This window comes from Aurantiacibacter luteus (genome assembly GCF_001010945.1).
GTDB lineage: Bacteria > Pseudomonadota > Alphaproteobacteria > Sphingomonadales > Sphingomonadaceae > Alteraurantiacibacter > Alteraurantiacibacter luteus.
The window spans coordinates 333,095-388,842 of sequence record NZ_LBHB01000001.1 but is presented as its reverse complement, the minus strand read 5'-3'; the positions used below and the strand labels follow the sequence as shown (position 1 = coordinate 388,842).

Annotated in this window: 56 protein-coding genes (2 of these 56 running past the window's edge); 24 read left to right on the top strand and 32 right to left on the bottom strand. The window is 67.2% G+C overall.

Annotation, left to right across the window (positions count from 1 at the left end):
• On the bottom strand, window positions 1–328 hold the beginning of the coding sequence (locus AAW00_RS01905; protein WP_047002653.1) for a hypothetical protein. Its footprint begins 548 nt before the window's first position; the window shows 328 of its 876 coding nt (coding positions 1–328); its start codon is at window positions 326–328; the stop codon falls past the left edge of the window.
• Between the two features lie 148 nt (window positions 329–476).
• Here AAW00_RS01905 and AAW00_RS01900 point away from each other — a divergent pair, with 148 nt between their 5' ends.
• Window positions 477–3,215, top strand: coding sequence for an ATP-dependent DNA helicase (locus tag AAW00_RS01900; RefSeq protein WP_047002652.1), 2,739 nt, complete (start codon window positions 477–479; stop codon window positions 3,213–3,215).
• Complete coding sequence (locus AAW00_RS01895; protein WP_047002651.1) at window positions 3,212–3,745, top strand: SixA phosphatase family protein; 534 nt, start codon at window positions 3,212–3,214, stop codon at window positions 3,743–3,745. Before AAW00_RS01900 ends, AAW00_RS01895 begins: the two co-directional genes overlap by 4 nt.
• 294 nt (window positions 3,746–4,039) lie before the next feature.
• Here the strand turns inward: AAW00_RS01895 and AAW00_RS01890 are convergent, their stop codons facing one another.
• The 5 genes from AAW00_RS01890 to rpmF all read right to left on the bottom strand — a co-directional run bounded on the left by AAW00_RS01890 (window position 4,040) and on the right by rpmF (window position 7,079).
• The gene (locus AAW00_RS01890) at window positions 4,040–4,429 is read right to left on the bottom strand and encodes a MerR family transcriptional regulator (RefSeq protein ID WP_047002650.1); all 390 of its coding nucleotides are present in this window, start codon (window positions 4,427–4,429) and stop codon (window positions 4,040–4,042) included.
• Window positions 4,429–4,728 (bottom strand): integration host factor subunit alpha, encoded by a 300-nt coding sequence (locus AAW00_RS01885; RefSeq protein ID WP_187331003.1) that lies wholly within the window; start codon window positions 4,726–4,728, stop codon window positions 4,429–4,431. The genes AAW00_RS01890 and AAW00_RS01885 overlap by 1 nt, the downstream gene beginning before the upstream one ends.
• Before the next feature lie 99 nt (window positions 4,729–4,827).
• Window positions 4,828–5,793, bottom strand: a complete 966-nt coding sequence (locus AAW00_RS01880) for a beta-ketoacyl-ACP synthase III (RefSeq protein ID WP_047002649.1) — start codon at window positions 5,791–5,793, stop codon at window positions 4,828–4,830.
• Window positions 5,793–6,866: a phosphate acyltransferase PlsX gene (gene plsX, locus AAW00_RS01875; RefSeq protein WP_047002648.1), complete on the bottom strand. Its 1,074-nt coding sequence runs from the start codon at window positions 6,864–6,866 to the stop codon at window positions 5,793–5,795. Before plsX ends, AAW00_RS01880 begins: the two co-directional genes overlap by 1 nt.
• A gap of 30 nt (window positions 6,867–6,896) precedes the next feature.
• Window positions 6,897–7,079, bottom strand: a complete 183-nt coding sequence (gene rpmF / locus AAW00_RS01870) for a 50S ribosomal protein L32 (protein WP_047002647.1) — start codon at window positions 7,077–7,079, stop codon at window positions 6,897–6,899.
• Between the two features lie 196 nt (window positions 7,080–7,275).
• Between rpmF and AAW00_RS01865 the strand changes: the two genes are divergently transcribed.
• On the top strand, window positions 7,276–7,671 hold the full coding sequence (locus AAW00_RS01865; RefSeq protein ID WP_047002646.1) for an MAPEG family protein: 396 nt from the start codon (window positions 7,276–7,278) through the stop codon (window positions 7,669–7,671).
• Here AAW00_RS01865 and AAW00_RS01860 read toward each other — a convergent pair.
• On the bottom strand, window positions 7,668–8,333 hold the full coding sequence (locus AAW00_RS01860) for an MBL fold metallo-hydrolase (protein ID WP_277619331.1): 666 nt from the start codon (window positions 8,331–8,333) through the stop codon (window positions 7,668–7,670). The two genes, AAW00_RS01865 and AAW00_RS01860, sit on opposite strands and share 4 nt — an antisense overlap.
• Window positions 8,334–8,377: 44 nt before the next feature.
• Entirely contained in the window at window positions 8,378–9,016 is a 639-nt protein-coding gene (locus AAW00_RS01855; protein ID WP_047002645.1) for a S24 family peptidase, read from the bottom strand.
• A 146-nt stretch (window positions 9,017–9,162) separates the two neighbouring features.
• Between AAW00_RS01855 and AAW00_RS01850 the strand changes: the two genes are divergently transcribed.
• Genes AAW00_RS01850 through AAW00_RS01840 form a run of 3 tightly spaced genes read left to right on the top strand, consistent with a single transcriptional unit; the run spans window position 9,163 to window position 10,483 of the window.
• Window positions 9,163–9,351: a hypothetical protein gene (locus tag AAW00_RS01850; protein ID WP_047003443.1), complete on the top strand. Its 189-nt coding sequence runs from the start codon at window positions 9,163–9,165 to the stop codon at window positions 9,349–9,351.
• Window positions 9,341–9,715, top strand: coding sequence for a hypothetical protein (locus tag AAW00_RS01845; protein WP_241461607.1), 375 nt, complete (start codon window positions 9,341–9,343; stop codon window positions 9,713–9,715). Before AAW00_RS01850 ends, AAW00_RS01845 begins: the two co-directional genes overlap by 11 nt.
• A 51-nt stretch (window positions 9,716–9,766) precedes the next feature.
• Window positions 9,767–10,483 (top strand): TonB-dependent receptor, encoded by a 717-nt coding sequence (locus tag AAW00_RS01840; RefSeq protein ID WP_241461606.1) that lies wholly within the window; start codon window positions 9,767–9,769, stop codon window positions 10,481–10,483.
• A 16-nt stretch (window positions 10,484–10,499) separates the two neighbouring features.
• Here AAW00_RS01840 and AAW00_RS01835 read toward each other — a convergent pair whose 3' ends face one another.
• The 7 genes from AAW00_RS01835 to AAW00_RS01805 all read right to left on the bottom strand — a co-directional run bounded on the left by AAW00_RS01835 (window position 10,500) and on the right by AAW00_RS01805 (window position 18,254).
• On the bottom strand, window positions 10,500–11,933 hold the full coding sequence (locus AAW00_RS01835; protein ID WP_047002644.1) for an aldehyde dehydrogenase family protein: 1,434 nt from the start codon (window positions 11,931–11,933) through the stop codon (window positions 10,500–10,502).
• Window positions 11,934–11,970: 37 nt separating this feature from the next.
• On the bottom strand, window positions 11,971–12,918 hold the full coding sequence (locus AAW00_RS01830; RefSeq protein WP_047002643.1) for a D-2-hydroxyacid dehydrogenase: 948 nt from the start codon (window positions 12,916–12,918) through the stop codon (window positions 11,971–11,973).
• Window positions 12,906–14,327 (bottom strand): cysteine--tRNA ligase, encoded by a 1,422-nt coding sequence (gene cysS / locus AAW00_RS01825; RefSeq protein ID WP_047002642.1) that lies wholly within the window; start codon window positions 14,325–14,327, stop codon window positions 12,906–12,908. Before cysS ends, AAW00_RS01830 begins: the two co-directional genes overlap by 13 nt.
• Window positions 14,328–14,367: 40 nt before the next feature.
• Entirely contained in the window at window positions 14,368–14,871 is a 504-nt protein-coding gene (locus AAW00_RS01820) for a DUF2939 domain-containing protein (RefSeq protein WP_047002641.1), read from the bottom strand.
• Entirely contained in the window at window positions 14,871–16,691 is a 1,821-nt protein-coding gene (gene cobT, locus AAW00_RS01815; protein WP_047002640.1) for a cobaltochelatase subunit CobT, read from the bottom strand. Before cobT ends, AAW00_RS01820 begins: the two co-directional genes overlap by 1 nt.
• A gap of 40 nt (window positions 16,692–16,731) precedes the next feature.
• Window positions 16,732–17,427 carry a sugar phosphate isomerase/epimerase family protein gene (locus AAW00_RS01810; RefSeq protein ID WP_052761718.1) on the bottom strand — a complete coding sequence of 232 codons (696 nt, stop codon included), beginning with the start codon at window positions 17,425–17,427 and terminating at the stop codon, window positions 16,732–16,734.
• A 116-nt stretch (window positions 17,428–17,543) separates the two neighbouring features.
• On the bottom strand, window positions 17,544–18,254 hold the full coding sequence (locus AAW00_RS01805; protein ID WP_047002639.1) for a DUF4197 domain-containing protein: 711 nt from the start codon (window positions 18,252–18,254) through the stop codon (window positions 17,544–17,546).
• A 54-nt stretch (window positions 18,255–18,308) separates the two neighbouring features.
• Here AAW00_RS01805 and AAW00_RS01800 point away from each other — a divergent pair, with 54 nt between their 5' ends.
• The 6 genes from AAW00_RS01800 (at window position 18,309) to AAW00_RS01775 (ending at window position 28,687) form a co-directional block, all read left to right on the top strand.
• Window positions 18,309–20,492, top strand: a complete 2,184-nt coding sequence (locus AAW00_RS01800) for a primosomal protein N' (protein ID WP_047002638.1) — start codon at window positions 18,309–18,311, stop codon at window positions 20,490–20,492.
• A gap of 102 nt (window positions 20,493–20,594) precedes the next feature.
• Entirely contained in the window at window positions 20,595–21,548 is a 954-nt protein-coding gene (locus AAW00_RS01795) for a methylenetetrahydrofolate reductase (protein WP_047002637.1), read from the top strand.
• Window positions 21,545–22,591 carry a homocysteine S-methyltransferase family protein gene (locus AAW00_RS01790; RefSeq protein WP_047002636.1) on the top strand — a complete coding sequence of 349 codons (1,047 nt, stop codon included), beginning with the start codon at window positions 21,545–21,547 and terminating at the stop codon, window positions 22,589–22,591. Before AAW00_RS01795 ends, AAW00_RS01790 begins: the two co-directional genes overlap by 4 nt.
• A 92-nt stretch (window positions 22,592–22,683) precedes the next feature.
• Window positions 22,684–25,284: a methionine synthase gene (gene metH, locus AAW00_RS01785; protein ID WP_047002635.1), complete on the top strand. Its 2,601-nt coding sequence runs from the start codon at window positions 22,684–22,686 to the stop codon at window positions 25,282–25,284.
• Between the two features lie 71 nt (window positions 25,285–25,355).
• Entirely contained in the window at window positions 25,356–26,972 is a 1,617-nt protein-coding gene (locus AAW00_RS01780) for a hypothetical protein (protein ID WP_047002634.1), read from the top strand.
• 71 nt (window positions 26,973–27,043) lie between these two features.
• Entirely contained in the window at window positions 27,044–28,687 is a 1,644-nt protein-coding gene (locus AAW00_RS01775) for a cryptochrome/photolyase family protein (protein ID WP_082124879.1), read from the top strand.
• 467 nt (window positions 28,688–29,154) lie between these two features.
• On the opposite strand, the gene AAW00_RS01770 is transcribed toward AAW00_RS01775, so the two are convergent.
• From AAW00_RS01770 to AAW00_RS01760, 3 genes are all read right to left on the bottom strand, one after another.
• The gene (locus AAW00_RS01770; RefSeq protein WP_052761717.1) at window positions 29,155–29,514 is read right to left on the bottom strand and encodes a response regulator transcription factor; all 360 of its coding nucleotides are present in this window, start codon (window positions 29,512–29,514) and stop codon (window positions 29,155–29,157) included.
• A gap of 223 nt (window positions 29,515–29,737) precedes the next feature.
• Entirely contained in the window at window positions 29,738–30,643 is a 906-nt protein-coding gene (locus AAW00_RS01765) for a CPBP family intramembrane glutamic endopeptidase (protein WP_063359788.1), read from the bottom strand.
• Between the two features lie 47 nt (window positions 30,644–30,690).
• The gene (locus tag AAW00_RS01760; RefSeq protein ID WP_047002633.1) at window positions 30,691–31,722 is read right to left on the bottom strand and encodes a bifunctional transcriptional activator/DNA repair enzyme AdaA; all 1,032 of its coding nucleotides are present in this window, start codon (window positions 31,720–31,722) and stop codon (window positions 30,691–30,693) included.
• Between the two features lie 81 nt (window positions 31,723–31,803).
• Here AAW00_RS01760 and AAW00_RS01755 point away from each other — a divergent pair, with 81 nt between their 5' ends.
• From AAW00_RS01755 to AAW00_RS01725, 7 genes are all read left to right on the top strand, one after another.
• Window positions 31,804–33,354, top strand: coding sequence for a S1 family peptidase (locus AAW00_RS01755; RefSeq protein ID WP_047002632.1), 1,551 nt, complete (start codon window positions 31,804–31,806; stop codon window positions 33,352–33,354).
• A 129-nt stretch (window positions 33,355–33,483) separates the two neighbouring features.
• Complete coding sequence (locus tag AAW00_RS01750; RefSeq protein WP_047002631.1) at window positions 33,484–34,041, top strand: F0F1 ATP synthase subunit delta; 558 nt, start codon at window positions 33,484–33,486, stop codon at window positions 34,039–34,041.
• A gap of 29 nt (window positions 34,042–34,070) precedes the next feature.
• Complete coding sequence (gene atpA, locus AAW00_RS01745; RefSeq protein ID WP_047002630.1) at window positions 34,071–35,600, top strand: F0F1 ATP synthase subunit alpha; 1,530 nt, start codon at window positions 34,071–34,073, stop codon at window positions 35,598–35,600.
• A gap of 102 nt (window positions 35,601–35,702) precedes the next feature.
• Window positions 35,703–36,578 carry a F0F1 ATP synthase subunit gamma gene (locus tag AAW00_RS01740; protein WP_047002629.1) on the top strand — a complete coding sequence of 292 codons (876 nt, stop codon included), beginning with the start codon at window positions 35,703–35,705 and terminating at the stop codon, window positions 36,576–36,578.
• Window positions 36,579–36,661: 83 nt separating this feature from the next.
• Window positions 36,662–37,006 carry a hypothetical protein gene (locus AAW00_RS01735; RefSeq protein WP_047002628.1) on the top strand — a complete coding sequence of 115 codons (345 nt, stop codon included), beginning with the start codon at window positions 36,662–36,664 and terminating at the stop codon, window positions 37,004–37,006.
• A gap of 55 nt (window positions 37,007–37,061) precedes the next feature.
• A complete protein-coding gene (gene atpD, locus AAW00_RS01730; RefSeq protein ID WP_047002627.1) occupies window positions 37,062–38,519 on the top strand; it encodes a F0F1 ATP synthase subunit beta in 1,458 nt (485 codons plus the stop codon).
• Window positions 38,520–38,524: 5 nt separating this feature from the next.
• On the top strand, window positions 38,525–38,782 hold the full coding sequence (locus AAW00_RS01725) for an ATP synthase F1 subunit epsilon (RefSeq protein ID WP_047002626.1): 258 nt from the start codon (window positions 38,525–38,527) through the stop codon (window positions 38,780–38,782).
• A gap of 51 nt (window positions 38,783–38,833) precedes the next feature.
• Here the strand turns inward: AAW00_RS01725 and AAW00_RS01720 are convergent, their stop codons facing one another.
• Entirely contained in the window at window positions 38,834–39,934 is a 1,101-nt protein-coding gene (locus tag AAW00_RS01720; RefSeq protein WP_047002625.1) for an acyltransferase family protein, read from the bottom strand.
• Window positions 39,935–39,969: 35 nt separating this feature from the next.
• A complete protein-coding gene (locus AAW00_RS15135; protein WP_047002624.1) occupies window positions 39,970–40,608 on the bottom strand; it encodes an SGNH/GDSL hydrolase family protein in 639 nt (212 codons plus the stop codon).
• 165 nt (window positions 40,609–40,773) lie between these two features.
• Here AAW00_RS15135 and AAW00_RS01710 point away from each other — a divergent pair, with 165 nt between their 5' ends.
• Window positions 40,774–42,279: an ArnT family glycosyltransferase gene (locus AAW00_RS01710; protein ID WP_047002623.1), complete on the top strand. Its 1,506-nt coding sequence runs from the start codon at window positions 40,774–40,776 to the stop codon at window positions 42,277–42,279.
• Here AAW00_RS01710 and AAW00_RS01705 read toward each other — a convergent pair.
• Window positions 42,209–43,114: a DMT family transporter gene (locus AAW00_RS01705; protein ID WP_047002622.1), complete on the bottom strand. Its 906-nt coding sequence runs from the start codon at window positions 43,112–43,114 to the stop codon at window positions 42,209–42,211. The genes AAW00_RS01710 and AAW00_RS01705 overlap by 71 nt on opposite strands.
• 217 nt (window positions 43,115–43,331) lie before the next feature.
• Between AAW00_RS01705 and AAW00_RS01700 the strand changes: the two genes are divergently transcribed.
• On the top strand, window positions 43,332–44,855 hold the full coding sequence (locus AAW00_RS01700; RefSeq protein ID WP_187331002.1) for a TadA family conjugal transfer-associated ATPase: 1,524 nt from the start codon (window positions 43,332–43,334) through the stop codon (window positions 44,853–44,855).
• Between the two features lie 133 nt (window positions 44,856–44,988).
• Here the strand turns inward: AAW00_RS01700 and AAW00_RS01695 are convergent, their stop codons facing one another.
• A complete protein-coding gene (locus AAW00_RS01695; RefSeq protein WP_047002620.1) occupies window positions 44,989–45,219 on the bottom strand; it encodes a hypothetical protein in 231 nt (76 codons plus the stop codon).
• A 77-nt stretch (window positions 45,220–45,296) separates the two neighbouring features.
• Here AAW00_RS01695 and AAW00_RS01690 point away from each other — a divergent pair, with 77 nt between their 5' ends.
• Window positions 45,297–46,211: a DMT family transporter gene (locus tag AAW00_RS01690; protein ID WP_241461605.1), complete on the top strand. Its 915-nt coding sequence runs from the start codon at window positions 45,297–45,299 to the stop codon at window positions 46,209–46,211.
• Between the two features lie 66 nt (window positions 46,212–46,277).
• On the top strand, window positions 46,278–46,406 hold the full coding sequence (locus AAW00_RS01685; protein ID WP_047002619.1) for an entericidin A/B family lipoprotein: 129 nt from the start codon (window positions 46,278–46,280) through the stop codon (window positions 46,404–46,406).
• A gap of 61 nt (window positions 46,407–46,467) precedes the next feature.
• Here AAW00_RS01685 and AAW00_RS14810 read toward each other — a convergent pair whose 3' ends face one another.
• The 10 genes from AAW00_RS14810 to AAW00_RS14800 form a co-directional block, all read right to left on the bottom strand.
• Window positions 46,468–47,061, bottom strand: a complete 594-nt coding sequence (locus tag AAW00_RS14810; protein ID WP_047002618.1) for a DUF938 domain-containing protein — start codon at window positions 47,059–47,061, stop codon at window positions 46,468–46,470.
• A complete protein-coding gene (locus tag AAW00_RS14805) occupies window positions 47,058–47,525 on the bottom strand; it encodes an abscisic acid-deficient protein Aba4 family protein (RefSeq protein WP_047002617.1) in 468 nt (155 codons plus the stop codon). Before AAW00_RS14805 ends, AAW00_RS14810 begins: the two co-directional genes overlap by 4 nt.
• Window positions 47,522–48,232, bottom strand: coding sequence for an NAD-dependent epimerase/dehydratase family protein (locus AAW00_RS01670; RefSeq protein WP_047002616.1), 711 nt, complete (start codon window positions 48,230–48,232; stop codon window positions 47,522–47,524). The genes AAW00_RS14805 and AAW00_RS01670 overlap by 4 nt, the downstream gene beginning before the upstream one ends.
• The gene (locus tag AAW00_RS01665) at window positions 48,225–49,385 is read right to left on the bottom strand and encodes a deoxyguanosinetriphosphate triphosphohydrolase (RefSeq protein ID WP_047002615.1); all 1,161 of its coding nucleotides are present in this window, start codon (window positions 49,383–49,385) and stop codon (window positions 48,225–48,227) included. Before AAW00_RS01665 ends, AAW00_RS01670 begins: the two co-directional genes overlap by 8 nt.
• Before the next feature lie 79 nt (window positions 49,386–49,464).
• On the bottom strand, window positions 49,465–50,181 hold the full coding sequence (locus AAW00_RS01660) for an aspartate/glutamate racemase family protein (protein WP_047002614.1): 717 nt from the start codon (window positions 50,179–50,181) through the stop codon (window positions 49,465–49,467).
• Window positions 50,182–50,249: 68 nt separating this feature from the next.
• Complete coding sequence (locus tag AAW00_RS01655; protein ID WP_047002613.1) at window positions 50,250–51,803, bottom strand: NAD(P)(+) transhydrogenase (Re/Si-specific) subunit beta; 1,554 nt, start codon at window positions 51,801–51,803, stop codon at window positions 50,250–50,252.
• Window positions 51,800–52,105 (bottom strand): NAD(P) transhydrogenase subunit alpha part 2, encoded by a 306-nt coding sequence (locus AAW00_RS01650; RefSeq protein ID WP_047002612.1) that lies wholly within the window; start codon window positions 52,103–52,105, stop codon window positions 51,800–51,802. The genes AAW00_RS01655 and AAW00_RS01650 overlap by 4 nt, the downstream gene beginning before the upstream one ends.
• Before the next feature lie 131 nt (window positions 52,106–52,236).
• On the bottom strand, window positions 52,237–52,806 hold the full coding sequence (locus AAW00_RS01645) for a fasciclin domain-containing protein (protein WP_052761715.1): 570 nt from the start codon (window positions 52,804–52,806) through the stop codon (window positions 52,237–52,239).
• A 95-nt stretch (window positions 52,807–52,901) separates the two neighbouring features.
• Window positions 52,902–54,020 carry an NAD(P) transhydrogenase subunit alpha gene (locus AAW00_RS01640; RefSeq protein WP_047002611.1) on the bottom strand — a complete coding sequence of 373 codons (1,119 nt, stop codon included), beginning with the start codon at window positions 54,018–54,020 and terminating at the stop codon, window positions 52,902–52,904.
• Between the two features lie 11 nt (window positions 54,021–54,031).
• Window positions 54,032–54,154: an aa3-type cytochrome c oxidase subunit IV gene (locus tag AAW00_RS14800; protein ID WP_156169893.1), complete on the bottom strand. Its 123-nt coding sequence runs from the start codon at window positions 54,152–54,154 to the stop codon at window positions 54,032–54,034.
• Window positions 54,155–54,366: 212 nt separating this feature from the next.
• Here AAW00_RS14800 and AAW00_RS01635 point away from each other — a divergent pair, with 212 nt between their 5' ends.
• Window positions 54,367–55,748 carry the 5' portion of a sigma-54-dependent transcriptional regulator gene (locus tag AAW00_RS01635; protein WP_047002610.1) on the top strand. 37 nt of this gene lie beyond the right edge of the window, so only the first 1,382 of its 1,419 coding nucleotides appear in the window; it begins with the start codon at window positions 54,367–54,369; its stop codon lies beyond the right edge, outside the window.

Here is a 55,748-nt window from a genome sequence, read left to right as displayed (position 1 = left end):
TCTCGCGAGGTTCGCCGACGCGCGACGTGGCGCTTGCGGTGGCTCGCGGCTGCGGCGTCGCCTGCCGCGTCTGCACAGGGGCAGGCGTGTCCTGACGCGGAGAGGGTGTGGCCGTGGGCGAAGGAGCCCGCGTGGGCGTTGCCACGGGCATTGGCGTCGGCGTCGGCGTGGCGCGCGGGACCGGCGGCAGCTCCGGCCCCTGCCGCGGATCGGGCGTCGAGGACGGATTGGGCGGAAGCTGGAAATCGGGCAGCCGCTGCTGCGCCTGCGCGCCGAAGGGAACGGCAAGCAGGGCGGCGGCAAGAGGGTAGGCGATGCGTCGGAACATGGGCTGCGCTCTATAGTCGCCGAACGCCCGCCCTCACATGAACAATTGCGCACGGCGTTCCAAAGGCTGGGCAAGTTGCATTCCTGCCACGACGAGCGGTGAGGTGCGGCGTGTTTACTTTTCGTTCCACCTCTGCCTAGTGCATCCGATGGCCGCGCCGTTCCCGCCTCCGCCGATAGCCCTGCCCGCGCTCCACGCCAGCCATGCGGGAAGCTGGATCGCCAATGGGCTCACGCGCGCGGTGGCCAAGGGCGAGGCGGTGATGGCTGCAGCCGATACGCCGCATCTCGTCCTCAACGCGCCGCTGGTCGCGACGCGGCTCGGCTATCCCGATCTCTCGGGGCTCGACCTATTGGAACTGTTCGCCTTCGTCCACCCGGCGCGCTTCTGCGTGCCCACGCCCAAGGGACTGGCCCATGTGCTGGGCATGGCGGAGCCGGGCGACGGGGGCGATGTGCCAATGTTCCTGCAAGCGGCCGCGGCGGTCCTGCTCGCCCGGTGCGAGGACGACGACTGGGCGGAGCGCGAGGGCGCGTGGAGCACGCTGCAATCGCTCACTCGCCTGCGCTGGCCGTGGGCGCAGGTGCTCGGCCCCCACGTGCGCCGACCGGAAAAGGCCGAGAAGTGGCTCTTCTCCCGCCTGCCGGAATGGGAGGAGGCGCCCGAACGCCCGCAGCCCGGGCAGGTGCTCATCGGCGAGGAGGAGGTGCGCGGCCAGCTCGCCCGCTTGATCGGCGAAGGGGCGGAACAACGCGAGGGGCAGCGCCACTACTCCGCCGCCGTGCGCCGCATCTTCGCCCCGCGCGAGACACGCGGCCGCCCGCACGTTTTGCTGGCGGAGGCGGGCACGGGCATCGGCAAGACGCTGGGCTATCTCGCTCCCGCCTCGCTCTGGGCCAGCGCCGCGAAGGGCACTGTCTGGGTCAGCACCTTTACCAAGAACCTGCAGCGCCAGCTGCGCAGCGAAAGCCGCCGTGCCTGGCCCGAGCACCGCGAGGACGGCACCCGCCCCGTGGTCGTTCGCAAGGGGCGCGAGAACTATCTGTGCCTGCTCAACCTGGAGGACGCGCTGCAGGGCGGCTTCGGCGGGCGCGCGGCGGTGCTGGCGCAGCTGGTGGCGCGCTGGGCGGCCTATTCGCAGGACGGCGACATGATCGGCGGCGACCTTCCGGGCTGGCTCGGCACGCTGTTCCGCAGCCGCGCGATCAAGTCGCTGACCGACCAGCGCGGCGAATGCGTCTATGCCGGGTGCCCGCATTACCGCAAATGCTTCATCGAGCGCGCCGCGCGGGCCAGCGCACAGGCCGATCTCGTCATCGCCAACCACGCGCTGGTGATGGTCAACGCCGCGCGCGGGCGGGACCACGCCCAGCGCCCTACGCGCATCGTCTTCGACGAGGGGCACCACGTCTTCGACGCAGCGGACTCGACCTTTTCCGCAGCCTTGACCGGAGCCGAGACCATCGAACTCAGGCGCTGGATCGTGGGGCCGGAACGGGGCAGCAAGGGACGCCGCAGGGGCCTCTCGGCTCGCCTCGCCGACGTCGCCAGCTACGACGAGGCCGGTGGCGAGGCCATCGAGGCGGCGCGCGAAGCGGCGGGCGCCCTCCCCTCCGACGGCTGGCTCGGCCGCATCGCCGAAGGCGCGCCCAGCGGCCCGGTCGAGGCACTGCTTGGCGCCGTGCGGGCGCTCACCTACGCCCGCGACGAGAGCGGCGCGGCGGACATGGGCTACGGCATCGAGACAGAGGCCGCGGGTCTGGAGGGCAATTTCGTCGAGCTGGCGCAGGCCGCGGCACAGGCACTTGCCCAAATCCGCCAGCCGCTGATCAAGCTCGGCGTGCGGCTGGAGGCCATGCTGGAGGATCCGCCCGACTGGCTCGACGGACAGGGCCGCGCGCGTATCGACGGCGCGCGCCACTCGCTTGCCTGGCGCATCGATACTCTGGCGGCGTGGGAAGCGCTGCTCGGGCGACTCGGCGGCGCGGCCGATCCCGAATTCGTCGACTGGCTGGCGGTCGACCGCAACGACGCGCGCGAGTTCGATGTCGGTCTCTACCGCCATTTCCTCGACCCGATGAAGCCGTTTGCCCGCACCGTGCTCGAAGGCGCGCACGGCGTCATGCTGACCAGCGCCACGCTGACCGACCGCAGCCCCGATGGCCGCGACTGGGCGGAGGCCGTCGCTCGCTCCGGCGCGCCGCATATCGAGGTCCAGCCGCATACCGCCGAGGCCGAGAGCCCCTTCGACTATGCCGCCAGCGCCGAGGTGTTGATCGTCACCGACGTCAGGAAGGGCGATCTCGCGGGCCTTGCCGGGGCCTACGCGAAAATCATCGAGCGATGCGGCGGCGGCGTGCTCGGCCTGTTTACCGCGATCCGCCGCCTGCGCGCCGTGCACGGCCGTATCGCCGACCGCCTCGCGCGCGAGGGGCTGCCCCTCTATGCTCAGCACGTCGACCCGATCGATACCGGGACGCTGGTCGACATCTTCCGCGACGATGCGCAGGCCAGCTTGCTCGGCACCGATGCCCTGCGCGACGGGGTGGACGTGCCGGGCGAATCGCTGCGCTGCGTCGTAATGGAGCAGGTGCCCTGGCCCAAGCCGAGCATCCTCCACCGCGCGCGACGGGCTTCCGGAGGTGGCTCCACCTACGACGACCGCATCATCCGCGCGCGACTGGCGCAGGCCTTCGGGCGACTGATCCGCTCGGCCGGGGACCGGGGCCATTTCGTCGTCCTTTCGCCCGCCTTCCCCTCGCGCCTGCTCAGCGCCTTTCCGCCCGGCGTGCCGGTGCTGCGCGTCACGCTCGACGAGGCTTTACAACGCCTCGGCCACGGTGTTGAAACGCAGGCGGCTTCCAGCACACAGGACCTGCCCATTTGAAACGCCTCGGCCTGCTGCGCCACGCCAAGTCCGACTGGGACGATATGTCGCTGCGCGATTTCGATCGCGGGCTGAACGACCGCGGGCGGCGCGGCGCGGCCTTGATGGGCGAGCACATCCGCGCGCTGGGCCATCGCTGGGACCGCGTGCTCGCCAGCCCGGCGGAGCGGGTGAAGCGCACGCTGGAGGCCAGCGCGCTGGCCGCGCCGATCATCTTCGAGCAGGACATTTACCTCGCCGATCCGGCCGCGCTGATGGCGCTGCTGCGCGGTCTGGACGAGGAGGATGGAGCGGTGCTGCTGGCGGCGCACAATCCGGGCCTGCAGGAACTGGCGCTGGCGCTCGTCCCGCCCGATGGAGAGGACGCGCTGTTCGACGAGGTGATGCACAAGTATCCGACGGCGGCCTATGCCGTGTTCGAACTCGCCATCGATCGCTGGGCTGATATCGCGGACGGTTGCGGCAAGCTCGTCCATTTCGCCCGCCCGCGCGATCTCGACCCGGAGCTTGGTCCCGAAACGCTGCGCTGACCGGTCTGCGGCTCGCACACCCAGCAGCGCATCCGCCCTGAAAAGCGGCACCGAACCAAGCCCCAGAACCAGACACGCTGGCCGCGATGCCAGCCGCGTACGGGCAGCACGAACAGGCGAAGCCGCATACGCGCGCGGCGTATCGCGGCGGACTGGCGATGGTCGTGATTGCGGGCGATGATCATGCCGAGACGTTAGGCAAACGTCGCAAACATTCCTCGTCCGGGCATCCGCGTAGAACCCCCGATCTCCACGGAAATGAATCCTGCACGGACCCTGGGAGGGGTCGAATCCTCAGCCGGCCAGGGCCTGCGCCAGCCGTTCGCGTATGGCGCGTAACTGGCGTGTTGCGTCACCCGGCAACGTCCTCGTCTCCGCGGTCGATTTCGTAGCGGCGGGAGCCGCGGCGCTTGACCCAGTGCCCTGAGCGATGGCCTGCCGCGCGCCCTTGAGTGTGTAGCCGTCGCGGTTGACCAGCCGGTCGATAGCCTCGATCACGGCCATGTCCTCGGCACGATAAAGCCGCCGCCCACCGCTGCGCTTCAACGGCTGGAGCATGGGAAACTGCTGTTCCCAGTAACGCAGCACATGGGGCTTGATGCCATAGGCCGACGAAACCTCGCCGATGGTGCGCATCGCACCCTCGTCCTTGCCGTCCGCAAAAAGAGGCCCCTCGCCGGCCATCAGCCGCGCGCGATCCGGTCCTTGAGCTTGTGGCTGGCGCGAAAGGTCATCACCCGGCGCGGGGTGATCGGCACCTCGATCCCGGTCTTGGGATTGCGACCGATGCGCTCCTTCTTGTCGCGCAGCACGAAGCTGCCGAAGCCGGAGATCTTCACGTTTTCGCCGTTACCCATCGCCTCGCACATCTTGGCGAGAATCTTCTCGACGAGGTCGAGGCTCTCGGCGCGCGAGAAGCCCATCTTGCGATTGATCGTTTCGGCCAGGTCGGCGCGAGTCAGTGTTCCGACGGAGCGCATCATGTCCATCCAGTCTCTCCCAGCGTTGCGACCTCAAGAGTTAATATGAACATTGATGCAAATTAAGGCAAGGATATCTACGATTGAAAACCGGGAATAATCTCACGCCCGCAACAGGCTGGCACCCCAGGTGAAGCCGCCGCCCATCGCTTCCAGCATTACCAGGTCGCCCGGCTTGATGCGCCCGTCCTTCTTCGCCACGTCGTAGGCCAGTGGAACGGAGGCGGCGCTGGTGTTGGCGTGCTGATCCACGGTGACGACCATGCGCTCCATCGGCAGGCCGAGCTTGCGCGCGGTGGCATCGAGGATGCGGGCGTTGGCCTGGTGCGGCACGATCCAGTCGATGTCGGCGGGACCCTTGCCCGCCTCGTCCAGCACCTCGCGCAGTACCTCGGCCAAGTTGACCACGGCATGGCGGAAGACCTCGCGGCCCTTCATGCGCAGCTTGCCGATCTCGCCGGTGGTGGAGGCGCCGCCGTCGACGTACAGCAGTTCGCCATGCTCTCCCTCGGCATGGAGGCGGGTGGCGAGGATACCCGGGCCGTCTTCCTCGACCTCGCGCCGCTCGATCACGAAAGCCCCGGCTCCGTCGCCGAACAGCACGCAGGTGCCGCGGTCCTCCCAGTCGAGGATGCGGCTGAAGGTCTCCGCCCCGATTACGATGGCGCGCTTGGCCATGCCGGCGCGGATCATCGCGTCCGCCGTGCCCAGCGCGTAGAGGAAGCCGGAGCACACCGCCGCCACGTCGAAGGCCGGGAAGCCCTTGCCGCCCAGCGCGTGCTGCACGGTGGTGGCGGTGGCGGGAAAGGTGCGATCGGGCGTGGCGGTGGCCAGCACGATCAGGTCGACATCGGCGATGGCAACGCCCGCATCCTCCAGCGCCGCACGCGCGGCGGCGGTGGCGAGGCTGCCGGTCGTCTCGTCCGGCTCGGCGATGTAGCGCTGGGTAATGCCCGTGCGCTCGCGGATCCACTCGTCGCTGGTGTCGACGCGCTCCGCCAGCTCGGCGTTGGAGACGCAGGTGCGCGGCAGGGCGCTGCCGGTGCCGATGATACAGCTGCGGATCATTACTTGGCTTCGGCCTCGATAGCGGCGGCGGGGCCTTGCGCGGGCGCGTCCATCCCCGCGCCGATCTCGGCCAGATCGGCGGCGATGCGGCGGGTGATGTCGTCCTCCAGCAGCCGCGCGCAGACGTGCACGGCGTTGGAGACGCCCTTGGCATTGGCGCTGCCGTGGCTCTTCACCAGCACGCCGTTGAGGCCGAGAAAGACGCCGCCGTTGTGGTTGTTGGGGTCGAGATGGTGGCGCAGCAACTCGGTCGCCGGACGGCTGACGAGGAAGCCCACCTTGCTTCGCAGCGAGCTGGTGAAGGCGGTCTTGAGCAGGTCGGTCACGAAGCGGGCCGATCCCTCGATGGCCTTTAGAGCGATGTTGCCGGAAAAGCCGTCCGTCACCACCACGTCCACCTCGCCGCGATTGATCTTGTCGGCCTCGATGAAGCCGTCGAACTGCATGGCGAGGCCGGTGGCGGCGGCCAGCCGCTGGCTCGCACCGCGCAAATCGTCGGTGCCCTTGATGCTTTCCGTGCCGATGTTGAGCAGGCGCACGCGCGGCGCCGCCTTGCCGGTGACGATGCGGGCATAGGCCGCGCCCATCACGGCGAACTGGATGAGGTTTTCCGCATCGCAATCGGTGTTGGCGCCAAGGTCGAGCATGACCACGTCGTTTTCGCCCAACGTCGGCATCAGGCCGGCGAGCGCGGGACGGTCGATGCCGGGCATGGTGCGCAGCGCCAGCTTGCCCATGGCCATCAGCGCGCCGGTGTTGCCGCCGCTGACGGCCGCGCCGCAGTCGCCGGTCTTCACCGCGTTGATGGCGAGGCCCATGCTGGTGGTCTTGGCGCGGCGGAGCGCCCGGCTGGGCTTCTCGTCGCCGGAGACCACCTCGTCGCAGTGGAGGATCTCGCTGGCCGAGCGCATGTTGGGATGCGCTTCGAGCGCGGCCTTGATGCGCGGCTCGTCGCCCACCAGCAGGAAGCGGAACTTGTCGTGGCGGCGGCGCGCGAGCGCGGCGCCCTCCACCATCACGCGCACGCCCTCATCCCCGCCCATCGCGTCGATTGCGATACGCGGTAAGCTCATGCGCTAGCGCTCCTGTTCAAAGCCGAGGTCTTAAACGCCCTTGGGCTCAACGACCTGGCGGCCGTTGTAGTGCCCGCACGCGGGGCACAGGTTGTGCGGGCGCTTGAGTTCGCCGCAGTTCGAGCATTCGTGGAACGCCTCGACCTTGAGCGAATCGTGCGACCTGCGGTTGCCGCGGCGATGCGGCGAAACTTTTCTCTTGGGGACAGCCATGGTGGCACCCGTTCCTTGAATTTCTAGCGATTACGTGTCGATGCCGACCTAGGCGATGCCCGGCCCCCGCGCAAGCGCGGCGACCCGAAGCGAAGCCCGGATGCGGCGAAGGCGCGCGCTATAACGGGTTTCGCCCGCGTTGCAAGCGGCGCGGCAGTCTCCTATCGCACGCCGGGGCGCGAGGGGAGACGAGACAATGGCAGACCTGCACATCAGCCTGTTCAGCGCCGCGCTGGCGGCAATCATCAACCTGTGGCTGGCCATGCGCTGCGGCCGGGTGCGGATCAGCAATCGCATCCTGCACGGCGATGGCGGCGACGCGGCCATGCAGCGTCACATGCGCGCGCAGGCGAACTTCGTAGAGTATACTACCTTCGCGCTGGTGCTGATCCTGGTGCTCGACCTTGCCGACCAGGACGGCTGGGTGCTCGGGCTGACGGCGCTCGCCTATTTCGCCGCGCGGCTGCTGCACCCGCTGGGGATGCAGGCCGACCATCCGGCAAGGACACGCCAGATCGGCATCATCGTCACCTTTGCGCTGCTGCTGTTCTGGAGCCTGTGGGCGCTGCTGGTGGGCGCGCGGGTGCTTTAACCGGCGGCCATCGCCGCGTCGCTCACGAAGGGGTTGCTCTCCCGCTCGCGGCCGAAGGTGCTGGTGGGGCCGTGGCCGGGCACGAAGGTGACGCCGTCGCCGAGCGGCCAGAGCTTCTGCGTGATCGCGTCGAGCAGGTCCTGATGATTGCCCATGGGGAAATCGGTCCGCCCGATGCTGCCCTGGAACAGCACGTCGCCGACGAAGGCGAACTGGCTCTCGCGGTGGAAGAATACCACGTGGCCGGGCGTATGGCCGGGGCAGTGGAGAACCTCCAGCGTCAGGTCTCCGACGGTGACGGTGTCGCCATCGACGAGCCAGCGCGTGGGTTCGAACACCTCGCAGGTCATGCCGAAGCGGGGCGCGTCGTCCTCCAGCCGACTGATCCAGAAGCGGTCCGCTTCGTGCGGCCCCTCGATCGGCAGGCCGAGCTCGTCGGCGAGCATCCCCGCCTGCCCGCAGTGATCGGCATGGCCATGGGTGAGGAGGATCTTCTCCAGTGTCACCCCGGCCTTGGCGACCGCCGCCTTGAGCTTGTCCAGCTCACCCCCCGGATCGACAAGCGCCCCGCGCATCGTCTTGGTGCACCAGACCAGCGAGCAATTCTGCTGGAACGGCGTGACGGGCACGATGGCGGCGCGGATCGGGGTTGGCGTGGTCATGGCAAGCGAGATGGCCGCGCGGGCGCGCGGTTGCAAGCGGGCGGCTAGACCCGCCCGCTCTTCCAGACCACTCGCCCCACGATCTGCAAATCCTCCGCACTCACCTGGATCGGCGGATAGGCGAGGTTCTGGCTGAGCAGGCTGAACTGCCCCGCCCCGCGGCTGGCGACGCGCTTGACCAGCAGGCTGTCGTCGAGGCGGACGACGTGGATGCCGTCGCGGAAGGGCTGGTCGCGGCGGTCGACGAGCACCTCGTCCCCTTCGCGCAACAGCGGCTCCATCGAATCGCCGACCACGCGGATGCTGGAGAGCTGCGCGCCGTCGAGGCCGTGCTCGGCCAGCCAGCGGCGGGAGAAGCGGAAAGCGTCGAACTCGGCTTCCTCGGCTGGTGTGGCGCCGGGTCCGGCGGAAGCGTCGATGGCAAGGCGCGGAACGTCGATCCATTCGGCCCGCACGCGCGGCGCGGGAATGTAGGATTTATCCTGCGGAGCGCCCAAGTCCGATTCGCTTATACCTAGGAAAGTCGCCAGCTTGTGGCGATCCTCCTCTTCCAGCTTCTTGGGGCTGCCCTTGGTGACATACTGCTGCAAATACGTACCGTTACGACCGATCATGCGCGACAGGGCGGCGAGGCTCTCCCCCCGCGCACGGGCCGCTTCCAGCAATGTCTCGCGGGCATCCATGGCATTTCCTCGATGGTGAACGAAAACTTCCTACACGATGTATTTTTCCTAGACAAGTAGGATTTCGCGCGCTTTTCATGGGCCATCGGCCGCCGGCGAATCGAGTCGCCCGACGCCGCGAAGCCATAGCCAAGGGGAAGCGCCAGATGCTCATTCGCCAGATCGAAGTGTTCCTGAAACGCACGAAGATGCCCGCGACAAAATTCGGCCGCCTCGCCGCGCACGATCCGCGCTTCGAGGGCGATCTTCGCAATGGCCGCACCCCGCGCCCCGCGACGCAATCACGGGTGGAACATTTCATGAACGAATATCGGGAGACCACCGGTGCATATTGATCCGCAGACCCAGACCGCCGCTCCCGCCGGGGGCAAAACCGCACGCCGCCAGCGCAAGGGTGCGCGCGAGCATCTCGCCGAGGCTCTCCTCCAGCTAGCCCGCGGCCATGGTCGCATTGCCACCCATCACGAGAAGAGCTGGGCCAGCATCACCTTTGCCGGCACCCGCCACCGGGTGACGATGGAGTTCGAGGGTGCCGAGGCTGTCGAAACCGGCGAATGCTTCATCGCCTACCTGCCCGAGCACGAATTCGCCGTCCCCCGCCAGCTGGTGGCCGATGCGGCGGTGACCGAGGTCGACCATCGGCTCGAGCCCCCGCTGATGCGGGTGACCTGCGAACTGCTGCTGCTCGAGGAGGGTTGATCGCTCACAAGGGCTGGCGCAATTATCGCTTATAGAACCAGAGGGGATCGAATGATGATGCGCCTGACCGCCTGCATGCTCATGGCCAGCCTTTTGCTGGTCTCGGCTACGCCCGCGATGGCACAGGACCTGGAGCGGCAGGAGATCATCGTCACCGGATCGCGCATCGATCAGGACGACTACTCCGACTACCAGCCGGCCGTGGGTTTGCGGAGGCAGGCGGATTTCCTCGTCCAGCAGGTCGTCATCCGAGGCGATACCCGCGACAGCGAGGAGCGCGAGCGGGAAATCCGCGCCATGCTGCTGCGCGCCATCGAACGAGCCGGCAGCGCGGGCGTGGAACTGGCGCAGGGCACATACATCGTGACCCGCCTGACCCCGCAGAACGCGGCGGAACTGGAGCTGGTCGGCGACCGTCGCCCCGACAGCGAGCTCGTAAGCTTCCTCATCAAGGCTCCGCTCGCCGGGACCAACGTGCAGGAGGCGCAGCGCCGCATCGCGGCTTTTGTGGAGGGTGTGCCCGAGGTCGGCCGGGCGCAGATGGACACCGTGGGCGATCCAACGCTCTCGATCGTCGGACCGGACAGCTACCGCGATGCGATCATCGCCGAGGTGGCGGCGGATTCCCGCCGGCAGGCCGCGTTGGTCGGTGCGGACTACGCCATCGAACTGGCCGGTCTCAACATGCCGGTCCAGTGGACCCGCGCCGGGCCCGGAGAGGTACTGCTCTTCATCCCCTACGAACTGCGCGTGGTGCCGCGCCCCTAGGACGCGGCTGCCGCGGTCAGGTCCGCCGTATCACCAGGTTCCGGATCTCGCTCATGTCTTCCATGGCGAAGCGCACGCCCTCGCGGCCGAGGCCGGAGTTCTTGACGCCGCCGTAGGGCATGTTGTCGACGCGGGTGCTGGGGATGTCGTTCACCATCACCCCGCCGACTTCGAGCCGGTCCCAGGCCTCCATCACCTTGAACAGGTCGCGCGTGAAGATACCCGCCTGCAGGCCGAACTCGCTGCGGTTAACCTCGGCAAGCGCCTCGTCCCAGTCAGCGAACTTCATCAGCACGGCGACCGGCCCGAAGGCTTCCTCGTTGACGATCTTGGCGGCCTTGTCGACGTTCTCCAGCAGTGTCGCCTCGAACATCTGGCCGTCCTGTCCGCCGCCGCAGAGCAGCGTCGCGCCGCCGTCCACCGCCTCGTCGATCCAGCCCTTGAGGCGCTCGGCCTCGCCGGTGTCGATCATCGGGCCGATAAAGGTGTCGCGGTCCTTGGGATCGCCCGCCTTCAGCTTCTTCGCGGCCGCCACCAGCTTGTCGCGGAAGACGTCGTAGACCTGCTCGTGCACCAGCACGCGCTGCACGCTGATGCAGCTCTGGCCGGACTGGTAGAAAGTGCCGGTGATCACGCGGTCGCAGGCGTCCTCAAGGTCGGCATCGGCATCGATCACGCAGGCCGCGTTGCCGCCGAGTTCGAGAATGACCTTCTTCTTGCCCGCCTTCGCCTTCAGCGCCCAGCCCACCTCGTCGGAGCCGGTGAAGCTCAACAGCTTCAGCCGCTCGTCGGTGGTGAAAAGGTCCGCCCCGTCGCGGCTGGCGGGGAGGATGGAGAAGGCGCCTTCGGGCAAGTCGGTCTCGGCCAGAACCTCGCCGATAATCAGCGCGCCCAGCGGCGTCTTGCTGGCGGGCTTGAGCACGAAGGGGCAGCCGACCGCGATGGCGGGCGCGATCTTGTGCGCGGCGAGGTTGAGCGGAAAGTTGAACGGGCTGATGAAGCTGCACGGGCCGAGCGGCACGCGCTTCCACATCGACTGGTAGCCCTTGGCGCGCTCGCTGATGTCGAGCGGCATGATCTCGCCGCCGATCCGCACCGATTCCTCGGCGGCGATCTGGAAGGTGTCGATAAGGCGCGTCACCTCGCCCTCGCTGTCGCCGATGGGCTTTCCGGCCTCGACGCACAGCGCATAGGCCAGCTCCTCCTGCCGCTCCTTGAAGCGCGCGACGCAGTGTTCGAGCACGGCCTTGCGCTCGTAACTGGCGAGCCGCGCCATCGGCTCGGTCGCGCGCACGGCACCGGCGATGGCCTCGTCGATGATCTGAGGACTGGCGAGCGCGGTGCGGAAGGCGACCTCGCCGGTGAACTTGTCGGTCACCTCAAGGTCGGTGTTCGGCTGCTGGGCCTTGTTGTTGAGGTAGAGCGGATAAGTGTCTTTGAGCTTGGTCATGCCCGAACTACGCGGGCGAGGCGCAAAGGGTCCGGACCTAGTAACCGCGCGCGAGATCGACCTCGGCCTCCAGCGGCTCGCCGCGGCGGAAACGTTCGCAGTTCGTCAGGAAGCGGTCGGCGGCGCGCCGGCGGCTGGCGGCGTTGGGAATGCCGGCGAGGTGCATGGTGATCTGCACGTTCGGCAGGGCCCATAGCGGGTGGCCGGGCGGCAGCGGCTCCGGGTCGGTCAGGTCGAGGATCGCGCCGCCAACCTGGCCCGCTTCCAGTGCGGCGACGAGGGCAGGCTGGTCGATCGTCTCGGCGCGGCCGAAGTTCACCACCACGGCGTCCGGCTTCATCTCCGCGAACTCGGCGGCACCGAGCATGGCCCGGGTCTCGCAAGTGCTGGGCAGCGTCATCACGATCCAGTCGAAGCTGGCGAGCTGGCCGCGCCAGTCGTCGGGGCCGAGAACCCCTTTACCTGCGTGCGAACGGACGGGCACGCAGTCGACCCCGAACCCTGCGAGGATGCGCGCGATCGCCTGTCCGATCGCGCCGTAACCGAGAATCAACGCGCGGCTGCCCATGAGCTCGCGCCCTCCCGGGGGCTGGCGGGTCCAGCCGTGCCGCTCCTGCAGGCGCACGATCTCGCGATAGCCGCGCGCGTGGCCGAGCATGGTCATGACGGCGAATTCCGCGACCTGGTTCGCCGCCAGCCCCGCCCCGCAGGTCAGCACCACGCCGCGCTCCGCCAGTTCGCCGAGCGGCATCCAGTCGACCCCGGCATAGGCGCTGCTGAGCCACCGCAGCCGCGGTGCGGCGGCGATGGCGGCAAGCGCGGGGGCCTTGTCGTGCATGTCGAACCAGCCGATCTCGGCCGAGGGGGCGAGCGAAAGCAGATGCGCCTCGTCCCGCCACCAGGCCACGTCAATCCAGTCAGGCAGGCGGCCCTCGAGCCCGGGCCGCGCCCACTCCGGCAGGACGGCGCGGATCAGAGCTTCCATTCCCAGCCGAGCGGGTCGCCGTCCATGACCTCGACGCCCTGCGCCGCCAGCTCGTCGCGCAGGGCATCGGAGCGAGCGAAGTCCTTGGCCGCGCGCGCTTCCTTGCGGGCGGCGAGCGCGGCTTCGATTTCGGTCTCGGTTATGATGGCCCACTTGGGGCGGAGGCGCAGATCGGCGCGGTCGATGTCGAGAAGGCCGAGGCCGAGGACGGCGTCCATTCGCTCGATGACGGCGCGCTTCACGCCGGCATCGACTTTCTTGGTCGCCAGTGCATCCTCGAGCGCGGTGAGCGCGACGGCGGTGTTTAGATCGTCGCTCATTGCCGTGTCGAACCGCGCTAAGGCATCGGCGAACTTGGGATGATCGGTCTCACACAGCTCGGCATCGCGGAACGGCTGGACGGCCATGACCATGCGCTTCAATCGCGTCAGTGCAGCACCGAGGCCTTCCCAGCTGAACTCCAGTTCGCTGCGATAGTGCGCCTGCAAACACATCATGCGGTAGGCGTGTGGGTGGTAGCCCCTGTCGATCAGCAGTTGCAGGCGCAGGAACTCGCCCGCCGATTTGCTCATCTTTCCAGAGCGTTCCACCAGGAAGTTGTTGTGCATCCACAGCCGCGCGCCGGAGTGGTCGCTGCCGCAGAAAGCCTGGTTCTGGGCGATCTCGTTGGGATGGTGAATTTCGCGGTGGTCGATGCCGCCGGTGTGGATGTCGAAGGGGAAGCCGAGCAGCGCCTCGCCCATGACCGAGCATTCGAGGTGCCAGCCCGGCGCGCCGCGGCCCCAGGGCGAATTCCACTCCATCTGCCGCGTCTCGCCCGGCGGGGTCTTGCGCCAGATGGCGAAGTCGGCGGCATTGCGCTTGCCCTCGACGCTCTCGATCCGGCCTTCTCCCTCTTCGGTAACTGCGCGCGCCAAACGCCCGTAATCGTTGACAGTCGTGACGTCGAAATAGAGCCCGCTGTCGAGTTCGTAGCAATGCCGGTCCGCGATGCCTTTCGCGAAATCGATCATCTGTTCGACGTAGTCGGTGGCAATCGACCAGTGCGCCGGCTGGCGGATGTTCAGCGCCTTCACGTCCGCCCAGTAGGCCTCGGTATAATGCCGCGCGATGTCCCAGATCGATTGGGCTTTCGCCGCCGCCGCCTTTTCCAGCTTGTCCTCGCCCGCGTCGGCATCGTCCGTCAGGTGGCCGACATCGGTGATGTTGATGACGTGGGTGAGCTTGTAGCCCTTCCAGCTCAGCGTGCGCCCCAGCGTGTCGGCGAAGACGTAGGCGCGCATGTTGCCGATGTGCGGGTAGTTGTAGACCGTCGGCCCGCACGAATAGACCCGCGCCTCGCCCGGGTGGACGGGCTCGAAGGTTTCGAGCTGGCGGGTGAGCGAGTTGAAGAGCTGAAGGTCGGTCATGGCGCCACTGCGATTAGGGGGCGCACGGTCTTGCGGCAAGTCAGAGCGGCGGCAGTTTGAAACCCGTCACCAGCCACCCAGCCCCCTCGCGCCGGAACAGCAGTTGCGGGCCGGGCGTGCCGTCCGCGAAAGTGCCGACGCCGCGGAAGTGGTCGAAGTCGTCGCGCTCGACGTCCCAGGTGATGGCCTGCGTGCGAAGCCGCTCGGGCAGGAACGGTGCGGCCATGGCGCCTGTGGCGACCAGCGTGCCGAGCGAATCGGCATTCACCGCCCGGTCGATCACCTCGCGCCCGGCCCGGTCGACGATTGCGTCCGGTACCATGCCGAACAATCCGCCCCGCTCACGCTGCTGGCCTACGAGTTCGCCCAATTGCTCGCGCGCGGACCGGCGCACGGCTGGAAAGTCCACCTTCCCCTCCAGCGCCGCCACGTCCCCGCTCCGCGCCGCATCGGCAAGCGAGCGCATGGCCCACCACGGCGAGGCGAAATACCATCCGGCGAACAGGGCCAGCAGGATAACGGCGAGGACAAGGAGCTTACGCATCACTCCACCTCGAACAGGTCCGCCAGCTGCTCGATGATCGTGCCGCCGAGCTGTTCGACGTCCATGATCGTCACCGCCTTCTTGTAGTATCGCGTCACGTCGTGGCCGATGCCGATGGCTACTAGCTGCACGGGGCTGACCTTTTCGATCCACTCGATCACCTTGCGCAGGTGCGCCTCGAGGTAACCGGCCGAGTTCACCGACAGCGTCGAATCGTCGACCGGCGCACCGTCGGATATGACCATCAGGATGCGGCGGTCCTCTGGTCTCGCGAGCAAGCGCTCGTGGGCCCAGAGCAGCGCTTCGCCATCGATGTTCTCCTTCAGCAGCCCCTCGCGCATCATCAGGCCGAGGCTGCGGCGGGCGCGGCGCATGGGCTCGTCGGCTTTCTTGTAGATGATGTGCCTCAAGTCGTTGAGGCGGCCGGGGTGTTCGGGGCGGCCGTCGGCCAGCCAGCGCTCGCGGCTCTGCCCGCCCTTCCAGGCGCGGGTGGTGAAGCCCAGCACCTCCACCTTCACCCCGCAACGCTCCAGCGTGCGCGCGAGGATGTCGGCGCTGATGGCAGCAATGGAGATCGGGCGTCCGCGCATGGAGCCCGAATTGTCGATCAGCAGGGTGACGACGGTGTCCTTGAAGTCCTGTTCCTGCTCGACCTTGTAGCTGAGTGAGGTGCCCGGGCTGATGATCACGCGCGCCAGCCGGGCGGCGTCGAGCATCCCCTCCTCCTGGTCGAAATCCCAGGCGCGGTTCTGCTGCGCCATCAGGCGGCGCTGGAGCCTGTTGGCGAGCCGGGTGACGACGCCCGCGAGGCCCGCCAGCTGGCTATCGAGATAGGCGCGCAGGCGATCGAGTTCCTCGAAATCGCACAGGTCCGTCGCCTCGACGACCTCGTCGTATTCCGTGGTGAAGGCCTGGTAGTCGAAGCTGTCGGGAATGTCCTGCCACGGCGCGTTGCGGCGCTGCGGGAGCATCATTTCCTCGCCGTCGTCGCCCGGGTCGCCCTCGGCCAATTCGTCCTCGCCGGGCGCCTGGTCCTCGCTCTCGCCCTCGCCGTCCTCGCCCTCGGCGGCTTCGGAGCGAGCGTCGGGGCTCTCGCGCGGCTGGTCGGTGTCCTCGTTGTTCTCGGGCGCTTCCTCCTCGCCGTCGGCCTCGTCGCCGTCATCGTCCTCGCCGCCGTCCTCGGGGTCGAGCTCGGCGGGAACCATGTCGAGATGGCGCAGCATGTCGAGGCCCAGCTTCTGGAAGGCCCGCTGGTCGTGCAGCGCCTCGGCGAGCTGCTCGAAATCGTCGCCGGTGCGCGCCTCGATGTGCTCGCGCACCAGTTCGACGCCTTGGCGCGCGGCGGCGGGCGGGGCCTGCCCGGTCAGCTGTTCGCGCAGCATCAGCGCGAGCGCGGCGTGGAGCGGCACTTCGTCCGCCGTGGTGGCGCGGGCAAGCGCGCTACCCATGGCGCGGCGGTCCTGCATGGCGGCCATGTTGCCGCGCATCCCGGCGTATCCGGTTTCGCCGATGGCCTCGTAGCGCACGCGCTCGATGGCGTCGTAGCAGGCGCGCGCGTCGGCATCTACAGGGCGGCCGCGGTCGTGCAGGCGCGCGTCGTGATGGCGCAGGCGCAGGGCGAAACTGTCGGCGAACCCGCGCGCTTCCTGCGCGTCGGCGGCGGGAACGCTCCGCGCGGGCATGGGCACGCGCACGCTCTTGCCCATTTCGCTGGCGGCATCGGCGGTAAAGCCCACGTCCACCTCGGCATCGCCGGCAATGGCGCGGGTGGCGCCGGTCAGCGCGAGGCGGAAACGGTCGAGGGGGGATTCGTCTGACATTGCGGGGCGGCTATGAAGCAGGACGCAGCCCTCGCCAAGCCTAGCGGCCAAAGGTCCGTGCGGCGGCTGGCAGGCTCGAGGCGAGGCTGGCCCATGGGTCGGGCGCGTCGTCGCGTTCGACAAGCCAGTGGACCGGGCGGTCGCCCACCGCCCGGCGCAGGGCGGCAAAATCCAAGGTGCCCGCGCCGACATCGGCCATGGCGCCGTCGGCGGCCATGTCCTTCAGGTGGAAGTGCGTCACCCGGCCGGCGTGGGCGCGATAGAAGGCCACCGGATCCTCGCCCCCGCGCGCGACCCAATAGGTGTCGAGTTCGAAGCCGATGGCGGGGTCGAGGTCGGCCATCAGCAGGTCGATGGGGCGCTGGCCCTCGACGGGAGCGAATTCGAAATCGTGGGCGTGGTAGGCAAAGGCCATTCCCTCGGCGCGGGCGATGGCGGCGACGGCGTTCATCCGCGCGATCCAGCCGCGCCACTGGGCCAGCGTGCGGCGCTCTTCGGGCGGAAGCCAGGCGAGCATGATGGTGTCGGCGCACATGGCCCTTGCCTCGGCGATGGCGCGTTCCGGATCGTCGCGCAGCAGTTCCCACGGAACGTGGACCGCGGCGACCTCCAGCCCCAACGCGCGGGTTTCCCGGCACAGGGCGGCGGACCGGTCGCCGTAGGTGCGGTAGTACTCGACCTCGTCGAAGCCGAGCGCGGCCACGCGGCGTAGAGTGGCGACGGGGTCGCGGTCCATGTCCGCGCGAACGGTGTAAAGCTGGACACCGACGGGGTCTGATATTTGTGCGGGCACGGTCTGGCAGGCGGACAGCGCGATGGCCGCCGCTGCCTGGGTCCATGCCCGCCGCACGGTCAGAACGCGCCCGCCGTCCCGAAGACGCCGATCAGCACCGGATCGTTGGTGGCGCGCGGGTCGCGGCGGATGGCGGTTTCCTCGAAGCCCATCTCGTTCCAGATGGCGTTGTCGATATTGCGCGAGAGGGTGTTGGCAATGCCGCCCACGTCGACGCCGGTGGCCGCCGCCAGTAGCTGGCCGACCAGCGGCTCGTTCGCCACGCGCATGGCGCGGCCGAGTTCGGGGACCATGGCCTCCACCAGCGTCATGCCCAGGTTCTGGCGCAGGAAGCCGGTCGCCGCGGTCGGCCCGCCCTGCACCAGTGCCAGCGCGTTCTGGAAGCCGATCACGCGTACCGCGTCTGTCACCAGCGGCGCGGCGCGGTAGGCGCCCTCGATGGCGATGTCGGCAAAGGCATCCGCCAGCCGGTCGCGGAAGAGGCTGGAAGTGAGGATATTGGCGAGCACCCCGCCTCGCGTGCCGAGCAGGTTTTCCAGTCCCAGCGCGCCGACCTGGTTTTCCCAGAAGCCGCCGGGTGCAAGCATCCGGGCAAAGGCGCGCTCGCTGGAGAGATAGAGCAGGCGGCGGATCGCGTCCTCCATCGTCCAGCCGCCGTAGCTGGCGCAGCCAGGAAGCGCGATCACGCCCGCGCCCAGGCCGACGCCGGCGATGAACTTGCGACGGCTGGCGACGCTGTGGATGACGGAAGTGTTGGCCAATTCGGACATAACGCGACTCCTAACCTTGCCGCGCAACGGGGGCGGCGCCCATATGTGGTCCCGATGTCTGCCACCCGCGTACGCCTACTCGTCATGAACGCCGCACTTGGGCCGCTCGACTATCGCGTGCCGGAGGGAGTGGAAGCACCGTACGGCAGCGTGGTGGTCGCGCCGCTCGGGCCCCGGCAGGTGACAGGGATCGTCTGGGAGGAAGAACACCTTCCCACTTTACCCGTTCCTGAATCCAAACTGCGCCCGCTGTTCAGCGTGCTCGACGTGCCGCCGATCCGCGCGGAGCTGCGTCGCCTGATCGAGTGGACGGCGGACTATTACGTCGCGCCAATGTCGGCGGTCGCGCGCATGGTGATAGCCAGCGGCGGCGCGCTGCGCGGTCCCGCGACGATGACTGAATACCGGCTGTCGGGCGGGATGCCGGAGCGCATGACCGCGCAGCGCGAGCGGGCGATCGAGGCGCTGGACGGCGAGCAGGCGACGATCCGCGAGCTGGCGGGGCTCTCGGGCGTTTCCGAGGGCGTGCTGCGCGGCCTCGTCAACCAGGGCGTGCTGGAGCCGGTGGAGGTCGACGTCGACCGCCCCTACCCGCCCGCGCGCGCCGATTTCGACGCGCCCGATCTCAGCCCCGAGCAGGCCGAGGTGGCGGAGCGGCTGGTGGCGGCGGTGGGCGAGGCGACATTCGCGCCCTTCCTGCTCGACGGGGTGACCGGATCGGGCAAGACCGAGACCTATTTCGAAGCCGTCGCCGCAGCCATCGCCGCCGGTCGCCAGGTGCTCGTCCTGCTGCCCGAAATCGCGCTGACCCAAGCGTTCCTGTCGCGGTTCGAGGCGCGGTTTGGCGCCGCGCCCGTCACCTGGCACTCCAGCCTGAAATCGACCGAGCGCCGCCGCGCCTGGCGCGCCATCGCCAGTCGGCCAGAGAACGGCGGCGCGCAGGTGGTGGTCGGCGCGCGCTCGGCGCTGTTCCTGCCCTATGCCGCGCTCGGCCTGATCGTGGTCGACGAGGCGCACGAGATCAGCTTCAAGCAGGAGGACGGCGTGCGCTACAACGCGCGCGACGTCGCCGTGATGCGCGGCTATTTCGAGGGCATTCCGGTGATTCTCGCCAGCGCCACCCCGGCGCTCGAGAGCCTGCACATGGCCGACACCGGCACCTACAAGAAATTGGTGCTGCCCAGCCGTTTCGGCGGGGCGCAGCTGCCCGAAGTGCATCTTGTGGACCTGACCGAAGAGCAGCCGGGCCGCGGCGCGTGGATCGCGGCTCCGCTGCGCGCCGCCTTGCAGGACCGGCTGGCCAAGGGCGAGCAATCGCTCCTGTTCCTCAACCGCCGCGGCTATGCCCCGCTGACGCTGTGCCGCAACTGCGGCTTCCGCTTCCAGTGCCCCAATTGCAGCGCCTGGCTGGTCGAGCATCGCCTCAGCCGCCGCCTCGCCTGCCACCACTGCGGGCATGAGACCAAGCCCCCCGAGACCTGCCCCGAATGCGGCGAGCCCGATTGCCTCGTCGCCTGCGGCCCGGGCGTGGAACGCATCGCGGACGAGGTGGCCGAGATCCTTCCCGATGCCCGCGTCGCGGTCGTTACCTCCGACACCATCCACTCGCCCGCCAAGGCCGCCGAGTTCGTCGCCATGACCGAGGCTGGGGCCATCGACGTCATCGTGGGCACGCAGCTCGTCACCAAGGGCTTCCACTTTCCCGAGCTGACGCTGGTGGGCGTGATCGACGCCGACCTCGGCCTCGAAGGCGGCGACCTGCGCGCGGCGGAGCGCACGTACCAGCAGGTGGCGCAGGTTGCCGGGCGCGCAGGACGCGGCGCGAAGCCGGGCGAGGTGCTGATCCAGACGCGCCATCCCGACGCCCCCGTCATCGCCGCGCTGGCGAGCGGCGACCGCGACGCCTTTTACGAGGCGGAGACCGACAACCGCCGCCACGCGGGTGCACCGCCGTTCGGGCGCTGGGCCGCCATCATCGTCTCCAGCGAGGACGAGGCCGAGGCGCGCGAGGCGGCGAACCGCATTGGCGCGACGCGCCCATTCCTCGACGACGTCCATGTGCTCGGCCCCGCGCCCGCCCCGCTTGCCCTCTTGCGCGGCCGCTACCGCTATCGCCTGCTGCTCAACGCCCGGCGCAGCGCGGAGCTGCAGAAGGTCATCCGCCAGTGGCTGGGCGGCGTCGATCTTCCGCCTGGCGTGCGCGTGGGGGTGGACATCGACCCCTACAGTTTCGTCTGAGGCAAGGCCTGCTATGCGTTCGCGTATGCGAAATAGGTTTGATTTCGCGCCGCTTACGGGCATGAAGCGCCGCCCAACCTTCTGACAGCCGTATCGCGATCCATGACGCCCCCCGACTATCCAGCGCAAGCCGCCCATTTCGCCAACCAGCCACTGTTCGCCGGGCTGCCGGGTGACGTCACCGTGTCGTTCGAGGTATTTCCTTCGAAGACCGAAAAAGCCGAGGATTCGATGCTGCGGGCGGTCCATTCGCTCGCCACGCTCGGGCCCAGCTTCGTTTCGGTCACCTACGGCGCGGGCGGCTCCACGCGTGAGCGCAGCCTCGCCACCGCTACCCGTATCGCACGCGAGGTCCATGTGCCTGTCGCCGCGCACCTCACCTGCGTCGGCGCCAGCCGCGACCAGACGCTGGCCATGGCAGACAAGTTCTGGGACGAAGGCATCACCCGCGTGGTCGCGCTGCGCGGCGACATGCCCAACGAGGCGGGCAAGCTCGACCATCCGTTCGAAGCGCACCCGGAAGGCTATTCCTGCGCCGCCGAACTGGTCGAGGGGCTGCTGGAGCGGCACCCGTTCGACGTCTCGGTTTCCGCCTATCCGGAGATGCACCCGGAAGCCAAATGTGCCGACGAGGAACTCGCCTACCTCAAACGCAAGCTGGACGCGGGCGCGAACCGGGCGATCACGCAGTTCTTCTTCAGCTCCGACGCCTTCCTGCGCTTCCGCGACCGCGCCGTGGCCATCGGTATTGACAAGCCGATCGTGCCGGGCATCCTGCCGGTCCACAACCTTTCCCGCACCAAGCAGATGGCCGACCAGTGCGGGGCGACCCTCCCCGACTGGATCGTCGAGCTGTTCGACGGGCTGGACGACCACCCGCAGGCGCGCGAGCTGGTTTCCGCCACGGTCAATGCCGAGTTCAGCCGCCGCCTCTATGCCGAGGGGGTGCGCGAGTTCCACTTCTATACCCTCAACAAGAGCGAGCTGGCCTACGCCACCTGTCACCTGCTCGGCCTGCGCCCCGTGCGCGAAAACCTGCTGGAGCAGGCGGCATGAATGCGCGCGAAGCCCTGCTCGCCGCCGCCGCGGAGCGCATCCTGCTGTTCGACGGCGCCTTCGGGACCGAGATCCAGAACCGCCGGCTGTCGGAAGAGGACTTCGCCGGAACGCTCGGCCTCGGCGCCGACCAGAAGGGCAACAACGACATTCTCGCCCTCTCCCGCCCCGACGTGATCGACGCGGTGACGCGCGACTATCTCGCCGCCGGGTCGGACGTGGTCTCCACCAACACCTTTTCCGCCAACCGCATCAGTCAGGCGGACTACGCGGCGGAGAACCTGGTGGCCGAGATCAACCTCGCCGCCGCGCGCATCGCCCGCAAGGCCGCCGACGATTTCGCCGCGCAGGACGGCAAGCCCCGTTTCGTGGCCGGGGCCATCGGCCCGACCAACAAGACCCTCTCCCTCAGCCCCGACGTGGAAGACCCCGGCTACCGCGAGATCGACTTCGACTACCTGACCGACGTCTATCGCCAGCAGGCCGAAGCGCTGGTCGAGGGCGGCGCGGACTTCATTCTGATCGAGACGATCTTCGACACCCTCAACGCCAAGGCCGGGATCATGGCCGTGCGCCAGCTCGCCAAGGCGCTGGGCCGCGACGTGCCGCTGATGCTCTCGATGACGCTGACGGATCTCTCGGGCCGCAACCTCTCGGGCCACACGGTCGAGGCCTTCTGGTACGCCGTGCGCCATGCGAACCCGGTCGCGGTCGGCCTCAACTGCAGCTTCGGCGCGGAGCAGCTTCGCCCGCACGTGCAGCTGCTCTCCGGCATCGCCGACACCCTGCTGCTTGCCTATCCCAACGCCGGCCTGCCCAACGAACTGGGCGAATACGACGAGGAACCGCACACCACCGCTGGCCTGGTCGGCGAGTGGGCCAACGCGGGCCGCGTCAACATCCTGGGCGGTTGCTGCGGCTCCACGCCCGCGCACATCGCCGCCATGGCCCGCGCCGTTGATGGCGTAGCCCCCCGCGCCGTCCCCTCGCCCGCGCCGGCCATGCGCCTCGCCGGGCTGGAACCGTTTACGATTGCCGCCTAAAAGTCGTCCCAGCGAAAGCTGGGACCGCTATCCGCCTGCACCACGATTACGAAATCGATCCCAGCTTCCGCTGGGATGACGGAAATTTGAAAATGACCACGCCAACCGCAACCTTCGTCAATATCGGCGAACGCACCAACGTGACCGGATCGGCCGCGTTCAAGAAGCTCGTCATGGCGGGCGATTACCCGGCCGCGGTCGAGGTCGCGCGCCAGCAGGTCGAGAACGGCGCGCAGATCATCGACGTAAACATGGACGAGGGCCTGCTCGACGCGGTCGAGGCCATGACGACCTTCCTCAAACTCATCGCCGCCGAGCCCGACATCGCCCGCGTGCCCGTGATGATCGACAGCTCCAAGTTCGCGGTCATTGAGGCTGGGCTCAAGTGCGTCTCGGGCAAGCCCATCGTCAATTCCATCAGCATGAAGGAAGGCGAGGCGCCGTTCCTCGAACAAGCGCGCATCTGCCGCGACTTCGGCGCCGCCGTTGTCGTCATGGCCTTCGACGAGACCGGGCAGGCCGACACCAAGGCGCGCAAGGTGGAGATTTGCGGGCGCGCCTACGACCTGCTGGTGGCCGACGGCTTCGCGCGCGAGGACATCATCTTCGATCCCAACATATTCGCCGTCGCTACCGGCATCGCCGAGCACGACCGCTACGGACTCGACTTCATCGAGGCGGTGGCCGAGATCAAGGCGCGCTGCCCGCGGGCCAAGACCTCCGGTGGCCTCTCCAACCTCTCCTTCTCGTTCCGCGGCAACGAGGCGGTGCGCCGGGCCATGCACTCGGTCTTCCTCTACCACGCCATCCCCGCCGGGCTCGACATGGCGATCGTCAACGCTGGCCAGCTCGACGTCTACGACACCATCGATCCCGTGCTGCGCGAGGCCTGCGAGGATGTCGTGCTCGCCCGCCGTCCCGACGCCGCCGAGCGGCTGGTGGAGCTGGCCGAGAGCTACAAGGGCAAGAGCAAGGAAGACGAAAAGGCCGAGGCCGAATGGCGCGGCCTGCCGGTCACCAAGCGGCTGGAATACGCGCTGGTGAAGGGTATCGACGCGCACATCGTCGCCGATACCGAGGAGGCCCGCCAGGAGGCCGCCCGCCCCATCGAGGTGATCGAAGGCCCGCTGATGGACGGCATGAACGTGGTCGGCGACCTGTTCGGCAGCGGCAAGATGTTCCTGCCGCAGGTGGTCAAGTCCGCGCGCGTCATGAAAAAGGCCGTCGCCCACCTCGTTCCCTTCATCGAGGCCGAGAAGGAGGAAGGCGCCAAGCCCAAGGGCCGCATCGTCATGGCGACCGTCAAGGGCGACGTTCACGACATCGGCAAGAACATCGTCGGCGTCGTGCTCCAGTGCAATGGGTACGAGGTGATCGACCTCGGCGTGATGGTGCCGTGGACGAAAATCCTCGAGACCGCGCGCGAGAACGATGCCGACATCATCGGCCTCTCGGGCCTCATCACCCCCTCGCTCGACGAGATGGTGACCGTGGCCGAGGAAATGCAGCGCGCCGGCATGAACCTGCCGCTGCTGATCGGCGGCGCGACCACCAGCAAGCTGCACACCGCGCTCAAGATCGATCCGGCTTACGAGGGGCCGGTGCTCCACGTTCTCGACGCCAGCCGCGCCGTGGGCGTCGCCAGCAAGCTGCTCTCCGATACGCAGAAGGACGAGCTCGTCGCGGCGACAGCGGACGAATACCAAAAGGCCCGGGACGCGCGCGAGGGCAAGGCGCGCAGCGTGCTGCTTACCCTGGAGGAAGCGCGGGCGAATTTCTACGACTGCTACTACAGCGACAAGCCCGCCCCGCCCGAGCAGCCGGGCGTTCACGTCTTCCCCGACTGGGACCTGGCGGACCTGCGCCAGTATATCGACTGGACGCCGTTCTTCCGCAGCTGGGAACTCGCCGGCACCTATCCTGCCATCCTCGACGACGATATCGTGGGTGAGACCGCGCGCGACCTGAAGCGCGATGCCGATGCCATGCTCGACCGGATCGTCGAAGAGAAGTGGCTCACCGCCAGGGGCGTGGTCGGCCTCTGGCCCTGCGCGCGGGACGGCGACGACGTCACCATCCACGATGCCGAAGGCGACCGCCACGTGCGCGTTCCCTTCCTGCGCCAGCAGGTGAAGAAATCGCGCGAGCGGGCGAACTACTGCCTCGCCGACTTCATCGACCCCGACGGCGACTGGATCGGCGGCTTCGGCGTGGGCATCCACGGGATCGAGAAACACTCGGCCCGCTTCCTCGCCGACCGCGACGACTATTCGGACATCCTCCTGAAGGCCCTCGCCGACCGTCTGGCGGAAGCCTTTGCCGAGGCGCTGCACAAGCACGTGCGCACCCAGCTGTGGGGCTATGCCCGCGAGGAAAACCTCACAAACGAGGCGCTGATCAAGGAAGAGTACCGCGGCATCCGACCGGCGCCCGGCTACCCCGCCTGCCCCGACCACTCCTTGAAGCCGATTCTGTTCGATCTGCTCGACGCGGGCGACAACGCGGGATTGGTGCTGACCGAGAGCAACGCCATGCTGCCCACCAGCGCCGTCTCGGGCTTCTATTTCGGCCACCCGGAATCAAGCTATTTTGGCGTGGCGCGCATCGGGCGCGACCAGCTGGAGGACTACGCCGCGCGCCGCGGCCTCTCGCTCGAGGAAACCGAGCGCTGGCTGCGACCCAATCTGGACTAAATACCCAGCGCCAAGGCGTTGATTGCCAGCGACGAATCGCATAACCTTCTGCCCGGATTGGGGAGATTTTCATGCGCTTTTTCGCTGCCATCACCGCACTTGCCACCGCCACGCTTGCCACCAGCCCTGCGCTGGCCGCGGACTGGTATCGCGCCGAATCCGAACACTTTATCGTCTATTCCGAGGACAGCGAAGAGGGCACTCGCGAGTTCGTGCAGGATCTCGAACGGCTGGACGAGGCGATCTCGCTGCTGACGGGCGCGGGCAATACCGACCTGCCAGAATCGAGCAAGCTGACGGTGTTCCGCTACGGCGAACCTTCGGACATGTCGGCACTGGCGGCGGGCAGCCGCAATTCTGGCGTCGCCGGGTTCTTCATCCCGCGCGCCACCGGCTCGGTTGCCTTCGTACCTCGCCAGCTGGAGCGCCGCCGCACCCGAAGCCGCAGCCAGGATATGTCGCGCGACATGCAGGCCGATCCGCGCGGCGTGCTGTTCCACGAATACGTGCACTACTTCATGTACCAGCACCGCGACGCGCCCTACCCGCTGTGGTACTCCGAAGGGTTCGCCGAGCTGTTCTACAACATCGAGTTCAACGAGGACAATTTCGTCATCGGCGAGGTGCCCGGCACCCGCAGCGGCGCGCTCGCCACCGTGCCGATCGACCTTGCCGCCACCTTCGACCCGCAGCCCGGCCCCAACCGTGACTACGTGGCGCGCACCTATGGCCACGGCTGGCTGATCGCCAGCCACCTCAATCTCAATCCAGCCCGGCGCGGGCAGATGGGCGCCTACATGCAGGCGATCGCCAATGGTGCGTCGCGCATGGAGGCGGCCGAGCAGGCCTTCGGCGATCTCGAGGTGATGCGGCAGGAGCTGGAGGAATTCCGCCAGGGCCGCGCGCGCACCCTGCGCGTGCCCTATGCCGTGGCCGCCGATCCCGCGGTCGAGGTGCACCGCCTGTCCGCGCCCGAGGAAGCGCGCATGATGATGATGATACGCTCCAAGCGCGGGGTGGACGAGGACCAGGCCCGTCGGCTGGTGGGCGAAGCGCGCAGCCTCGTCGCGCAATATCCGGACGACTTCTCCGTCCTGCTCGCCGCGACCGAGGCCGAATTCGACGCGCGCAACTACGACGAGGCCGAGGCGCTCGCCCGCCGCGCGATGGCGCTCGATCCGCAGTCCAGCGATGCCGCCAACTATTACGCCGACATTGCCCTGCGCCGATCGTTCGACGCCCCCTCGCAAATCGCCGAGGCGCGCCGCCGGTTCGCCGCCGCCAACAACCTGGAGAACGATCACGCCTACCCGCTCTACGGCTATTACCTGACCTACCTGCTCGACGACCAGCCGGGCGAGCCGGAAGATGCCAAGGTCGCGCTGGAGGCTTCGTTCCGCTACGCCGCCTACGACCAGAATGTGCGCCGGGCGCTGGTCTACATGCTGCTCGACGAGAACCGCGTGGCCGATGCCCGCGCGGTGGGCGCACAGTGGTGGGACGGGCGCGGCGAGTACCAGTGCGTCGTGCGCAAGAAGTTCGACATGTTCGAGGCCGGCGAGCGCGAGCCGCTGCTCGAGGAATTCCGCCCCGACCATCCCGGCGAGTATCTCGACGAGGCCGCACGCGAGGCGCGCCGCGACGAGTTCGAGGCCGAGGTCGAGGCTATGGGCTGCAAGGACGCCTGACCGCGTCTTTCGTCCACGGGCTTTAGGGCAGGCGGCGGAACTCTCCGTGCGGCCTGCCCATTTGCCTTGCGATGGCTGCCGACGACAACCGCCCGATCCTCGTCCCCGTGCTGGGCGATCAGCTGACCCGTACCCTCGCCTCGCTGCGCGGTCGGACGAAGGACGATACCGTCATCCTGATGATGGAGGTCTGGGACGAGGCGACCTACGTCAAGCACCACAAGCAGAAGATCGTGCTGATCTTCTCCGCCATGCGTCATTTCGCCGCCGAGCTGGAGGATGCCGGCTGGCAGGTCGACTACGTGAAGCTGACGGACCCCGACAACGCCGGCAGCTTCACCGGCGAGGTCGCCCGCGCCGTGGAGCGCCACGATCCGCGCGCGATCCACGTCGTCGAGGCGGGCGAGTGGCGGGTGCAACAGGCCATCGAGGAATGGCCGGACAAGTTCGATTGCGAGGTAAAAATCCTGCCCGACGACCGCTTCGTCGCCAGCCTCGCCGAGTTCCGCGACTGGGCCGAGGACCGCAACCAGCTGCGCATGGAATATTTCTACCGCGAGATGCGCCGCAAGACCGGGCTGCTGATGACGGACGACGGCAAGCCGGTCGGCGGCGAGTGGAACCTCGACAGCGAGAATCGCAAGCCGCCCAAGGACGGCATGAGCGCGCCCGAGCGCCCGAAGTTCGAACCCGACGAGATAACGCAGCAGTGCATCGACCTTGTGCGGGAGAAATTCGCCGACCACTTCGGCAGCCTCGACAAGTTCGAATGGCCCGTCACCCGCGAAGAGGCCGAGGAAGCCGCCGACGCCTTCTTCGCCGAGCGGATCGAGAACTTCGGCCCCTACCAGGACGCGATGGTCGCCGGCGAGGATGACCTGTTCCACTCCATGCTCTCGACCAGCATCAATCTCGGCCTGCTTGACCCGCTCGAACTGTGCCGCCGGGCCGAGCAGAGCCACAAGGACGGCAAGGCTCCGCTTAACAGCGTCGAGGGGTTCATCCGCCAGATCATCGGCTGGCGCGAATACGTGCGCGGGTTTTACTGGCACCAGATGCCGCATCTCCAGCGCGCCAATGCGCTCAATGCCCAGCGCGGCCTGCCCGAGTTCTACTGGACCGGCGAAACCGACATGGCCTGCCTCGCCGATTGCGTGCGCTCCACCCGCGACAACGCCCACGCGCACCACATTCAGCGACTGATGGTGCTCGGCAACTTCGCCCTGCTGGCCGGCATCTCGCCGCCCGAGGTGCAGGACTGGTATCTCGTCGTCTATGCCGATGCCTATGAGTGGGTGGAACTGCCCAATGTCGCCGCCATGATCCTCTACGCCGACGGCGGCAAGCTGGCGTCGAAGCCCTATGCGGCGAGCGGCAACTACATCAACAAGATGAGCAACTACTGCTCCGGCTGCCGCTATTCGCCGAGTAAGAAGACCGGCGAAGGCGCCTGCCCGTTCAACCCGCTCTACTGGCACTTCATGGTCCGCCACCGCGAGCGGCTGGAGAACAATCCGCGCGTTGGCCGTATCTTTTCGACCTGGGATCGGATGGACGAGGACAAGCGGCAGGATTACCTCGACAGCGCCGAGGCATTTCTCGCGACGCTAGAACCTGCCGGCAAGACATGGGCGAAATCGTCGAGAGCCCAAGCGGGCGACACTCCGCAACAAAACTTAATGACAAATCACGGCGGTTGCGCTATTTTAACGTAAATTGCGCATCGATTGTTATATATTATTTTAAACTTTTCTGAAGTTTGCAAGCTCCGAGGCCACAATCGCTTTATCCCTTTCGCCGCGAGAATGGTTCGATCGTATTGGCTGGCTCCAATTGCAGGTGGAGTCCGATCGAATGGAACTTGAGAGCGCCCTTCGCCATGCCTTTCATCTTTTACAGCTCGCCCCGGGTCCGATCAGTGATATGTTCGGGGTTAAGATAGAGGAAGGCGCTTTCGAAGTGCTCCTTGATGGCGGTTATTTTGACAAAGCCGCGCGATCACTGGTCGCCGAACATCTCCCAATCACCATTAGCAAGCCGGACGGTCACTACGTGGTGAAAGTCAAAGGCTTATGGTTTGGCGCGGTTGCTGAAAAATCAGCGCGAACCTCGTCACAAGCTATCCTTGAAGCTTGGCTCGGTTGTGTTCTGGACGTCCGCGAAAAGGCATCAGAGCAGTTCTTCACGCATCCAGGTCAAGACCTGCCTGGATTCCGATCCGGACAGCGTCGGCCGTCGAGACTGCACTGATTTTTTCGTACAGATTTGCGCGGTGAACCTCGACCGTGCGCGGGCTAATCCCCAATTCTCGGGCGACACCCTTGTTGCTGAAACCACGCCCGATCAATACAAGCACCTGTCGTTCCCGAGACGTGAGATCGGCGATCCGCCGCTTGGCATCTTCACGCGCTGACTCTTCCTTGCGCCATATCAGCTCGCGCTCTTTCGCGTCTGCTATCAATTTGGTAAGGTCGCTCTCTTCAACTGGCCATCTGTAGTGGTCCAGCGCACCCGCAACCATCGCGCGAATGATCGCATCCATGTCAGGATCGTCCGGCCTCACTCGGCGCAACAGATCGGTAGCATCACGAAACGGCTCATTTGTCAGGCCTTCTAGTCAGTTTGCTGGCACGGTGTGACAATACGCAGACTTACTTAGCGTGGCTCCCCTCGCCCCCAGACAATTCAAGCTCCAGCGCCATCTTTGCATCTCTATATCGAAACATTAACGAGATTGACAGTTCCCGCCACAGCATGCCGAGAAATCAACTGGGGGTTATGTCCGCACCTCTGCGGCTCCACATCGGCCGCACAATCCGCCTACGCCGCGCGGCCAGCACCAGCATCCACACCCCCGCGCTCGTCGCCACGATCAGGGCAAAGACGGTCGCCTCGAGCCCGAAGCCGCCACCTGCCAACAGATCTGGTCCTTCCAAGGTTGCCGCGACCGGCCCGACAGTGGGGTTGCCGCTGACAGGCACGTCCCAAAGCGCCTGCACCACGTTCCACCCGGCGTGTAGGCCAATAGCCAGCCAAAGCGATCGTGTGAGGATGTAGGCCGCGCCGAGCAGGATTCCTGCCTCGATGGCGATGGCGGTCGAGCTGACGACGGTGGCGTTATCGTTCCACGCATGGCCGAAGCCGAACAGCAGTGAGCTAATGGCCAGCGCGATCCAGGTTCCGGTCATCTCCTCCAGCCAGCGCAGCACGATGCCGCGCATCAGCAGTTCCTCGAAGAATCCTGCATAAACGCCGAACAGAAAGACGATCGTCGGCCAGTCCGTGAAGTTGTCGCCGCCCTGAATGCGATAGACCCCAAAAAGCGCCGCCAGCCCAACACACAGGCTGATAAGTACGGCACCGCCCGCAAAGCCCAGTCCCGTGTCGCGCAGCATCGGGGGCAGCGGCAGGTCGTCACGCTTTTTGCGCCCGAGCCTGCGAATGGCGACTTTGTAGATCGAGGTCAGCGCGGCGACGAGCAGCACCACGGTCGCAATCATGCTTCCAGGTTCGCCCAGCGCATCATTCAGCACGACTTCGGAAAACAGCTGCACTAATGCCGTCATCAACAGGATCAGCACGATGGCGACGATCATCGCGACCAGCGGAAATTGCCAGATCTTTAGCCACAAGGGCCGTTCAGTCGCGGCGTTTTCAACTGTCTCGACCATCGTATTCTCCCAGTTGCCTAGGGCCATACGAGCACGCGCACAGCCTGTCAGCCGGAGTTCTCGCGATTCAACAGTTCGCGCTTGATATCGAGGCCATAGGCATAGCCGCCGAGCGTTCCGTCCGCCGCGATCACGCGGTGGCACGGGATCAGCACGGCGACGTTGTTTGCCCCGTTCGCACCGCCGACCGCGCGGCTGGCCTTCGGATTGCCCACCCGCGCGGCGAGCTGGCCGTAGCTCAGCGTCTCGCCCGGCGGGATGCGGCGCAGTTCGTCCCACACGCGCTGCTGGAAGGCGGTGCCCTTCACGTCGAGCGGGATTTGGTCGCCCGTTCCCGGTGCTTCCACCGCCGCCACCACGCGGGCGAGCAGGTCGCGGAAGTCCGCGCCCCCCTCGGCCAGCTCGGCGCGCGGGAAACGGGCGCGCAGCTCAGCCTCGCCCTCGCCGAAAGCGAGGCAGCAAACGCCCTTCTCGGTCGCGGCGACCAGCATGGGGCCGAGCGTCGTTGCCACGCTTGCCCATTCGATCCGCCGTCCGGCCCCGCCCCGGCTCCAATCGCTGGCGCTCATTCCCCTGTCCTTCCTTTCGTCGTAGAATCGCGATGGCGCGGCATAGCCCGCCTCGTATATGGCATCGGTTACCCTCTCCTCTCCAATCAGCGCCGCGTCCGCCCGCTCGCGTCGCAATGCGCGGGCGTAGGCGGCGGGCGAGAGGCCCACGGCGCGGGTGAAGACGCGCTGAAGGTGCGCGGGCGAATACCCGGTCGCCGCGCCCAGCCGCTCGAGCGGCACCGGCCCCTCCGCCTCGCGCAGCAGCTTGAGAACCGCGAGCACGGCGGCCTCGTCGCGGCTCTGACGATCGGGCGCACAGCGCTTGCAGGCGCGCAGGCCCGCCGCCTCGGCATCGGCGGGCCCGGCATAGAACCGCACGTTCACCCGCTTCGGAGCGCGCGCCGGGCAGCTGGGGCGGCAATAGATGCCGGTCGAATGCACGCCCGTGACAAACACGCCGTCGAAGCGGCGGTCTTTCGCGAGCGCGATCTGCCAGCGCTGGTCGTCAGTAAGAGAGGCGTTCGTCATGCGGCACAGTTAGCGGATGCCCACACGCCTGCGCGTCCCGAACCTTGCGGTCAATGTCCGGCGCGGCCAAAACGGCTGGCGATGCGCTTCTTCGTTGCCCTGTTCGCCATGCTCGCCGCCCTCGCCACGCCCGTGCTGGCCGATCCGGCGGACGTCGAGGCGGCATCGCGCGGCGTGGTGCGCGTCGTCATCATCGGCAACGACGGGCCGGAACTGCTGCCAGTCTCGCACGGCACCGGCTTTGCCGTCGGGCGCGAGCGGATCGTCACCAATGCCCACGTGATCCGGCAGGCGCTGGAGGACGAGCGGCTTGCCATCGGCATCGTCCCCGCCGACGGGGAGGAAGCCGTCTATGCCCGCATCGTGGCGGTCAGCGAGCGCAACGACCTCGCCCTGCTCGCCACCACTTCGAACCTCGGCCTGCCGCCCCTTACGATATCGGGCAATCCGCCGACCAGTGGCGCGGTGATCGCCATAGGCTATCCGGCCAACGTGGACCTGGCGCAGGGACTCGAGTTCGCCGACCTGTTCCGCGCCCAGCCGCCCGTTACCGCCACCGGCTTTCTCTCCGGCCGCCGCCCCAGCAGGGAGATGGACACCCTGCTGCACACCGCGCCCATAGCCGCGGGCAACAGCGGCGGGCCGCTGGTGGACGAGTGCGGGCGGGTGATCGGCGTCAACAGCTTCGGCGCGGAGAGCCAGGGATCGGACGCGGAGTTCTTCTTTGCCGTTTCCACCCGCGAGCTGCTGCCTTTCCTGCGTGCCAACGATGTTAGCCCGCAGATGAGTTCGGGCGCCTGCCGCAGTCTTGCCGCGCTCGATGCCGAGGAGCAGGCCCGCCGCGATGCCGAGGCCGCCCGCATCGCCGCCGCATCCCGCCAGAGCGCAGAAGAGCTTGCCGCCCGCACCGGGGAACTGCGCCGCACGGCGGGCTATGCCGTGATGGACGAACGGGCGAACGGCATGGCGCTCGCCTTCCTCGCCCTCCTCGTCGCCACGGCGGCAGGCCTCGTCGCGGCGTGGTTCCACGTGCGGCAGGAACTGCGCCGACGCGCGGTGGCGGGCGCGCTGGCGCTGGCCGCGCTGATCGGAGGCGTGGTCGCTTGGTTCACTCGCCCACCATTCGAGGAGATCGACCGCCGGGTGGAAGACGCGCTGCACGACGAGGCGCGAGGCGCCGATACCGGCCCCGTCGTCGCTGGCGGAGCGGGCGGCGGCGACTACATCTGCACGCTCGACGAGAGTCGCAGCCGCGTCACCGGCGCTCCGGCGCGGGACCTGCCCTTCGCCTGGCGCGAGGACGGCTGCGTCAACGACCGCACGCAGTACGGCCGCACCGACGGCACCTGGGCCCGCGTCTTCGTGCCCGCGAACGAGGCGGCGGTCTCGGTCAACCGCTTCGATCCCGCGTCGAGCGAACTGACGATGGAACGCTACCTGCTGGGCCGCGAGGCCATGACCCAGGCGCGCACCGCCCGCGGCGGCTTCACCGCGCCGCAGTGCGGAGCTAGCGAGGCCGAAGCGCGCGCGTTCGGCACCGCGCAGGACGCCGTCACCTCGGCCCTGCCCTCGACACCGAATGAGCGGCTGGTCTATCGCTGTACGGCTTCCGCGCCAGAAGGCGAGAGCTAGTCCGACCCACCGGGTTGCATCGCAGCAATACGGCTGCTAGGCGCGCGCCAGCTTTGGCAGGGTGCTTTTGCGCATCCTGATTCCCTTTGCCCCGATCTCCGTCACCCGGACCCAAGAGGACCCCACAGCGTGGAACTTACCGCCGGTATCAAGGCCAGCCTGGCAGGACGTTATGCCAGTGCCCTGTTCGACCTCGCCAGCGAGGCCGGCACGGTCACCGCTGTCGAGAACGATCTCGAACGTCTGCGCTCCGCCCTCGCCGAATCGGGCGAACTGCGCGCGCTGATCCGCAACCCGGAAATCAAGCGCCACCAGATCGCCGGCGTGATGAACGGCATGGCCGATCACCTCGGCCTGTCGGAGCTGACCCGCAATTTCCTCGGCGTGTTGGCGACCAATCGCCGCGTCGCCGATCTCCCAGCGATCATTCGCGCCTTTTCCGCCATCGCCGCCGCCCAGCGCGGCGAGGTGCAGGCCGAGGTCGCCAGCGCGCATGCGCTGACCGACGAGCAGATCGCCACCCTCGAATCGAAGCTGCGCGCCCGCGAAGGCCGCACGGTGAAGCTTTCCAGCCGCGTCGATCCCAGCCTGCTCGGCGGTCTGGTCGTCACCATCGGCTCGCAGCGCATCGACAGCTCGATCCGCACCCGTCTCAACTCGCTTGCACAAGCCATGAAGAGCGCCTGAGCGCTCCCTCACACTAAGAAGGCATAGACATGGAAATCCGCGCCGCAGAAATCTCCAAGGTCATCAAGGACCAGATCGCCAACTTCGGCAACCAGGCCGAGGTCAGCGAGACCGGCTCCGTCCTCTCGGTGGGTGACGGCATCGCCCGCATCCACGGCCTCGACAAGGTACAGGCCGGCGAGATGGTGGAATTCTCGAACGGCGTGATGGGCATGGCCCTGAACCTGGAAGCCGACAACGTCGGCGTCGTGATCTTCGGGTCGGACCAGGAAATCGGCGAAGGCGATACGGTCAAGCGCACCGGCACCATCGTGGACGTGCCCGTGGGCAAGGGCCTGCTCGGCCGCGTGGTCGACGCGCTCGGCAATCCGATCGACGGCAAGGGCCCGATCACCGACGTGCAGCGCATGCCCGTCGAGCAGAAGGCCCCCGGCATCATTCCGCGCCAGTCGGTGAACGAGCCGGTGCAGACCGGGCTCAAGGCACTGGACGCGCTCGTCCCCGTCGGCCGCGGCCAGCGCGAGCTGATCATCGGCGACCGCCAGACCGGCAAGAGCGCCGTGGCGATCGACACCTTCATCAACCAGAAGACCAACAACGCCGGCGATGACGAGAGCAAGAAGCTCTACTGCATCTACGTCGCCGTGGGTCAGAAGCGCTCGACCGTGGCGCAGCTGGTTAAGACGCTCGAGGAAAACGGCGCGATGGAATATTCCATCATCGTCGCTGCCACCGCGTCCGAACCCGCTCCGCTGCAGTATCTCGCCCCCTACACCGGCGCTGCCATGGGCGAATTCTTCCGCGACAACGGCATGCACGCCGTGATCGTTTACGACGACCTCTCCAAGCAGGCTGTCGCCTATCGCCAGATGTCGCTGCTGCTGCGCCGCCCGCCGGGCCGCGAGGCCTATCCGGGCGACGTGTTCTACCTGCATAGCCGCCTGCTCGAGCGTGCGGCCAAGATGAACGACAGCCAGGGCGGCGGTTCGCTGACCGCCCTGCCGATCATCGAGACGCAGGCGGGCGACGTGTCGGCCTACATCCCGACCAACGTGATCTCGATCACCGATGGCCAGATCTTCCTCGAGACCGACCTGTTCTACCAGGGCATTCGCCCGGCCATCAACGTGGGCCTGTCGGTCAGCCGCGTGGGCGGCGCCGCCCAGACGAAGGCGATGAAGAAGGTCGCAGGCTCGATCAAGCTGGAGCTCGCGCAGTACCGCGAGATGGCCGCCTTCGCGCAGTTCGGCAGCGACCTCGACGCCTCGACGCAGAAGCTGCTCAACCGCGGCGCGCGCCTGACCGAGCTGCTGAAGCAGAAGCAGTTCAACCCGATGCCGGTGGAAGAGCAGGTCGTCTCGATCTTCGCGGGCACCAACGGCTGCCTCGATGCCGTCGCGGTCGACCGCGTGACCGAGTACGAGGCCGCCATGCTCAGCTTCATGCGCAACGAACACGCCGACACGCTCAGCGAAATCCGCAGCACCGGCAAGTTCGAGGACAGCACCCGCGATGCGGTGAAGAGCGCGCTCGACACCTTCGCTAAGCAGTTCGCTTAACTAGCCGTCATCCCAGCGAAAGCTGGGATTGCTGGCCGCCAGGTCGGACCTGATTGAACCCGATCCCAGCTTTCGCTGGGATGACGAGAAAGAGAAACGAGAGTGGCTTCACTCAAGGAACTCAAGGACCGCATCAAGTCGGTCAAGTCGACGCAGAAGATCACCAAGGCCAAGCAGATGGTCGCGGCGGCGAAACTGCGCAAGGCACAGGCCGCTGCCGAGGCTGCGCGGCCCTATGCCACGCGCCTTTCCGCCGTCATGGCGAGCATCGCGGGCAAGGTGGACACCGACGGCGGGCCGAAGCTGCTCGCGGGCACGGGCAGCGACAAGCGCAACCTGCTGGTGGTGGTGAACACCGACAAGGGCCTGTGCGGCGGCCTCAACTCAAACATCGTGAAAGAGGCCAAGACCCGCGCCCGCGCGCTGCTGGCGCAGGGCAAGGACGTCGAGTTCTACCTCGTCGGCAAGAAGGGCCGTGCGCCGATCAAGCGCGACTACGCCAAGGACGTCAGCCGCGAGTTCGACACCAGCACCGTGCGCAACCCCGGTTTCGCCGAGGCCGAGGAAATCGCCGACGAACTGCTGACCATGTTCGAAGAGGGCAAGTTCGACGTCGCCCACCTCGTCTACCCGGTGTTCAAGTCCGCGCTGGCGCAGGACCCGGTAACCGTGCAGCTGATCCCCGTCCCTGCGCCGGAAGGCGAAGTGGTGGCGGCGAACGGCGCAGCGGTCGATTACGAGCCCGACGAGGAGGAGATCCTCGCCGAGCTGCTGCCGCGCTACGTCAAGACACAGGTCTTCGGCGCGCTGATCGAGCGTGAGGCGAGCGAACAGGGCGCTTCCATGACCGCCATGGACAACGCCACCCGCAACGCCGGCGAGCTGATCGACAAGCTGACCATCCAGTACAACCGCAGCCGCCAGGCCGCGATCACCACCGAACTCATCGAAATTATCGCAGGTGCGGAAGCCCTGTAGGCGAGAAACAACCCGGCGCGCGGGCGTTTACCTTCGTGAACCCTCCATCCGCGCACCGGCGCATACCATTCAGAAAGAATACCATGACCAAGACCCTCTTCGCCCTGCCCCTGTTCGCGCTCGTTGCCGCCTGCGGCGAAGAGCCCGCGCCCGAGCCGACCCCGACCGTCGCACCGACGCCGATCGCCACGCTCGCCCCGGCCGACGAAGCATTGTTTACCCGTCTGCACGCCGAGGCCTGCCCCGATGCCGAGCCTGTGACCCAGGCCGTCTGCCGCCGCGCCATGGGCGCCGACACCGCCAGCTGCGAATACGCGCTGGGCGGCGACGAATACATGCGCGACAGCGCCACGCTGGCCATCGACGAGAGCGGCGAGAACTGGATGATCCAGGACGCCGAGGCCGTCTGCGCCCAGACCGCCGACTGATCCCGCCGACTGACTTTCAATATCAACTTCGCCTTCAACGCTTAGGACAAGAACCATGGCTACCGCCCCCGCCCTCAACCAGACCACGAACGGCACCATCAGCCAGGTCATCGGCGCCGTCGTCGACGTGACCTTCGAAGGCGAGCTCCCGCCGATCCTCACCGCGCTCGAGACGAAGAACCGCGAGCAGACGCTCGTGCTCGAGGTCGCCCAGCACCTTGGCGAGAACACGGTTCGCACCATCGCCATGGACGGCACCGACGGTCTCGTCCGCGGGCAGGAAGTGATCAACACCGGCGCGCAGATCTCCGTGCCCGTCGGCCCCAAGACGCTCGGCCGCATCATGAACGTGGTCGGTCAGCCGATCGACGAGCGCGGCCCCGTGGGCGCCGAGATGACCGCCCCGATCCACGCCGAGGCACCGCAGTTCATCGACCAGTCGACCGAGGCCGACATCCTCGTCACCGGCATCAAGGTCATCGACCTGCTTGCCCCTTACGCCAAGGGCGGCAAGATCGGCCTGTTCGGCGGCGCGGGCGTGGGCAAGACCGTGCTGATCCAGGAGTTGATCAACAACATCGCCAAGGGCCACGGCGGCGTGTCCGTTTTCGCCGGCGTGGGTGAGCGCACCCGCGAGGGCAACGACCTCTACCACGAATTCCTCGACGCCGGCGTCATCGCCAAGGACGAGGAAGGCAACGCCATTTCCGAGGGTAGCAAGGTGGCGCTGGTGTTCGGCCAAATGAACGAGCCGCCGGGCGCGCGTGCCCGCGTGGCGCTCTCGGGCCTGACCATGGCCGAGTACTTCCGCGACCAGGAAGGCCAGGACGTGCTGTTCTTTGTCGACAACATCTTCCGCTTCACCCAGGCGGGTTCGGAAGTGTCGGCCCTGCTAGGCCGCATCCCCTCGGCGGTAGGCTACCAGCCGACCCTGTCGACCGACATGGGCAACCTGCAGGAACGCATCACCTCGACCACCAAGGGCTCGATCACCTCGGTGCAGGCGATCTACGTCCCCGCGGACGACCTGACCGACCCGGCGCCCGCCACCTCGTTCGCGCACCTCGACGCGACCACCACGCTGAACCGCGCGATCTCCGAGCTGGGCATCTACCCGGCGGTGGACCCGCTCGATTCGACCAGCCGCGTTCTGGAGCCGCGCGTCGTGGGCCAGGAGCACTACGACACCGCCCGCCGCGTCCAGGAGACGCTGCAGAAGTACAAGAGCCTGCAGGACATCATCGCCATCCTGGGCATGGACGAGCTTTCCGAAGAGGATAAGCTGACCGTGGCCCGTGCGCGCAAGATCCAGAAGTTCCTGTCGCAGCCGTTCCACGTCGCCGAGGTGTTCACCAACATCCCTGGCCAGTTCGTGCAGCTGGAAGACACCGTCCGCTCGTTCAAGGCGGTGGTAAACGGCGAATACGACCACCTGCCCGAAGCCGCGTTCTACATGGTCGGCGGCATCGACATGGTGATCGAAAAGGCCGCCAAGCTGGCCGAGGACGCCTGATCGCCATGGCCCTGCACTTCGAACTCGTAACCCCCAGCAAGCTGGTCCGATCGGAAGATGTCCACATGGTCGTCGTCCCCGGCACCGAGGGCGACTTCGGCGTGCTCGAGGGCCATGCGCCGGTGATGAGCACCGTACGCGACGGCGCGATCGAGGTCTACGCGACCGCCTCAAGCCAACCCGAACGCATCGAGGTGCGCGGCGGCTTTGCCGAGGTGGGCGACAACGGCCTGACCGTGCTGGCGGAGCACGTCGAGGGCTGAACCGGCCTATCTCGAAAAGGGAAGAGGGCGCTGCGCTTGCGGCGCCTTTTTCTATTCCGCCGCCAACGCAGGTGACCGACGTTGCAGATGGCGATGAAGCCAGGCACGTATGTTCCGATTGCGATGCTCGGTAACGCTGGCGATCGCGGTGCAAGCGAGCACGATGGCCACGACCAGTGCAGCGAAACCTGCCGGACTTCTCCCTACTTGCCAGCCGCCCGCGACAAGCAACAGCAGGATCGGCCAGTGCAGAAGGTAGAGCGTGAATGATATGCCGGCGAGCGCAACGATGGGTCTACGGATCGCGTCCAGCCCGGCGCGATAGCGTCTAGCGAGCGGCCTCACCCCGATGAACGCAAGTGCGATGCCGATCCCGAAGAGCCAGTCCGTAAGGAAATAGCGTGATAGTTTGAGATCGTATCCGATAGCCGAATGCCATTCCGCCGTCCGTTCCGATACGGACGCACCCCATCCGTTCGACAACGCGACCAAGATCGCTCCCATCGCTATCAATTGAACACCCCGCACCGCCTCCACCCGGCGCGACGCGTGCCGGGAGAGCCATGCACCAAACGCCCAGATCGGCAGCATCAACACGATGCGCCATCCGGCGATTGCTGTCAAAAGCCCCATCAGTGGCCAGCGCCAGCCGCGCGGCGCGAACACGAAGGCCGCGAATATTGCATAGAACCAGACTTCGTAGACAAGCGACCAGTAAGGCGGGTTCCACACAGGGCCCACGCCGTTCCAGCTTTCGCTGAGGAAAAAAGCCGGAAGGATGACGGCTGCGGGCGAGAGTTCGCCATACCAGCAATCTCCCGCCGATGGCGCAATCAGCTCCCCTGCAACTAGGTATGCCGCCGTCCCAAACACGATTGCGAAGAGCGAAACCGGCAGAATCCTGGCCGCGCGGGCGATCGCGTAATCGCGAAAGCTTGCGTGTCGCCGGTCGACCGAATGCGCGATGACGATGCCCGACAGTACGAAGAATACGATCACCGCATTGTGCTGCATCGTCTGCGAGAAAGGGTAAGGCCCGGTGTAGAGACCGACCTGTACGATATGGCCGCCGAGCACGAGCAGGGCCGCCAATGCGCGGACCGCATCGAGCAGGATCGACATTTCCGGCGTGATGAACGCTTCGCGCGGCATGGGCACTCTTGTGCGGGAAAGAGCTTGGTTTCGGGTTAATCCGTCCACCGCGTCAACTCGTGGGCGTAGTCGGCCGTGACCTCGTCCGTGAAATGCACGCCATCCCGAGTAAACGGAGATGGGAGGTCAGGCACGGCCAGCACACGAATACCCGACCGCTCGGCGATGGCATCGATCGAAAGATTCAGCGTGTCGATCGATACCGGGTCGGGCGAGTCTGCGTGCCGATCCACTCCCGGTTCGACCGGCCAAATCCGCGCGAGCGCTAGAGTGGGACGTTCGCAGTCGCGCGTCATCATTGCCAGCGACGCCGCGCTCGCCGGCAGGTTCATGCGGTGCGGCTTGGTGTCGTTGACGCCCAAGGCAATCGTGACTGGGCCGGAATGCAAATTGCAAAGCAGGCCAACGACGCGCGACATTTCTCGCGCGCTGGCGCCGCCATATGCGGCGAAGAGCGCTCCCTCCGGGGGGCTTGCTGTCCAGATGCGGCTGTCGCCTATCGCCATCCGATCGGCCAGCGGCGCGCGCAGCAGGTATCCGGCGGTGTGAAGTACGTGGCCGGGACGGCTGGAGAAAGGTGCAATGGCCCAAGCACTCACCGCCAGAAGGCTCGCGCCAAGCAGCACGATCGCCCATCCCAGCAGACCGATCCAGAAGCGAAATCGTCGCATCATGTTTCGGCTGCTAATGGCCAACAGTTGCGATCCGGCAAATATGCAGAAAAGCGAGCGACCGGCAGCAAGTACTTAGGCCTAAAAGCTTCCTTAACCATGTGCGGCGCAGGAACCGCGACAATGGGGACCGAAACTATCTCTCCGCGAGCTGCGGCACTTCCGCATATGGCGTTCGCCGACACATGGCGCGCGACGTGGCGCGGCGATGCGGTGCCGCTTGCCCTCTTGCTGCTCATGGTGCTGGCTACCCGCGCGATCTGGTTCGGCGATCCCGTCGCCGATTTCGACGAACAGCTCTACAGCTTCATCGGCTGGCGCATGACCTACGGCGAGCTGCCTTTTGTCGACTGGTGGGATCGCAAACCTTTCGGCCTGTTTGCCATCTTCGCCGCAGCCCACGCCGTGATGGGACCGGGCCCGCTCGCCTACCAGTTGGTCGGCGCAATATTCGCGCTGGCGTCTGCCTTCCTGACCTACCGCCTCGCCCGGCTGCTGGCCAGTCGCAGCTCGGCGACTATCGCCGCCGCAATCCAGACAATGGTGATGTGTGCCTATGCCAGCTACTCGGCGCAGAGCGAGGTGTTCTTCCTGCCGCTGCTTCTTGGCATGGCGCTGTTACTGCTGGACACCTCGCACCCGCGTTTCACTGCGCGCTCGATGATCGCCATGCTGCTCGGTGGCTTGGCGCTGCAGGTGAAATACACAGTGCTGCCGCAGTGCGTCTTCTTCGGGATGTGGGCCTTATGGATCGAGTATCGGCGCGGAGCCCGTCTGCCGCAGCTTGCGGGCCGTGCCTTGATGTTTGCGCTCGCAGGCCTCGCGCCAACCCTCGCCGTCGGCCTTTTCTACGCTCTAGCGGGGCATCTCGATGCCTTTCTCTATGCCAATTTCCTGAGCTTTTTCGAACGTGATCCGGGGCCGGAAGGGCGCTGGGCGAGCGAGGACTGGATCGGAACATCGCCGCTATTGATGCTGGCCGCTTGCGGTGTCTACGCGGCCTTTCGCATGAAGCGGCCCGAGCCAATGACGGTTTGGCTGTTCTTCGTCGGCTGGTCGCTGGCCGCGCTCGCGAGCGTGTTCCTGCCACGCGAGGTCTACCTCTATTACTACGCCGCGCTCAGCGCGCCGATGGCGTTGGTGGCGGTGCCCATACTGGAGCGGACCGGCCCCCTTCGCGCCTATCCCGGCGTGGTGCTGACGCTCTCGCTCGCGCTGCTGCTGCAGCTTCCCCAACGCGCGCGCGATTCGCAGAACGAGCGGCAGGCCGCGCTTGTGCTTTCGGAGGCGATCACACCGCACGTCTCGGCGACCGATTGCCTGTGGCTGTGGGACGGGCCGACCGCACTCTATCGCATGACGGGCAGCTGCGTGCCCACACGCTTCGTCTACCCGGATCATCTCAACAACGCTCTGGAGGACGATGCGCTCGGCATCGACCAAGCGGAAGAGGTCGCCCGCGTGCTCGCCACACGGCCCGCCGTCATCGTCACCGCTGACGAGCCGATGACGCTTCAGAACGAGCGTGCAGAGTTCATGGTCGAGACGGCGCTAGCCAGCGATTACCGGCGTGGCCCTGACGTGGGAATGCACGGGCGGCGGATCACCGCGTGGTTCCGGCAAGATCCCGCCGCCGGCCCAGCCACCACAACCACAGCCCCGATCCCACGATAAGTGCGGCGCCCAGCATGGCGACAGCGTCGGGCGCCTCGTCGAAGAAGATCCACGCAAGGCTCGTCGCCACCAGCAGTTGCCCGTAGGTCATCGGCGCGACCGTGGCCGCTCCGGCGCGCTCGGTGCCGAGGAAAACCAGCCAGTGCGCCGCCGTAGCCGAACAGGCGACGAAGGCGACGCGCAGGAGCACATGCCACTCGGGCCAGTAAAAGGCAACGCGTGGATCCCCGCTAAGGGTGCCCAGCGTCACCACCAAGCCCAGTGTAAACGCCCCGCCGATGGCGACGTAAGCCTGCGCAGCCAGCACACTGCCGGCGCCGCGCACGGCGCGATTGGCGGTCACGAGTACGGCCATGCAAAAGGCGCAGAACAGTGGCAGGAGTGCTGCCCAGCCTATTTCGAGGAAGTTGGGTCGCAGGATTATGAGCACCCCGGCGAAAGCCACCAATGTCGCCGCCACCGTGTGCAACCGCAATCGTTCGCCGAGAAACGCTGCAGCGAGCATTGCGGTAAACATCGGCTGGGTGAACGTGATTGCCACCGCGTCGGCCAGCGGCATCAACCAGATACTGCCAAAGAACGCCAGCGTCGCCCCCGCCACCGCCAGGCCACGCAGCAACTGCACGCCAGGTTTCGGCACTTTCAGGAACGGCGCCCTTCCCTCGCGCTGATAGAGAAACAGGGACAGCCCCACGGCACCGAGCGCGTAGCGAAAGGCCGCGACCGCAGGCGGCGTCCATTCTCCCGCCACGCCCTTTATAATCGCATCGCCAACGGACAGCAGGCAGAACCCTGTCAATGTGAAAAGAAGTCCGGCGCGGTCGGATTGTTGCATCGTGGGTTCAGTCTTGCTGGCGGACAAGGCGCGCCAGGCGGGCCGCGCGGTCGTCGCCCTACTGTCCCTGCGCCGGCTTTGCCAGTGCTGCGCTGGCGCGGGCGACGCGCGCAGGACGCTAACGTTTGCCAATTATTTACCAAACTGGGCCACATCAGGCCGCGCAAGGAAGTCTCGCAGACGTAAAAGAGACAATGGATTAATCGAGGGGCATCGAATGAGCGCTTTCGGACGCAAGAGCGGACCTGCTGGAATGGGAGCCGGCGCGCGCCCCAGCTTCGGGGTCGCCAAGCCCATGCGCGGTGGCGTTCCCTCCGGCCCGCGATCTGATGACGATGGCCTTCCCGGCGGCGACCAGTTCCCCCCGCTGCCCGGCGAGGGCTCGCCGCTCTCCGGCCGTCCGCGCGACAAGGAGGACGCACTCAACCGCCTGCAGCAACGATCCGACGCGGTGCACGAACAGCAGGAAGTCGGCGGTTTCGAGGCCAGCGTCCACAAGATCAAGGAGCAGGTGCTGCCGCGCCTGCTCGAGCGCGTCGATCCGGAAGCCGCCTCCACCCTGACCAAGGAAGAGCTGTCGGAGGAATTCCGCCCGATCATCATGGAGGTGCTGGCCGAGCTCAAGGTCACGCTCAACCGCCGCGAGCAGTTCGCGCTGGAAAAGGTGCTGATCGACGAGCTGCTCGGCTTCGGCCCGCTGGAGGAGCTGCTGGGCGACCCCGACGTGACCGACATCATGGTCAACGGTCCGGACCAGACCTACATCGAAAAGAAGGGCAAGCTGGTCATCGCGCCGATCAAGTTCCGCGACGAGGGCCACCTGTTCCAGATCGCCCAGCGGATCGTGAACCAGGTCGGCCGCCGCGTCGACCAGACCACGCCGCTGGCCGACGCTCGCCTCAAGGACGGCAGCCGCGTCAACGTCATCGTGCCGCCGCTCAGCCTGCGCGGCACGGCGATCTCCATTCGTAAATTCTCCGAAAAGCCCATCACCATCGACATGCTCAAGGGCTTCGGCTCGATGAACGACAAGATGGCGACCGCGCTGAAGATCGCCGGGGCCTGCCGGATGAACATCGTCATCTCGGGTGGTACGGGTTCGGGCAAGACGACGATGCTCAATGCCCTGTCGAAGATGATCGACCCGGGCGAGCGCGTGCTGACCATCGAGGACGCGGCCGAACTCCGCCTGCAGCAGCCGCACTGGCTGCCGCTGGAAACGCGTCCGCCGAACCTCGAAGGGCAAGGCGCCATCACCATCGGCGACCTCGTGAAGAACGCCCTGCGCATGCGCCCCGACCGCATCATCCTGGGCGAGATTCGCGGCGCGGAGTGTTTCGACCTTCTCGCCGCCATGAACACCGGCCACGACGGCTCCATGTGTACGCTCCACGCCAACAGCCCGCGCGAGTGCCTGGGCCGCATGGAAAACATGATCCTGATGGGCGACATCAAGATTCCCAAGGAAGCCATCAGCCGCCAGATCGCCGAATCGGTCGACCTTATCGTGCAGGTGAAGCGCCTGCGCGACGGTTCGCGCCGCACGACCAACGTCACCGAGGTGATCGGCATGGAAGGCGACGTGATCGTGACGCAGGAACTCTTCAACTTCGAGTACCTGGACGAAGGCGACGACGGCAAGATCATCGGCGAATTCCGCTCGTCGGGCCTGCGCCCCTACACGCTGGAAAAGGCCCGCCAGTTCGGGTTCGACCAGGCGTACCTGGAAGCCTGTTTGTGATTGTTGCGAAGCCGCCTCCGCGGCTTCGTCCTCGCTAGATGCGCTCCGCTTAGCTGCGCGCCGCTGCGGGCGGGCAGTCGCCCTTGCGGTCGGCTAGTCGCCGACCGAAATTGCGCGGCAAGGTCTGGTCATCTTAACCCCTGATCCACCCCATGATCCCGAAAGTGAGCACGATCAGGCCGCCCATGCTGGCAAGCGCGGCGATGTCGCGCCAGGGCATGATGCCGACGTCATCGATGTCCCGCCTCTTCGCCCGGCGGCGGTCGCCCCGCATGGCGAGGGCCGAGAGCAGGAGCAGCGCCGCGCCCACGATCACGTAGCGGGTCGCGTCGCTGGCGAAGAGGATGGCATCGGGCAGGTGCATGGCGAGCGCGCATATGGCGAGCCGCGGCCACGGGGACAATGATTGACCGGCACCGTGCGCCGCGTAAGGCCGGCGGGATGGATGCCCCGGCCACCGATCGCCCCATGCTGGCGCTGCTGCTGCGGCTCGGCGGCATCGCCGGGATCGCCACGATGGCGGCACTGATCAAGCTGGCGTCGGATCGCGGCGTGCACATTGCCGAGATCATCTTCTGGCGGCAGGGCATCGCCATTCCCATCCTGCTCGCCTATGCCCTAACCCGCGGCGGGCCGGGTATCCTTCGCACCGCCAGGCCGCGCGCACACCTGGTGCGCAGCCTCTACGGCTTCTTCGGCATGGTGCTGAACTTCGGCGCGGTGATCCTCCTGCCGCTGGCCGAGGCGACGACATTCAGCTTCACCGCGCCGCTGTGGGCGGTGATCCTGTCGACCCTGATCCTGCACGAGAGGGTCGGCGTGTGGCGCTGGTCTTCGGTCATCGTGGGCTTTGTCGGCGTGCTCGTCATTGCCCAGCCCGGCGGCCATGCGATACCGCTTGGCGGTGCGGCGGCGGCGCTTGGCGGCGCCTTCATGGTCGCGCTCATCTCGCTGCATATCCGCGATCTCGGCCGTACGGAGCAGGCGGTGACGATCGTGTTCTGGTTCGCCGCCTTCAGCACGCTGCTGGTTCTGCCCGCCCTGCCCTTCAGCATGCGCGCCCATGCGCCCGGCGATTACCTGCTGCTGGTGGGGATCGGCGTGGCGGGGACGCTCGGCCAGTTGCTCATCACCGCGGCCTTGCGCTTCGGAGAGGTCTCCAGCGTCATCGTCATGGACTACTCGTCGCTCGTCTGGGCGACGCTCTACGGCTGGCTGTTCTTCGCCGTGCTGCCACCCGCGGCAACCTGGATCGGCGCGCCGCTGATCATTGTCGCCGGGACCATCATCGCCTGGCGCGAGCGGGTGCTGCGCAAGCAGGTCGTCGTGGGCACGGCTCCGCCCACCGGAACCTGATTGCCGCCCGGACCGTTCCTGGTGCCAACAGGGACATCGAACTGTCCGCCCAAGGAGTTTCTTCCCATGCTACGCAAGATCATCATCGCCCTCGGCGTGTCGGCGCTGGCGCTGACCGCCACCGCCTGCAACACCATCAAGGGCCTCGGCCGCGACATCGAGAGCGTGGGCGAAGCAGGCGACCGCGCGATCTGATCGCGCCGCCCAATGCTGCAATCCGAGGGCCCGCCGGAGCGATCCTGCGGGCGTTTTCACGTCAGGCCTTGCGATAGACAAGCATGAGGTTGTTGGCGGGCATGGCGACGCGGCGGGTGCGGATGAGGCCGTGCCTTGCGGCGATCTCGTCCAGCCACTCCGCGCGCCTCAGTCCCCAGCGCGGGTCGCGCGCTTTCAGGCTGGCATCGAACGCAAGGTTCAAGGGTGCCGTCTCGATACCGTCCTCCAGGTAGGGCCCATAGAGCACCAGCGGCGCGCCCGCCCCCAGCACCCGCGCCGCGCCGGCGAATAGGCCCTCGGTGGCTTCGACGGGACTGATGTGCACCATGTTGATGCATACCAAGGCATCGGCACGCGAGACCGGCCAGCGAGCCGACGCGGCATCGAGCCGGACCGGCGCGAGCAGGTTCGCGCAGCCACCGTCGCGCTGCCACGCAGCTATCGACTCCAGCGCACCGGAATCGGGATCGCTCGGCTGCCAGCCGAGGTGCGGGAACGCGCGCGCGAATTGCAGCGCGTGTTCGCCCGTGCCCGACGCCACCTCCAGCACGAGCCCGCTTTGCGGCAACTCCTCGGCCAGCACGGCCGCAATCGGCTCCCGATTGCGCGCGGCCGCCGGCGCCTTGCGCTTCACGAAATGCCGCGCCGGTTGCCCACGGCCCGCGCGCGCCGCTCGCGCACCAGCAGCCAGATGCCGAGGCCGAAGGGTCCGGCGAGGAAGGTCAGCAGCAGTATCGGCGCCTGCACCAGCCGCGAGAAGCGCTTGGCATCGGCGTCCCGCGCGATCCACAGGCCGGCGAAGAGGTCGAGCGCGAGATAGTGGATCCAGCCGACCGTCACCCCGCCGTCGGTGGCGAAGATGGCGCGCACGCCCTCGATCGTGGTGAACGAGGCCCCTCTGCCCCCGCCCGGTCCGCCGCCCGAAAGCGTGCCCGTGACCAGCAGCACCAGCAGCGCGGCATAGGCGAGGCACAGGAGGCCCACGCCCGCATACATCACCGCGGCGAGCGCCAGCTTCTTGCGCGGCATGGCGATGAGCACGACCCACATCACCAGCGCCCACAGGTTGGCGAAGCCGAACAGTGCCGCCCAGCTCATGCCGCGTTCTCCCGCTGCGCTGCCAGCGCGCGCTCGAACTCGCGGGCGAGGCGCACGATGCCCTCGTGCTCGTGCACGAACTGGCCGCCCGCCTTGGCCGTGGCGCAGGCGATGGCGGCATCGGCCACAGTCGTCGCCTTGATCGAGCGGTACTTGGCCTTGTCTCCGCGCAGGAACATGTCGGCCAGCGGCGCGACCATCTGCCCGGTCTTCTCGGCCGGGCGCAGGTCGTTTAGCCGCTTGCCGCGCAGCAGGCCGGGGCGCAGGATGTCGAGCCGGCGCAGCCGCAGCTTGCGAAGGTCCGCCTCGGTCTCGCCCTTCACCTTGAGGTATGTGTTCTTCGAATAGGGATCGGCCCCGACGGAGCTGATCTGCACGAAGTTGCGAACGCCTGCTTGCTTGGCCGCCTTCGCCACTTCCAGCACTAGGTCGTGGTCGACCGCGGCGAAGGCCGTGTCGCTGCCCGCCTTCTTGCGCGTGGTGCCGAGCGCGCTGATCACTCCGTCGGGCGCGAGCTGTTCGATCACACTGGGCCAGGCGTCGCTCTCGGCCAGCACTAGCTCCATCCTCACGCCCTCGCCGAAAGGTATCTCGCGCCGCGCGACGCCTTGGAGGATGATCCCGCTCAGCGCGGGGGAGCGTGCGATGATCGTGCGTCCGATAAGGCCGGTTGCACCGACCAGCAGCACGCGGAGGTCTTCAGACATTGGACAATCCTTCCGGCACGCGGCCGAAGATACGCGCATATTGCGCGATGGCGAAACCGTCGGTCATGCCGGCGATATAGTCCGCGATGTGCCGCCCGCGATCGGGCTCGGCGGCGGGCAGGCGATCGGCCCAGCCGGCGGACATCAGCGCCGGGTCCTGGTCGAAGGCGGCGTAGAGCCGCCCGATGACATCCTTGGCGAGGTTGGCGGTTTTGAGCTGCTCGGCATGGTGGTAAAGCCGCTCGTACATGAAGGCCTTCAGGCGTCGCTCACGCGCGGCCATCGTGGGCGAGAAGGTGGCGAGCGGACGGCCCGCGGCGCGCACGCCTTCAATCGTCTCGATGCCCGCGAGGTTGGCGCGGGTGGTTTCCAGCAGGTCGTTCACCATCGCGCCGATCTGGGTGCGGGTGAGCTCGCGCAGCTGCCGATCCTCGCTCGCATCGGGAAAGCGGCGCTGCACGTCGGCCCAAAGCTCGGCGATGAAGTCGAGTTCGAGCAGGTCGTCCAATTTCAGGAAGCCGGCGCGCAGGCCGTCGTCGATGTCGTGGTTGTCGTAGGCGATATCGTCGGCGATGGCGGCCACCTGCGCCTCGAGCGAGGGCCAGCGGGCGAGGTCCATCGGGAAGGCGGCGTCGAGCTCGGCCAGCGCCCAGGCGGGCTGCGCGACGGGGCCGTTGTGCTTGGCGAGGCCTTCAAGCACCTCCCAGCTGAGGTTGAGGCCCGGATGCTCGCAATAGGGGCTGTCGAGCCGCATGACAGTGCGCAGCGTCTGCCCGTTGTGGTCGAACCCGCCACTGCGCTCGAGCGCGGCCTCCAGCGCATCCTCCCCCGAGTGGCCGAAGGGCGGATGGCCGAGATCGTGCGCGAGGCACAGCGCCTCGGTGAGGTCCTCGTCCAGTCCCAGCGCGCGGGCGACGACGCGGCCGATCTGCGCCACCTCCAGGCTGTGCGTCAGGCGGACGCGGTAGTGGTCGCCGTCGGGCGCGATGAAGACCTGCGTCTTGCCGGCAAGGCGCCGGAAGGCGATCGAATGGATGATGCGGTCGCGGTCGCGCTGGAAGGCCGTACGCGGGCCGCGCGCGCCGTCTCCGGCAGGTGCGAATTCGCGCCCGCGACTGGCGGCGGGATCGGCGGCGTAGGGGGCGCGAGGCATAGTCCGGCGCTAGAGTCGCGCGGCGGTGCTGACAACGGGAACAGCGGGGGAACGCGGGCGGATTGCCGCGCGAAAAGGCCTATCCGGCTGGCGCGGGGTCCGTGTCCTCGCCCAGCAGCCATTCGGCGGCAGCCTCCGCATGGACGCTCATGGCATCGTAGATCGGCACGACGGTTGCATCGATGTCGACCACCATCTCCAGTTCGGCGGCGGCCAGCACCACCGCCTGCGCGCCATCGCGGCCGAGATCGGTCAGCATGGTCTTGACGGCGCGCTCGGCATCGCGACTGGCCTTGCCGGCCATCAGGTCGTCGTAGATCATCCGCTCGAGGGCATCGACCTGGCTCATCTCGGGCGGCAGCAGGTCGATGCCGTGCGACACGAGATGGCGGCGATAGTAGCTCTCGGTCATCACGCTGCGGGTGCCGAGCAGCGCAGCGGTCTGCACGCCGTCGGCGGCCATCTTGCGCCCGAGGCTCTCGGCTATGTGCAGGAAATCCACGTTCACGCGCGAAGACACCTCGCGAAAGACCTTGTGCACGGCATTGGCGCCGATCAGCAGCATTCCCGCTCCGGCCGCTTCCAGCCGTTCCGCCGCGGCGCCGATCTTGTCGGTGGCGACCTGCCATTCCTCGGGGGTCTGCAACCGGTAGCAGTCGGAAAAGTCGATGCTTTCGATCACCATGTCGGGCGCCGCATGGCCACCCCGCCGGCGACGGACGATTGTGCTGATACGCTCGTAGTAACGATGGGTCGAAACCCAGCTCATGCCGCCGATCAGGCCCAGTTTGCGCAACGTCGTGCCCCCATGCTTTTTGCAATTATTGCCGCAGGAACGGCGGGCGCGGCAGGTCGGTTCCGCCGTTAACCGTCTAGATTCTTGTTGATCTCCTCGACCATCTTCTTGGCGTCGGCCAGCAGCATGGTCGTCTGGTTCATGTAGAACACGTCGTTGTCGACGCCGGCATAGCCCACGCCGCCCATGCTGCGCTTGATGAAGAAGACCTGCTTGGCTTTGTCCACGTCGAACACGGGCATGCCGTAGATCGGGCTGGACTTGTCGGTCTTGGCAGCCGGATTGACCACGTCGTTCGCGCCGATGATGAAGGCGACGTCGGCCTGCGCGAACTCGGAGTTGATGTCTTCCAGCTCGAACACGTTCTCGTATGGCACGCTGGCCTCTGCCAGCAGCACGTTCATGTGGCCGGGCATGCGGCCGGCGACGGGGTGGATGGCGAACTTCACCTCCACGCCCTGCTCCTCCAGCATGTCGGCCATTTCCCGCAAGGCATGCTGCGCCTGCGCCACGGCCATGCCGTAGCCGGGAATGACGATGACCTTTTCGGCCTGCTGGAGCATGTAGGCGGCGTCCTCCGCGCTGCCCTGCTTCCACGGGCGCTGTTCCTTGCTCTCGCCTCCGCTCGCGCCCGCATCCGCGCCGAAGCCGCCCGCGATCACGCTGAGGAAGCTGCGGTTCATGGCCCGGCACATGATGTAGCTGAGGATCGCGCCCGACGATCCCACCAGCGCGCCGGTGATGATCATCGCGGTGTTGTGCAGGGTGAAGCCCATGGCCGCCGCGGCCCAGCCGGAATAGCTGTTCAGCATCGAGACCACGACCGGCATGTCCGCCCCGCCGATGGGGATGATGAGGAGGAAGCCGATGACGAAGGCGGCGACGAGGATTGCCCAGAACAGCCAGCCCTCACCCGGCCCAGCGCTGGGTGCAAGGGCGTAGAGCGCGGTGCCAACGAGGATCGCCGCCAGCGTGCCGAGGTTGATGAGGTGCCGCGCAGGCAGCAGGATCGGCGCGCCGCTCATGTTGCCGTTGAGCTTGGCAAAGGCGATGACTGAGCCAGAGAAGGTGATAGCGCCGATTGCCGCGCCGAGCATCATCTCCACCCGGCTGACCGCGAGGATATTGCCGTCGAGCCCGAGGATGCCGAAAGCGCCGGGGTTGATGAACGCCGCTGCCGCCACCAGCACCGCCGCGAGGCCGACGAGCGAGTGGAAGGCGGCGACGAGTTGCGGCATCGCGGTCATGGCGATGCGGCGGGCGGTGGTCAGACCGATGACTGCGCCGATACCGATGGCGGCTAGGATTTGCAGGATCGTAACGGTGTCGAGCCCGCTCTGTACGGGGCAACTCATCAGGCCGCCGGGTGTGCCTGTTGCAGGACCGCTGCACCACGATTTGACGGGCAGGTGCGTCATCAGTGTCGTCACGACGGCGATCAGCATTCCCGCCATGCCGAAGCGGTTGCCGCAGCGGCTCGATGCCGGGCTGGAGAGGCCGCGCAGAGCGAGGATGAAGAATACGCCCGCCACCAGGTAGGCCAGCGCCACCCACGGGTTTACCGCGTGCGCGGCGTCGGCGGCGGTGGAGAGGTCGGGCACGATCTCGGGAGCGGGGATCATGCCTTGTTTCCCTTGGCGATAGGCTTGTCCTTCTTCTTGTACATCGCCAGCATCCGCTCGGTGACGGCGAAGCCGCCGAAGATGTTGACGCTGGCCAGCACCACGCCCGCCAGCCCCAGCCACTTCGCCGCCGGAGCCCCGCTCGCTGCCGCCGCGATCAACGCGCCGACGATGATGACGCTGGAGATCGCATTGGTCACCGCCATCAGCGGCGTGTGCAGCGCCGGGGTGACCGACCACACGACGTAATAGCCGACGAAGCACGCCAGCACGAAAATCGAGAGTATGGCGATGAAGTCCAAGATAAGCCCCCGCGTGATTTGGCAGGCCTATCTATTGCAAACGGGTGGGTGAGTGTCGAGCGGCATATGGATATGCAAAAGGCGCCGGTCCCACGACGGATACCGGCGCCTTTCAGTTCACCAGCCGGTGATTACATGCCGGGGGTAAGCACCCCGTTCACGACGTGGATGACGCCGTTCGACTGCATGACGTCCGCCTGCGTGACGTAGGCGCTGCTGCCGCCCATGCCCATGATCATCACATTGCCGTTGTTCATGCGGAAGGTCAGCGGCTCGCCCTGCACGGTCGTGTAGGTCGCGGTGCCATTTCCGGCGCGAATGCGCGCGGCGATGTCGGCGGCGGTAACGCGGCCGGGGACGACGTGATAGGTCAGCACGCTGCGCAGCATGTCATGGTTGGCAGGCGCCATCAGGCTGGTGCGCGTAGCGGCGGGTACTCGGCCGAACGCCTCGTCCGTCGGAGCGAACACGGTGAAGGGGCCGGCGGAATTCAGCGTGTCGACCAGCCCGGCAGCCGCGACCGCCTGCACCAGCGTGGTGTGGATCGGCGAATTGGCGGCATTCGCGACGATCGTGCGGTTGGCATACATGGCCGCGCCGTCGACGTAGGCGACATCGTCACCCATGGCGGTGTCCATGGTCATGCAGCCGGTCGTCGCCATGCCGAGCGCGAGAACGATGGGGAGAGCAAACTTCTTCATGTCAATTTATCCAGTCTTCGGTTGGGTCTCCCCCCTACTACGGCCGAGACACGACTTCGGGTGCAGCTACCGACAAAAGGCTAGGGCCCGCCCGTTTACTGCAACCGGGAATTGGCCACCGCCCCGCCGCGCGTCAGGCGCACGGCGTCACCGATCTCCTCGTCCAGCACGGGCCGCCCCGCTTCCTTGTCCCAGAAGGCGCTGAGGAAGTTGTAGAGGTTGCGCGAATAGAGCGCGCTCGCATCCGCCGCGAGATGCCCGGCGGTGTTGGCGAAACCCATGATCGATACGCCGTGGCGCTCCACCACCTGGTCGGTCACGCTACCTTCCACGTTGCCGCCCTGCGCGACGGCGAGGTCGAAGATCACGCTGCCCGGGCGCATGGTGGCGATCTGCGCGTCGGTGATCAGGCGCGGTGCGGCGCGGCCGGGGATCAGCGCGGTGGTGATGACGATGTCCTGCTTGGCAATGTGCGCGCTCACCAGTTCGGCCTGCGCCCTCTGGTATTCCTCGCTCATCTCGGTGGCATAGCCGCCGCTTCCCTCACCCTCGATGCCCGCGACGCTCTCGACGAATACCGGCTTCGCGCCGAGCGACTGAATCTGCTCTTTCGTGGCAGAGCGGACGTCGGTGGCGGAGACCTGCGCGCCCAGCCGCCGGGCGGTGGCGATGGCCTGCAGGCCCGCGACGCCCACGCCCATGACGAAGACCTTGGCAGCCTGCACCGTGCCCGCCGCCGTCATCATCATAGGGAAGGCACGGCCGTACCGGTCGGCGGCGGCGATCACCGCCTTGTATCCAGCCAGGTTGGACTGGCTGGAGAGCACGTCCATGCTCTGCGCGCGGGTGATGCGCGGCATGAATTCCATTGCCAGCGCCTCGAGCCCGGCGCTGGCATAGGCGTCGACCCGCTCGCGCGCACCGAAGGGATCGAAGGTCGCCGCCACCCACGCACCCGGCGCGGCACCGGCCAGCATCGCGGGATCGGGCGCCTGTACGCCCAGCACCACGTCCGCGCCCGCCACGACCTGCGCGGCGGAGGCGATTTCGGCTCCGGCGTCGGCGTAGGCGGCATCGCCGATCGACGCGCCCGCCCCGGCCCCTTCCTCCACCGCGACTGTTGCTCCCAGCGCGATGAACTTCTTCACCGTTTCCGGCGTGGCGGCGACGCGGTTCTCTCCCGCGGCGCGCTCTTTCAGGACCGCTATCCGCACCTCGGCGCGGATCAGGCGATGATGAAGACGACGAGTGCCGTGATCACCGCAATCAGCGGCAGTATCCACTTCAGCGAAGCGATGAAGCTGGAATAGGTGCCGCTGTGGGCTTTCATGTCGTTGGCGCTGTCCATGATCTCGTCTCTGACCCTCGTTGGGATGATTGTGCGCCCATCGTGTATCGTCGCCGGGCCGCGCGCTCAAGCCCCGTGGGCGCAGCTGTGCCACGCCGCGCGCCGCCGGCATGGTTAACCTGCGACCAAGCATCGCTTAATCGCCCTTTTACCCATGATCGCTAGGCAAGGGTTTCCCTGCCCGCCTCGTCCGGGCGCGACTGGTGATACCCATGGCCGAAGCCGAACCGCGACTGTTGATGCTCATCGACGACGAGCCGGCGCAGACCCGTCTGGTCTCCGCGCTGGCGGCGCGCGACGGATGGCGCACGCTGACCGTCGGCGATTCGGAAACCGCCATCGCCACGCTCGGCACGCGGCAGGGAATGCAGCTGTCGGCCATCATCCTCGAACAGGGCGTGCCGGGCGAGCGCGCCTGCGAGCTGATCGCCGCGCTCAGGGAACGCCGCCCCGCCCTGCCCATCCTGATGCTGACGAAGAGCACCAGTCCGCAACTGGCGGTGGAGGCCATGCGCGCAGGGGCGACCGACTATCTCGTCAAACCCGTAGCGCCCGAGCGCCTCATGCAGGCGCTGCGCAATGCGACCACGCGCGGCTCGAAGCACGACGAGCTGACACCGCTAAGCGAGAAGATGCCCTCAAACCTCGACTTCGACGCGATGGTGGGCACCGCGCCGGCATTCCGCGATGCGCTGGCCAAGGCGGCCAAGGCGGCGCGCGGCCATTCCAACGTGCTGATCGAAGGCGAGCGGGGCACCGGCAAGGAGATGCTCATCCGCGCCCTGCACGGCGCAAGCCCCCGCGCGAAAACCGCCTACCGCGCACTCAACATCGCGGGCATCCCCACGAGCAGCCTCGAATCGGTCCTGTTCGGCCACGAGAAAGGCGCCTTTCCCGGCGCCTTCGAACAGCAGGTCGGTGCCTTGCAGCAATGCGACGGCGGCACGCTGGTGCTCGACGAGGTGGACCGCCTCTCGCTCGACCTGCAGGACCGGCTGGCGCAGGTGGTCGAGACCGGCCAGCTCAAGCCGCGCGGCGCGCAGTATGCCTTCAAGGTGGACGTGCGGATCATCTCGGCCAGCGACCTGCCGCTCGCCGACCTGGTGGCCGCCGGGCATTTTCGCGAGAGCCTGCTGACCGCGCTCAGCCGCACCAGCATCCACCTGCCGCCGCTGCGCGAGCGCGACCGCGACCTCGGCGCGCTGACCCGCTATTTCCTGCACCAGATCGGCCAGCAGCCGGGCCTGCGCCCGCTCGGCATCACCGGCGATGCCCTGCGCCTGCTCGGCTCGTTCGACTGGCCGGGCAACGTGCGCCAGCTGCAGGCCGTGCTGTTCCGCGCGGCGGTGTTCTGCGACGGCGACGCGCTGACCGCGGACGATTTCCCGCAGCTGCGCGAACTGGTGGGCGAAATCGCCCCCTCGGGCCGCCCGGTGCGCGACAGCGCCGGCGTGCAATTGTACGAGAGCGACGGCAACCTGCGCCCGCTGGAGGAGATCGAGGCCGACGTCATCCGCCTCGCCATCGGCCACTATCGCGGCCGCATGACGGAGGTCGCGCGGCGGCTCGGCATCGGGCGCTCCACGCTCTATCG

Bases quoted from the DNA above. Each gene is read 5' to 3' on its own strand.
- AAW00_RS01805 (WP_047002639.1), bottom strand. From the start codon at position 18,254: ATGTCCGAATTGGCCAACACTTCCGTCATCCACAGCGTCGCCAGCCGT.
- AAW00_RS01780 (WP_047002634.1), top strand. From the start codon at position 25,356: ATGCGCTTTTTCGCTGCCATCACCGCACTTGCCACCGCCACGCTTGCC.
- AAW00_RS01880 (WP_047002649.1), bottom strand. From the start codon at position 5,793: ATGATCCGCAGCTGTATCATCGGCACCGGCAGCGCCCTGCCGCGCACC.
- AAW00_RS01695 (WP_047002620.1), bottom strand. From the start codon at position 45,219: ATGCACCTGCCCGATGCCATCCTCTTCGCCAGCGACGCGACCCGCTAC.
- metH (WP_047002635.1), top strand. From the start codon at position 22,684: ATGACCACGCCAACCGCAACCTTCGTCAATATCGGCGAACGCACCAAC.
- AAW00_RS01885 (WP_187331003.1), bottom strand. From the start codon at position 4,728: ATGATGCGCTCCGTCGGAACACTGACTCGCGCCGACCTGGCCGAAACG.
- AAW00_RS01755 (WP_047002632.1), top strand. From the start codon at position 31,804: ATGCGCTTCTTCGTTGCCCTGTTCGCCATGCTCGCCGCCCTCGCCACG.
- AAW00_RS01665 (WP_047002615.1), bottom strand. From the start codon at position 49,385: ATGCCTCGCGCCCCCTACGCCGCCGATCCCGCCGCCAGTCGCGGGCGC.
- cobT (WP_047002640.1), bottom strand. From the start codon at position 16,691: ATGTCAGACGAATCCCCCCTCGACCGTTTCCGCCTCGCGCTGACCGGC.
- AAW00_RS01865 (WP_047002646.1), top strand. From the start codon at position 7,276: ATGGCAGACCTGCACATCAGCCTGTTCAGCGCCGCGCTGGCGGCAATC.
- AAW00_RS01850 (WP_047003443.1), top strand. From the start codon at position 9,163: ATGCTCATTCGCCAGATCGAAGTGTTCCTGAAACGCACGAAGATGCCC.
- atpA (WP_047002630.1), top strand. From the start codon at position 34,071: ATGGAAATCCGCGCCGCAGAAATCTCCAAGGTCATCAAGGACCAGATC.
- AAW00_RS01790 (WP_047002636.1), top strand. From the start codon at position 21,545: ATGAATGCGCGCGAAGCCCTGCTCGCCGCCGCCGCGGAGCGCATCCTG.
- plsX (WP_047002648.1), bottom strand. From the start codon at position 6,866: ATGAGCTTACCGCGTATCGCAATCGACGCGATGGGCGGGGATGAGGGC.
- AAW00_RS14800 (WP_156169893.1), bottom strand. From the start codon at position 54,154: ATGGACAGCGCCAACGACATGAAAGCCCACAGCGGCACCTATTCCAGC.
- AAW00_RS01720 (WP_047002625.1), bottom strand. From the start codon at position 39,934: ATGCCGCGCGAAGCGTTCATCACGCCGGAAATGTCGATCCTGCTCGAT.
- AAW00_RS01690 (WP_241461605.1), top strand. From the start codon at position 45,297: ATGGATGCCCCGGCCACCGATCGCCCCATGCTGGCGCTGCTGCTGCGG.
- AAW00_RS01685 (WP_047002619.1), top strand. From the start codon at position 46,278: ATGCTACGCAAGATCATCATCGCCCTCGGCGTGTCGGCGCTGGCGCTG.
- AAW00_RS14805 (WP_047002617.1), bottom strand. From the start codon at position 47,525: ATGAGCTGGGCGGCACTGTTCGGCTTCGCCAACCTGTGGGCGCTGGTG.
- AAW00_RS01710 (WP_047002623.1), top strand. From the start codon at position 40,774: ATGGCGTTCGCCGACACATGGCGCGCGACGTGGCGCGGCGATGCGGTG.
- AAW00_RS01795 (WP_047002637.1), top strand. From the start codon at position 20,595: ATGACGCCCCCCGACTATCCAGCGCAAGCCGCCCATTTCGCCAACCAG.
- AAW00_RS01670 (WP_047002616.1), bottom strand. From the start codon at position 48,232: ATGTCTGAAGACCTCCGCGTGCTGCTGGTCGGTGCAACCGGCCTTATC.
- AAW00_RS01840 (WP_241461606.1), top strand. From the start codon at position 9,767: ATGATGATGCGCCTGACCGCCTGCATGCTCATGGCCAGCCTTTTGCTG.
- rpmF (WP_047002647.1), bottom strand. From the start codon at position 7,079: ATGGCTGTCCCCAAGAGAAAAGTTTCGCCGCATCGCCGCGGCAACCGC.
- AAW00_RS01725 (WP_047002626.1), top strand. From the start codon at position 38,525: ATGGCCCTGCACTTCGAACTCGTAACCCCCAGCAAGCTGGTCCGATCG.
- AAW00_RS01855 (WP_047002645.1), bottom strand. From the start codon at position 9,016: ATGGATGCCCGCGAGACATTGCTGGAAGCGGCCCGTGCGCGGGGGGAG.
- AAW00_RS01770 (WP_052761717.1), bottom strand. From the start codon at position 29,514: ATGGATGCGATCATTCGCGCGATGGTTGCGGGTGCGCTGGACCACTAC.
- AAW00_RS01705 (WP_047002622.1), bottom strand. From the start codon at position 43,114: ATGCAACAATCCGACCGCGCCGGACTTCTTTTCACATTGACAGGGTTC.
- AAW00_RS01810 (WP_052761718.1), bottom strand. From the start codon at position 17,427: ATGGACCGCGACCCCGTCGCCACTCTACGCCGCGTGGCCGCGCTCGGC.
- AAW00_RS01890 (WP_047002650.1), bottom strand. From the start codon at position 4,429: ATGGCCGGCGAGGGGCCTCTTTTTGCGGACGGCAAGGACGAGGGTGCG.
- AAW00_RS01645 (WP_052761715.1), bottom strand. From the start codon at position 52,806: ATGAAGAAGTTTGCTCTCCCCATCGTTCTCGCGCTCGGCATGGCGACG.
- AAW00_RS01820 (WP_047002641.1), bottom strand. From the start codon at position 14,871: ATGCGTAAGCTCCTTGTCCTCGCCGTTATCCTGCTGGCCCTGTTCGCC.
- AAW00_RS01830 (WP_047002643.1), bottom strand. From the start codon at position 12,918: ATGGAAGCTCTGATCCGCGCCGTCCTGCCGGAGTGGGCGCGGCCCGGG.
- AAW00_RS01900 (WP_047002652.1), top strand. From the start codon at position 477: ATGGCCGCGCCGTTCCCGCCTCCGCCGATAGCCCTGCCCGCGCTCCAC.
- AAW00_RS01860 (WP_277619331.1), bottom strand. From the start codon at position 8,333: ATGACCACGCCAACCCCGATCCGCGCCGCCATCGTGCCCGTCACGCCG.
- atpD (WP_047002627.1), top strand. From the start codon at position 37,062: ATGGCTACCGCCCCCGCCCTCAACCAGACCACGAACGGCACCATCAGC.
- AAW00_RS01775 (WP_082124879.1), top strand. From the start codon at position 27,044: ATGGCTGCCGACGACAACCGCCCGATCCTCGTCCCCGTGCTGGGCGAT.
- AAW00_RS15135 (WP_047002624.1), bottom strand. From the start codon at position 40,608: ATGATGCGACGATTTCGCTTCTGGATCGGTCTGCTGGGATGGGCGATC.
- AAW00_RS01735 (WP_047002628.1), top strand. From the start codon at position 36,662: ATGACCAAGACCCTCTTCGCCCTGCCCCTGTTCGCGCTCGTTGCCGCC.
- AAW00_RS01760 (WP_047002633.1), bottom strand. From the start codon at position 31,722: ATGACGAACGCCTCTCTTACTGACGACCAGCGCTGGCAGATCGCGCTC.
- AAW00_RS01700 (WP_187331002.1), top strand. From the start codon at position 43,332: ATGAGCGCTTTCGGACGCAAGAGCGGACCTGCTGGAATGGGAGCCGGC.
- cysS (WP_047002642.1), bottom strand. From the start codon at position 14,327: ATGACCGACCTTCAGCTCTTCAACTCGCTCACCCGCCAGCTCGAAACC.
- AAW00_RS01835 (WP_047002644.1), bottom strand. From the start codon at position 11,933: ATGACCAAGCTCAAAGACACTTATCCGCTCTACCTCAACAACAAGGCC.
- AAW00_RS01800 (WP_047002638.1), top strand. From the start codon at position 18,309: ATGTCTGCCACCCGCGTACGCCTACTCGTCATGAACGCCGCACTTGGG.
- AAW00_RS01655 (WP_047002613.1), bottom strand. From the start codon at position 51,803: ATGATCCCCGCTCCCGAGATCGTGCCCGACCTCTCCACCGCCGCCGAC.
- AAW00_RS01765 (WP_063359788.1), bottom strand. From the start codon at position 30,643: ATGGTCGAGACAGTTGAAAACGCCGCGACTGAACGGCCCTTGTGGCTA.